Source organism: Serratia sp. OS31, assembly GCF_014164835.1.
In the GTDB taxonomy this organism is placed as follows: Bacteria; Pseudomonadota; Gammaproteobacteria; order Enterobacterales; family Enterobacteriaceae; genus Serratia; species Serratia liquefaciens_A.
This window is the reverse complement of the sequence record NZ_JACJFQ010000018.1, coordinates 1-57,671: the sequence shown is the minus strand read 5'-3', so window position 1 is coordinate 57,671 and position 57,671 is coordinate 1. Positions and strand designations below refer to the sequence as shown.

Annotated in this window: 44 protein-coding genes (1 of these 44 running past the window's edge); 11 read left to right on the top strand and 33 right to left on the bottom strand. The window is 57.2% G+C overall.

Going from position 1 to position 57,671, the window contains the following annotated elements; translation table 11 throughout:
- Positions 1 to 701, top strand: partial view of a tyrosine transporter TyrP gene (tyrP, locus tag H5P17_RS15835; RefSeq protein ID WP_041414776.1) — the 3' portion only. It extends 508 nt beyond the left edge of the window; the window shows 701 of its 1,209 coding nt (coding positions 509–1,209); its start codon lies beyond the left edge, outside the window; the stop codon is at positions 699 to 701.
- Between the two features lie 50 nt (positions 702 to 751).
- Here tyrP and H5P17_RS15830 read toward each other — a convergent pair whose 3' ends face one another.
- The gene (locus tag H5P17_RS15830; RefSeq protein ID WP_044552602.1) at positions 752 to 1,294 is read right to left on the bottom strand and encodes a YfaZ family outer membrane protein; all 543 of its coding nucleotides are present in this window, start codon (positions 1,292 to 1,294) and stop codon (positions 752 to 754) included.
- A 334-nt stretch (positions 1,295 to 1,628) separates the two neighbouring features.
- Here H5P17_RS15830 and katA point away from each other — a divergent pair, with 334 nt between their 5' ends.
- On the top strand, positions 1,629 to 3,065 hold the full coding sequence (katA, locus tag H5P17_RS15825; protein WP_044552604.1) for a catalase KatA: 1,437 nt from the start codon (positions 1,629 to 1,631) through the stop codon (positions 3,063 to 3,065).
- Positions 3,066 to 3,244: 179 nt separating this feature from the next.
- Here the strand turns inward: katA and menE are convergent, their stop codons facing one another.
- The 6 genes from menE to menF form a co-directional block, all read right to left on the bottom strand.
- Positions 3,245 to 4,630 carry an o-succinylbenzoate--CoA ligase gene (menE, locus tag H5P17_RS15820; protein ID WP_182823907.1) on the bottom strand — a complete coding sequence of 462 codons (1,386 nt, stop codon included), beginning with the start codon at positions 4,628 to 4,630 and terminating at the stop codon, positions 3,245 to 3,247.
- Positions 4,618 to 5,589 carry an o-succinylbenzoate synthase gene (menC, locus tag H5P17_RS15815; RefSeq protein ID WP_182823974.1) on the bottom strand — a complete coding sequence of 324 codons (972 nt, stop codon included), beginning with the start codon at positions 5,587 to 5,589 and terminating at the stop codon, positions 4,618 to 4,620. The genes menE and menC overlap by 13 nt, the downstream gene beginning before the upstream one ends.
- A gap of 11 nt (positions 5,590 to 5,600) precedes the next feature.
- The gene (menB, locus tag H5P17_RS15810; protein WP_020827822.1) at positions 5,601 to 6,458 is read right to left on the bottom strand and encodes a 1,4-dihydroxy-2-naphthoyl-CoA synthase; all 858 of its coding nucleotides are present in this window, start codon (positions 6,456 to 6,458) and stop codon (positions 5,601 to 5,603) included.
- A gap of 11 nt (positions 6,459 to 6,469) precedes the next feature.
- Entirely contained in the window at positions 6,470 to 7,237 is a 768-nt protein-coding gene (gene menH / locus H5P17_RS15805) for a 2-succinyl-6-hydroxy-2,4-cyclohexadiene-1-carboxylate synthase (RefSeq protein WP_182823905.1), read from the bottom strand.
- Complete coding sequence (gene menD / locus H5P17_RS15800) at positions 7,237 to 8,910, bottom strand: 2-succinyl-5-enolpyruvyl-6-hydroxy-3-cyclohexene-1-carboxylic-acid synthase (RefSeq protein WP_182823903.1); 1,674 nt, start codon at positions 8,908 to 8,910, stop codon at positions 7,237 to 7,239. The genes menH and menD overlap by 1 nt, the downstream gene beginning before the upstream one ends.
- Before the next feature lie 252 nt (positions 8,911 to 9,162).
- Positions 9,163 to 10,455, bottom strand: coding sequence for an isochorismate synthase MenF (menF, locus tag H5P17_RS15795; RefSeq protein ID WP_182823901.1), 1,293 nt, complete (start codon positions 10,453 to 10,455; stop codon positions 9,163 to 9,165).
- A 287-nt stretch (positions 10,456 to 10,742) separates the two neighbouring features.
- Here menF and H5P17_RS15790 point away from each other — a divergent pair, with 287 nt between their 5' ends.
- Positions 10,743 to 19,385: a GH36-type glycosyl hydrolase domain-containing protein gene (locus H5P17_RS15790; protein WP_182823899.1), complete on the top strand. Its 8,643-nt coding sequence runs from the start codon at positions 10,743 to 10,745 to the stop codon at positions 19,383 to 19,385.
- Positions 19,386 to 19,428: 43 nt separating this feature from the next.
- Here H5P17_RS15790 and elaB read toward each other — a convergent pair whose 3' ends face one another.
- From elaB to idnO, 3 genes are all read right to left on the bottom strand, one after another.
- Positions 19,429 to 19,740, bottom strand: coding sequence for a stress response protein ElaB (elaB, locus tag H5P17_RS15785; RefSeq protein ID WP_182823898.1), 312 nt, complete (start codon positions 19,738 to 19,740; stop codon positions 19,429 to 19,431).
- Positions 19,741 to 19,826: 86 nt separating this feature from the next.
- Entirely contained in the window at positions 19,827 to 20,858 is a 1,032-nt protein-coding gene (gene idnD, locus H5P17_RS15780; RefSeq protein WP_182823973.1) for an L-idonate 5-dehydrogenase, read from the bottom strand.
- A gap of 24 nt (positions 20,859 to 20,882) precedes the next feature.
- The gene (gene idnO, locus H5P17_RS15775; protein ID WP_044552617.1) at positions 20,883 to 21,647 is read right to left on the bottom strand and encodes a gluconate 5-dehydrogenase; all 765 of its coding nucleotides are present in this window, start codon (positions 21,645 to 21,647) and stop codon (positions 20,883 to 20,885) included.
- Between the two features lie 270 nt (positions 21,648 to 21,917).
- Here idnO and H5P17_RS15770 point away from each other — a divergent pair, with 270 nt between their 5' ends.
- Positions 21,918 to 22,901 (top strand): LacI family DNA-binding transcriptional regulator, encoded by a 984-nt coding sequence (locus tag H5P17_RS15770; protein ID WP_182823896.1) that lies wholly within the window; start codon positions 21,918 to 21,920, stop codon positions 22,899 to 22,901.
- Position 22,902: 1 nt separating this feature from the next.
- Here the strand turns inward: H5P17_RS15770 and H5P17_RS15765 are convergent, their stop codons facing one another.
- The 5 genes from H5P17_RS15765 to H5P17_RS15745 all read right to left on the bottom strand — a co-directional run bounded on the left by H5P17_RS15765 (position 22,903) and on the right by H5P17_RS15745 (position 28,396).
- Positions 22,903 to 23,397, bottom strand: coding sequence for a DUF1097 domain-containing protein (locus H5P17_RS15765; RefSeq protein ID WP_182823894.1), 495 nt, complete (start codon positions 23,395 to 23,397; stop codon positions 22,903 to 22,905).
- A 265-nt stretch (positions 23,398 to 23,662) separates the two neighbouring features.
- A complete protein-coding gene (locus H5P17_RS15760; RefSeq protein WP_044552621.1) occupies positions 23,663 to 24,907 on the bottom strand; it encodes an MFS transporter in 1,245 nt (414 codons plus the stop codon).
- A gap of 170 nt (positions 24,908 to 25,077) precedes the next feature.
- Positions 25,078 to 25,941, bottom strand: coding sequence for a DMT family transporter (locus H5P17_RS15755; protein WP_044552623.1), 864 nt, complete (start codon positions 25,939 to 25,941; stop codon positions 25,078 to 25,080).
- A gap of 111 nt (positions 25,942 to 26,052) precedes the next feature.
- The gene (locus H5P17_RS15750) at positions 26,053 to 26,478 is read right to left on the bottom strand and encodes a cupin domain-containing protein (protein ID WP_044552625.1); all 426 of its coding nucleotides are present in this window, start codon (positions 26,476 to 26,478) and stop codon (positions 26,053 to 26,055) included.
- Positions 26,479 to 26,560: 82 nt separating this feature from the next.
- Positions 26,561 to 28,396, bottom strand: coding sequence for a thiamine pyrophosphate-binding protein (locus tag H5P17_RS15745; RefSeq protein WP_182823893.1), 1,836 nt, complete (start codon positions 28,394 to 28,396; stop codon positions 26,561 to 26,563).
- A 337-nt stretch (positions 28,397 to 28,733) separates the two neighbouring features.
- Between H5P17_RS15745 and H5P17_RS15740 the strand changes: the two genes are divergently transcribed.
- From H5P17_RS15740 to H5P17_RS15730, 3 genes are all read left to right on the top strand, one after another.
- On the top strand, positions 28,734 to 29,609 hold the full coding sequence (locus tag H5P17_RS15740) for a LysR family transcriptional regulator (RefSeq protein ID WP_044552628.1): 876 nt from the start codon (positions 28,734 to 28,736) through the stop codon (positions 29,607 to 29,609).
- 128 nt (positions 29,610 to 29,737) lie between these two features.
- Complete coding sequence (locus H5P17_RS15735; protein ID WP_182823891.1) at positions 29,738 to 29,998, top strand: type II toxin-antitoxin system RelE/ParE family toxin; 261 nt, start codon at positions 29,738 to 29,740, stop codon at positions 29,996 to 29,998.
- A gap of 39 nt (positions 29,999 to 30,037) precedes the next feature.
- Positions 30,038 to 30,403 carry a helix-turn-helix domain-containing protein gene (locus tag H5P17_RS15730; protein WP_044552630.1) on the top strand — a complete coding sequence of 122 codons (366 nt, stop codon included), beginning with the start codon at positions 30,038 to 30,040 and terminating at the stop codon, positions 30,401 to 30,403.
- Positions 30,404 to 30,465: 62 nt separating this feature from the next.
- On the opposite strand, the gene nuoN is transcribed toward H5P17_RS15730, so the two are convergent.
- The 14 genes from nuoN to lrhA form a co-directional block, all read right to left on the bottom strand.
- The gene (nuoN, locus tag H5P17_RS15725) at positions 30,466 to 31,923 is read right to left on the bottom strand and encodes an NADH-quinone oxidoreductase subunit NuoN (RefSeq protein WP_044552632.1); all 1,458 of its coding nucleotides are present in this window, start codon (positions 31,921 to 31,923) and stop codon (positions 30,466 to 30,468) included.
- 6 nt (positions 31,924 to 31,929) lie between these two features.
- Entirely contained in the window at positions 31,930 to 33,459 is a 1,530-nt protein-coding gene (gene nuoM / locus H5P17_RS15720) for an NADH-quinone oxidoreductase subunit M (RefSeq protein ID WP_044552634.1), read from the bottom strand.
- Positions 33,460 to 33,559: 100 nt separating this feature from the next.
- A complete protein-coding gene (nuoL, locus tag H5P17_RS15715; RefSeq protein ID WP_020827842.1) occupies positions 33,560 to 35,407 on the bottom strand; it encodes an NADH-quinone oxidoreductase subunit L in 1,848 nt (615 codons plus the stop codon).
- Complete coding sequence (gene nuoK, locus H5P17_RS15710; RefSeq protein ID WP_012146014.1) at positions 35,404 to 35,706, bottom strand: NADH-quinone oxidoreductase subunit NuoK; 303 nt, start codon at positions 35,704 to 35,706, stop codon at positions 35,404 to 35,406. Before nuoK ends, nuoL begins: the two co-directional genes overlap by 4 nt.
- Positions 35,703 to 36,263 carry an NADH-quinone oxidoreductase subunit J gene (gene nuoJ / locus H5P17_RS15705; protein WP_020827843.1) on the bottom strand — a complete coding sequence of 187 codons (561 nt, stop codon included), beginning with the start codon at positions 36,261 to 36,263 and terminating at the stop codon, positions 35,703 to 35,705. Before nuoJ ends, nuoK begins: the two co-directional genes overlap by 4 nt.
- Positions 36,264 to 36,276: 13 nt before the next feature.
- Positions 36,277 to 36,819, bottom strand: a complete 543-nt coding sequence (nuoI, locus tag H5P17_RS15700; RefSeq protein WP_004947256.1) for an NADH-quinone oxidoreductase subunit NuoI — start codon at positions 36,817 to 36,819, stop codon at positions 36,277 to 36,279.
- Positions 36,820 to 36,833: 14 nt separating this feature from the next.
- On the bottom strand, positions 36,834 to 37,811 hold the full coding sequence (nuoH, locus tag H5P17_RS15695) for an NADH-quinone oxidoreductase subunit NuoH (RefSeq protein ID WP_020827844.1): 978 nt from the start codon (positions 37,809 to 37,811) through the stop codon (positions 36,834 to 36,836).
- The gene (nuoG, locus tag H5P17_RS15690; RefSeq protein WP_182823889.1) at positions 37,808 to 40,546 is read right to left on the bottom strand and encodes an NADH-quinone oxidoreductase subunit NuoG; all 2,739 of its coding nucleotides are present in this window, start codon (positions 40,544 to 40,546) and stop codon (positions 37,808 to 37,810) included. Before nuoG ends, nuoH begins: the two co-directional genes overlap by 4 nt.
- Before the next feature lie 79 nt (positions 40,547 to 40,625).
- Entirely contained in the window at positions 40,626 to 41,978 is a 1,353-nt protein-coding gene (gene nuoF / locus H5P17_RS15685) for an NADH-quinone oxidoreductase subunit NuoF (RefSeq protein WP_020827846.1), read from the bottom strand.
- Positions 41,975 to 42,526: an NADH-quinone oxidoreductase subunit NuoE gene (gene nuoE / locus H5P17_RS15680; protein ID WP_104410952.1), complete on the bottom strand. Its 552-nt coding sequence runs from the start codon at positions 42,524 to 42,526 to the stop codon at positions 41,975 to 41,977. Before nuoE ends, nuoF begins: the two co-directional genes overlap by 4 nt.
- A gap of 2 nt (positions 42,527 to 42,528) precedes the next feature.
- Positions 42,529 to 44,325 carry an NADH-quinone oxidoreductase subunit C/D gene (nuoC, locus tag H5P17_RS15675; RefSeq protein ID WP_020827848.1) on the bottom strand — a complete coding sequence of 599 codons (1,797 nt, stop codon included), beginning with the start codon at positions 44,323 to 44,325 and terminating at the stop codon, positions 42,529 to 42,531.
- Positions 44,326 to 44,421: 96 nt separating this feature from the next.
- On the bottom strand, positions 44,422 to 45,096 hold the full coding sequence (locus tag H5P17_RS15670) for an NADH-quinone oxidoreductase subunit B family protein (protein ID WP_004947278.1): 675 nt from the start codon (positions 45,094 to 45,096) through the stop codon (positions 44,422 to 44,424).
- 23 nt (positions 45,097 to 45,119) lie between these two features.
- The gene (locus H5P17_RS15665) at positions 45,120 to 45,557 is read right to left on the bottom strand and encodes an NADH-quinone oxidoreductase subunit A (protein ID WP_020827849.1); all 438 of its coding nucleotides are present in this window, start codon (positions 45,555 to 45,557) and stop codon (positions 45,120 to 45,122) included.
- A gap of 710 nt (positions 45,558 to 46,267) precedes the next feature.
- Positions 46,268 to 47,209 carry a transcriptional regulator LrhA gene (gene lrhA, locus H5P17_RS15660; RefSeq protein WP_182823887.1) on the bottom strand — a complete coding sequence of 314 codons (942 nt, stop codon included), beginning with the start codon at positions 47,207 to 47,209 and terminating at the stop codon, positions 46,268 to 46,270.
- 858 nt (positions 47,210 to 48,067) lie between these two features.
- Between lrhA and H5P17_RS15655 the strand changes: the two genes are divergently transcribed.
- Together H5P17_RS15655 and yfbR are read left to right on the top strand one after the other, a co-directional pair.
- Complete coding sequence (locus H5P17_RS15655; RefSeq protein ID WP_020827851.1) at positions 48,068 to 49,282, top strand: pyridoxal phosphate-dependent aminotransferase; 1,215 nt, start codon at positions 48,068 to 48,070, stop codon at positions 49,280 to 49,282.
- A 117-nt stretch (positions 49,283 to 49,399) separates the two neighbouring features.
- Positions 49,400 to 49,999, top strand: coding sequence for a 5'-deoxynucleotidase (gene yfbR, locus H5P17_RS15650; protein WP_182823885.1), 600 nt, complete (start codon positions 49,400 to 49,402; stop codon positions 49,997 to 49,999).
- Between the two features lie 26 nt (positions 50,000 to 50,025).
- Here yfbR and H5P17_RS15645 read toward each other — a convergent pair whose 3' ends face one another.
- From H5P17_RS15645 to yfbV, 4 genes are all read right to left on the bottom strand, one after another.
- The gene (locus H5P17_RS15645; RefSeq protein ID WP_255477932.1) at positions 50,026 to 51,858 is read right to left on the bottom strand and encodes an SLC13 family permease; all 1,833 of its coding nucleotides are present in this window, start codon (positions 51,856 to 51,858) and stop codon (positions 50,026 to 50,028) included.
- 97 nt (positions 51,859 to 51,955) lie between these two features.
- A complete protein-coding gene (locus H5P17_RS15640) occupies positions 51,956 to 52,612 on the bottom strand; it encodes a sugar phosphatase (protein WP_044552643.1) in 657 nt (218 codons plus the stop codon).
- Positions 52,613 to 52,628: 16 nt separating this feature from the next.
- Positions 52,629 to 53,123, bottom strand: a complete 495-nt coding sequence (locus H5P17_RS15635; RefSeq protein WP_020827855.1) for a YfbU family protein — start codon at positions 53,121 to 53,123, stop codon at positions 52,629 to 52,631.
- Positions 53,124 to 53,269: 146 nt separating this feature from the next.
- The gene (yfbV, locus tag H5P17_RS15630; protein WP_020827856.1) at positions 53,270 to 53,725 is read right to left on the bottom strand and encodes a terminus macrodomain insulation protein YfbV; all 456 of its coding nucleotides are present in this window, start codon (positions 53,723 to 53,725) and stop codon (positions 53,270 to 53,272) included.
- A gap of 354 nt (positions 53,726 to 54,079) precedes the next feature.
- Here yfbV and ackA point away from each other — a divergent pair, with 354 nt between their 5' ends.
- Positions 54,080 to 55,282, top strand: a complete 1,203-nt coding sequence (ackA, locus tag H5P17_RS15625) for an acetate kinase (protein WP_182823883.1) — start codon at positions 54,080 to 54,082, stop codon at positions 55,280 to 55,282.
- 75 nt (positions 55,283 to 55,357) lie between these two features.
- Complete coding sequence (pta, locus tag H5P17_RS15620; protein ID WP_044553012.1) at positions 55,358 to 57,520, top strand: phosphate acetyltransferase; 2,163 nt, start codon at positions 55,358 to 55,360, stop codon at positions 57,518 to 57,520.
- Positions 57,521 to 57,671: the final 151 nt, after the last annotated feature.

Genomic DNA, 57,671 nt, shown 5'->3' with positions numbered 1-57,671 from the left:
AGACCAACCTGATGACGCTTCCGCTGGAGCAAGGACTGGCGCTGTCGGCTATCCCGGTGATCTTCACGTCGTTCGGCTTTCACGGCAGCGTGCCAAGCATCGTGAACTACATGGGCGGCAACATCCGCAAGCTGCGTTGGGTGTTCATTATCGGCAGCGCCATTCCGCTGATAGCCTATATTTTCTGGCAGTTGGCCACGCTCGGCAGCATCAGCTCCACCACTTTCGTCGGTATTCTGGCACAGCAAGCCGGTCTGAACGGCCTGTTGCAGGCGGTACGCGACGTCGTGGCTTCCCCACATGTCGAACTGGCGGTGCATTTGTTTGCCGATCTGGCGTTGGCTACCTCATTCCTCGGGGTGGCGCTCGGGCTCTTTGATTTCCTTGCCGACTTGTTCAAGCGCCAGGATAACGTACGCGGCCGTCTGCAGACCGGTGCCATCACCTTCTTGCCGCCGCTGGCTTTCGCGTTGTTCTACCCGCGTGGTTTTGTACTGGCACTGGGCTTTGCCGCTATCGCGCTGGCAGTGCTGGCGTTGCTGCTGCCGTCAATGCTGGTGTGGAAAACGCGTCAACAGCACCAGGCCAAATACCGTGTCTGGGGTGGCACTCCAGCACTGGCGGTGGTGTTTGTCTGCGGGGTGACGGTGATTGCCATTCAGGTGGGTATCGCCAGCGGGATCCTGCCGGCCGTCGGCTAGTAGATTTTTCGATAAAACGAAGGGGCCAATTGGCCCCTTCGTTGTTTGTATCAGAAGCTCAGACCCACGCCGACATAAGGGCCATCGGCCAACGTATTGTCGCGACGCCCGTCCTTCCCCTGCATCTGAATATAGCGGTAACCCACATCTACGCTAAGCGGGCGGAAAACATTCCAGCGCAGGCCGCCGCTGGCCTCGCTGTATGCTTTCACGCCACTGGTCAGCGACTCAGGTGCGAAATAGCCTTCGCCATGCAGGCTGAAGGAACGGCTGATAGCCCAGTCCAGACCGCCGCCCAGCGCCAAAGCGCCACCGCTCTTACCGTCCTTCGGACTCAAATACAGCGCCTTGCCGCCCACCGTTGCGGTCAACGGACCCAGCGGCAGGCCGAAGTTCAGCCCCAGGCTGCCAACGTTGCCGTTATGATCGCTGCGGGCCCAGTTACCCGTTAACCCCAGGCCGGAGGTGCCGGTATCCTGGCCGAAGCCGAGATTGGTGTAATGCTTGCCGGCTTCACCCGACAGGCTGAGAGCGTTCGCCGCGCCGGTCATAAACAGCATGCTTGCCGCGCAGGCGACCAAAGTCTTTTTCATCGTCTATCCCTCTTGCTACTTCATCCATTAAGAATGATATGAATTAACCCGTAATAATACCGTCACGAGTCTATACCAAACCACAACCAGTCCTTAAGGGATAAAAGCGAAAAAATTCTTCTGTAATCAAAAGAATGTAAAGTTTTGCAAGTAAAAGCGTCCTCCCGGCCGGCAATAGCAACGATAACCCAGACCTATTTGCCGAGTCCGTTCAATAGGTCTACAACTAGTAGTGGCATTGATTAGGGTCAGGGTGAGAACGCCCTGGCGGATTATGATGAAAGCTTGAGTCGCCCGAGTCTTCACTCAATTGCAATACGATAAGGAGCAAGTGATGAGCAAGAAAGGACTGACCACCGCAGCCGGGGCCCCGGTTGTCGATAATAATAACGTGATCACCGCAGGTAAACGCGGCCCGATGCTGCTGCAGGACGTGTGGTTCCTGGAAAAGCTGGCTCACTTCGACCGTGAAGTGATCCCCGAGCGCCGCATGCACGCCAAAGGATCCGGCGCCTACGGCACTTTTACCGTCACCCACGATATTACCCAGTACACCCGCGCAAAAATCTTCTCTGAAATCGGCAAGCAAACTGACATGTTTATCCGCTTCTCCACCGTAGCCGGTGAGCGCGGGGCCGCCGACGCCGAACGCGACATTCGCGGTTTTGCGATGAAGTTCTATACCGAGGAAGGCAATTGGGACCTGGTGGGTAACGACACCCCGGTGTTCTACCTGCGCGACCCGCTGAAATTCCCCGATCTTAACCACGTGGTCAAACGCGATCCGCGTACCAATCTGCGCAACCCGACTTATAAATGGGATTTCTTCTCGCTGTCGCCGGAAAGCCTGCACCAGTTGACCATTGACTTCAGCGACCGCGGCATTCCGAGATCCTACCGCCATATGCACGGCTTCGGCAGCCACACCTTCAGCTTTATCAATGCCAACAACGAGCGCTTCTGGGTTAAATTCCACTTCCGCTGCCAACAAGGCATTGAAAACCTGATGGATGACGAAGCGGAGGCGATCATCGCCAAAGACCGTGAAAGCTCACAGCGCGATTTGTATGAAGCCATCGAACGCGGTGATTACCCGCGCTGGAAACTGCAGATTCAGATCATGCCGGAGCACGAAGCCTCGCAGACGCCATACAACCCCTTCGATCTGACCAAGGTATGGCCGCACGGCGACTACCCGCTGATCGACGTAGGCTTCTTCGAACTGCACCGCAACCCGGAAAACTACTTCGCGGAAGTGGAACAAGTGGCGTTGAACCCGGCCAACGTAGTGCCTGGGGTCAGCTTCTCACCGGATAAAATGCTGCAGGGCCGTCTGTTCTCTTACGGGGACGCACATCGCTACCGTCTGGGCGTTAACCATCATCAAATCCCGGTTAACGGTGCAAAATGCCCGTTCCACAACTACCACCGCGACGGCGCGATGCGCGTGGACGGCAACAGCGGTAACGGTGCCACCTACGAGCCAAACAGCTTTGGCCTGTTCCAGGAGCAACCGGACTTTAGAGAGCCACCGCTGAGCATTGAAGGCGCCGCCGACCACTGGAATCACCGTGAAGACGGGGATTACTTCAGCCAGCCGCGCGCGCTGTTCAACCTGTTGAGCGCCGAAGAACACCAGCGCATGTTCACCCGCATCGCCGGTGAACTGTCGCAGGTGCCGGAACAGATCCAGCGCCGTCAGGTCGATTTGTTCACCCAGGTACATCCGGACTATGGCGCCGGCGTAGCCAAAGCGCTGGGCCTGAAATAACCGTCGGCAGTCACTGAGGCCATTGACAAAGTGCTCTGTTGTTTAATGGTAGGGGCGCTGCATGCTGCGCTCAATAGTATAATCAATGGGTTAAATCGGGTCGAACATGTTCGACCCCTACCGGTTTAGCCGTTTCGCAGGTTTGTCAGCAGTCTGAGGCCGCCTTTGGGCGGCCTTTTTTATCGATGGGATAGCTGTTCAGCCACCCATTGCTGCAGTTGACGGCGGGAGATCTTGATCCCCCCGTTTTTCAACTCGGCGGGCATCGCCAACAAAGCAACCGGCCGTTGGAAATTCACCAGACGCTCCTGCGACCACGCCAGCAGCTCTTCCAGCGAAAGCGGTGCCCCACTGTCGATAACCGCCACCGGTCGCTGGCCAAACTCGGTGTCATCCACCGGCACCACCACCACCTGCAAGATCTGCGGGTGAGCCGCCAGCACGCGTTCGATATCCTCCGGCTGAATGCCTTCCCCACCGCTGAAAAACAGGTTATCCAACCGGCCAATGATCCGCAGTTCACCCTGTTCCATGACGCCGCGATCGCGGGTATGAAACCAGCCTTGATCATCGGCAAGTGGCTGCAGCTCACCGTGCTGCCAGTATCCCTGCGCCAAACTCTGCGCACGGATCCACACCTCTTCATTCACCAGCTTAACTTCCCGACCGGCCAGCGGCAGCCCAACGCCCGGTAAGCCGTCGGCACGCTTGGCGCATACCGTAGAAGCCAGTTCGGTCAGGCCGTAGCCACACCAACAGTGAATGCCTGCCGCTTCCGCCTGCTCGGTCAGCTCTGGCGGGATCATCGCGCCCCCGAGCAGCACTTTCTTCAACGTCAGCGCCGCCAGCGGCTGCGCCAACAAACGCCAAAGCTGTGTCGGCACCAGCGAGGCATGGGTACAGCCTGCCAATGCGTCAGCCAGAGGATGCATATCACGCACCACCAGTCCGGCCCCCGCCGCCAGCCAGCGCCAGACAATGCCCTGGCCGGAAACGTGAAACAGCGGTAAAGACAGTAGCCAGCGGTCTTGAGGTTGGAAGTCCATCAGCCGCAGTACGCCTTCGGCGCTGGCCAGATGCGCGGCATAGCTGTGCGCAGCGGCCTTTGGTCTGCCACTGGAGCCAGAGGTCAAGGTCAGCGTCGCCAGCCGTTGCGCATCCCAGCGCGGTGGATTCAGCCAGCGAGATTCGGTAGAGGGAGGGGTTAAAGGGATGATCGTGGCCGGTAGGTTCGGTAACAGGTCCGGACTGAAAGCAAAATCAATATCCAGATCGGGCAACAGCGTCGCCAACTGGGCCGCGGGCAGCGCCGGATTCAACGGCAGCAGCCGGGCACCGCACTGCAACAGCGCCAGATAAGCCAACAGCAACGGGTAGCTGTTCTTGCCGCATAACGCCACGCCACAGCCGGGCTCGACGCCCTGATGCTGAAAATCTGCCGCCAGCCTATCCACCTGACGGCGCAACACCAGCCAACTCACCGGCTGGTGCCCCACCGTCACCGCCGTCGCCTGTGGCCGTCGCTGCGCCCACTGCCGCCACGGCCAGTCTTTTAGCTGCGCCATAAACACTCCAGCGCTGATGTATCCAATAGCGGCAGTTCGCTGTCCGGCCAGGAGCGTAGCAGCTGCGCCTGCATCAGATCCAGCGTGTCCAGTCCAGGTACGGTATTCGGCGTCAGCCAGTGCGCAATGCGTGCCAGTTGCGTCAACCCCAGGCTCGATTCGATGCTGGAGCTGATCACCGCCGTTAACCCCGCTGCATGGGCCTGTTCCACCAGCGTACGGCAACGGGCCAGACTGCCGGTCAAGGTTGGCTTAATGACAATCGCCGCCACGCCCGGTTCGGCCTGTACCACAAAATCCGCCTCGCGCACGCTTTCGTCCCAGGCGATAGCAATGCCGGTCGCCAGCGCGAAATCCCGCGATTCATCACGGGTTTTGCAAGGCTCTTCAAGGAAAGCAATGCGTTCACGCAGCGCCGGTGCCACGTATTTAGCGAACCCGTCCGCCTTGGCACGAGTCCAACTGCGGTTGGCGTCCAGCCGCAGACGCAAATCGGGCAGGGCTTCCAGCAAGACGTTGACTATCATGCCGTCGCGCACCGCCTCATACAGCCCAACCTTCACCTTGGCAACTTTCTCTCCCGGCAGCGCGGTCAATACCGCGAACAGTTCGTCAGGATCGCCGGTACACAGCGGCGCTTTGCGGTAATCTGCCTGCAGCGGCAACCGCTGTTCCAATTCCGCCAACGCGCAGCTGGTGCCGAACGCTACCGAAGGCAACGGGCTGTCTGACGGCAAGGTCCCGCCTTGCCAGTCCTGTGCCCAGCTCAGCGCAGCCTGCTCGGCCTGCGCCAGCGTTTCCTGGCTGAACTCCGGCAGCGGTGCTATCTCACCCCAGCCCTCCTGCCCGCCCTGCTGCAGATGGATCAGCAAACCATCGCGGGTTTTCAGCCGCTGGTTGCGCAGCACCACGCCAGCCTCCATCGGCAGGCTGTAACGGTAAACGGCGGCGTTACGGATCGGAGCATTCATTACGGATTACGCTTGAATTTGCTGAAGTCCGGCTGGCGTTTTTCATTGAATGCGTTGCGCCCTTCCTGACCTTCGTCAGTCATGTAGAACAGCATGGTGGCGTTACCCGCCAGCTCCTGCAGACCGGCCTGACCGTCGCAGTCGGCATTCAGGGCCGCTTTCAGGCAGCGCAGCGCCATCGGGCTGTTTTGCAGCATTTCACGACACCAGCGTACGGTTTCTTTTTCCAGGCTCGCCAAGGGCACCACGGTGTTGACCAGGCCCATGTCCAGCGCGGCGGCAGCGTCATACTGACGGCACAGGAACCAGATCTCGCGCGCTTTCTTCTGGCCGACAATACGTGCCATGTAAGAAGCGCCCCAACCACCGTCGAACGACCCCACTTTAGGCCCGGTCTGGCCGAAGATGGCGTTATCCGCCGCGATGGTCAGGTCGCACATCATATGCAATACGTGACCGCCCCCGATCGAATAGCCGGCAACCATCGCCACCACGGGTTTCGGGCAGGTGCGGATCTGGCGCTGGAAGTCGAGCACGTTCAGATGGTGCACGCCGCTTTCATCCTGATAACCGCCGTAGTCGCCGCGCACTTTCTGATCGCCGCCGGAGCAGAAAGCTTTGTCGCCGGCGCCGGTGAGGATAATGGTGCCGATGCCATCGTCGTAGCGGGCATTGGACAGCGCTTCGATCATCTCTTTCACCGTGTGCGGCCGGAAGGCATTACGCACCTGCGGACGGTTAATGGTGATTTTAGCGATGCCGTCGCTGGACTTGTGGTAGAGGATATCTTCGAAATCACCGGAGCAATCCTGCCACTCGATGGCGGCGTACAGCTGTTCTTCATTCGGATAGAGCATGTTCTGTTCCTTTAACCAGGGTTAACGAGAAAAGTGCGCAGTTCGGCGACGAAATCCTGCGGATTGGCCAGGTGCGAGTTATGCCCGGCCTGCGGCACGATGCGTAACGGCAACCCGGCGTCACGCGCCAACTTCTGAAATTTGTGATCGTCGGCGCCGCACAACACCACCAGCGGTATCGCCAGCCGTTGCAATTGCGGCACCAGACAGGGCTGCTTGCCCAGCGAAGTGGCTTCCAGCATGTCCGCCACTGCCGCACCGGAATTGTCCTTGCGGGCACCGATCAACGCATCGCGGTGCACCGCGCTGAGATTGGCGAAGACCGGCTGCTGGTACCAGTCCGCCAGCACCTGCTCAATGGGTTCGCGACGGAAACGTTCCGCCCAGGCCGCATCATGCGTCAGACGTTGAGCACGCAGGGCCGGATCGGCCAGTCCGGGATTTCCGCCTTCAATAACCACCCCTTGCAGGCCAGTGGTATCGCCGAAGCAGGCGTGATACATGGCTATGCGCCCACCCAATGAATACCCCACCAGCCAATAGCGTTCGATACCGTGCATCTGCAAGGTGCTGCCGATCTGCGCGCTGATATCGTCAAAGCTGCTGCAGGCCACCGCAACGGAATCGCCGTGGCCAGGCAGGTCGATCGCCAGCGACGGCCACTCCGGGCAGCGGGAAGCGATCACCCGCCATTCATTGTTGTTGCCCAACAGGCCATGCAGCCAGACTAACCAGGGGCGATCGGCTTCACCCTGTTGCAAAACTTTTGTCGCCAGCATTATTGCTCCGCCATCTGTTGCACCAGATGCTGCAAGGTCTGTGCCCCCTCGCTCGGCGGCACCTGCAGCTCAATCAGCGTGGCACCGCCGTGGCGCCACCCCTGTTCCACCGCCTGCAGCAACTGTCCCCAGTTTTCCGGGCAGGCGTAAGCGAGTTGGAACATCGCCGCGGCATGACTGAACTCCACGTCCTGCGGCATGCAGTAGAAGCGCTGCCGGTCTTCTTCCGGCGTTGGCAGTAATGAGAAAATCTGGCCGCCATTATTATTGACCACGATCAGCACCGTTGGCGCAGAGCATTGACGCATCAGCGCCAACGCGTTCAGGTCGTACAGGGCGGAAAGATCCCCCACTACCGCCAGCGTTGGTTTGGCGGTGGCCCGCTGCACGCCTGCAGCGGTAGAGATCAGGCCGTCGATGCCACTGGCACCGCGGTTGCTGAACACCGGGTAACCCGCCGGCAATCGAGTCAAGGCATCAATCAGGCGCACGATCAGGCTGTTACCCAGGAACAGCTGGCCGTTTTCCGGTAGCAGCTCCGGCAGGCGGTGCGCCAGCTGCGCCTCGCCAAAGCGGTTGACCAAATGGCCCGAGACCGCGTCCAGCGCGTTGTCCGCCAGCTGCGCCAGCTCATCTGCCCAAGGGGTGCGAGGCTGGGCCGGATGCAGATCAAGCCACTGCGCCACGCTGGAACGAATGCGTCGCCCGCGGTGGTGCGCCGGATCGAGCCGCCCCGGTAAATCGTCGATCAACCAATACTCCTGCGGCTGGCACTGTTCCTGCCACTGCAGCAGGCGTTTACCGGTCAGGCTGCTGCCGAATTGCACCACCAGTTGCGCCTCCGCCAGCCGCTTTTGCGCCTGCGGTTGCGCCAGCCATAAATCGGCGCAGGGCAGCGGTTGCCCGGTCTGAGACAAAACGTCGCCAATCAGCGGCCAGCCGAGCATGTCGGCCCACTGCGCCAACTGCTCGCCCTCCTCCGCACTCATGCGGCCCGCCACCACCACGCCCCGCTTTTGCCGCCAGAAGAACCAGTCCGGCTGTTTGAGCACCTGGTGAGGATCCATTTCCCGCAGCCAGGGCTGGCTGCCTTGCCACCAGTCGCCAAGCGTCGCGGACCAATCCTCGTACTGCTGCTCATCACCACCGTAGAGCGGTTCGGCAAAGGGGCAGTTAATATGCAGGGCGCCGTGGTGCAAGCGCGCCATGGCGCTGTCGACGGTGGAAACCAGCCAACTGGCGGGAATGTCGGTCGTCGGGCGCGGTAAGTCGAGGCTCAAGGTTGGGTGGCTGGCATACAGGCTGTTTTGACGGATCGCCTGGTTGGCACCGCAGTTGATCAGTTCAGGCGGACGATCGGCAGTGAGGAATACCAGCCGTTCACCGGTCAGCCCGGCCTCGATCAAGGAAGGATAAAGGTTGGCGGCCGCGGTGCCGGAAGTGACGATCACCGCCACCGGCTCCCACGACGCCTTCGCCAGGCCAAGCGCCAAATGGCCCAGCCCGCGTTCATCAAAATGGGTATGGCAGATAAAAGACTTGTTGGCCGACGCAGCCAGCGTCAAAGGCGTAGAGCGCGATCCCGGAGCGATACAAACATGCCGCACTCCATGGCGAGCCAGCGCTTCCAACAGCAACGCCGCCCACCGGCGATTAAAAACACTTGTCGACATAGTTCGCTCACAAGTCGGTTAACAGAATCTGCCTCTGGCACCCGTCGCTCGACGGCATGCCAAAAATGATGTTCTGCATTATATGAGTAGTTATCTTTACGACTTTTGCGCCAGCGCAAAAACGCCGTACATCCCGGTGACTTTATGGTAGACAATCAATTGATTTAGAACAAAAAATAAACATAAAAATCACACGCAGTTTACACTCACCGCGCCGTTCCCTCAATAAATCCGTAACCCAAGCAGGGAAATTCAGGGTAAAGCATCTTGCTGCAACAATGTCAGTAACCCGGCGGCCTTGTTTTCAATCTCCTGCCACTCTTCGGCGGCGTCGGAACCGGCCACGATACCGGCACCGGCGTACAGCCGTAACCGGTCACCGTCTAACTGCGCGCAGCGTAGCGATACGCAAAACTCACTGCGGGAAGCGGACAAATAGCCAGCAGAACCGGCATACCAGCCGCGCGAGAAGGGTTCGTGCTGCAGGATAAATTCACGCGCTGCCTGACGCGGCAACCCGGCGACCGCCGCCGTGGGCTGTAACCGATGCAAGCAATCGGCATCGTCATCACGTGTCAGCCGGCCTTCAATACGGCGGCGCAGGTGCTGCACCTTACGCAAACGCACGACTTCCGGCGGCAGCACATCCACCGCATCAGCTCCCCCTTGCAGGCGCTGGCAGATGTCGTCCACCACCAGCAGGTTTTCACGCCGGTTCTTGCCATCCTGCAGCAACCATTGCGCCAGGGCCTGAGCCTGTTGGTGCTCGGGGTGATTGGCCACGGTGCCTGCCAGGGCTTCGGTCAGCAGATGATGCCCCTTGCGCAGATACAGTCTTTCCGGGCTGGAGCCGAGAAAGGCGGAGTCTGCATCAAATCGCAGCATAAAATGGTAGCATCGGTGATTCACTCTGCGGCTGGCGTCCATCATCGCCGGCGCAAACAGCGGGCCATCCAGCGTCAGTAGCGTACTGCGCGCCAACACCACCTTCTCCATCTGTTGCCGATCTATCGCCTTCAGCGCTTCGTGCAACATGGTTTCCCACCCGGCACGTTCCGGTTGATGCTGCACCTTGCTCACTTTCGCCTTTAATGGCGTCATAGGCCGTGCAGCCACGCTATTTTCCAGCCAGCACTCGGCGACGAGCGCATCGTCGCGTAGCGAGCTTTCAGAAAACAGATTCAGCATTAATTGTGTTTCACCCTCGCGGGTCAAAATTTCCAGGCGTGGCAAAAATAAATGCGCCGTGCCATCGAAGGCGTTCAGCCCCCACACACGCGCACCTTCATGCGCCTTGAGAAATGCCTGTGCTTGTTCCGGTTGGGTAAACAGGCGCAGAGCACCGCAGGCCGCGGCCTCTTCATGCCCGTCGCGATGATGCCAGTAAAACTGAGGGAATGTCGGCTGTGCCGCTAACCATGCCAGCAAGGGAGTGGTCAACGGCGCGGGAACGGGAAGTGCAAGCTGGCGGAAGCCGCCCGCCACGGGAAAATGTTGTTCAAACTGCCGGCGTAATAGCCGCAGCAATGCCGAAAGTTGTTCCACGGCCACCTCAATAACCAAACTTAATGTAGGGAATTATACGGTAAATCAAGGATCAACGGCGGAAAAATAGCGTCATAACGCTAACGGCAGGGCCCGCAAATTGTTTATTAAAATTAAACAATCAGCTCAAAAAGCGGCCAAGAATGCATTGTACGACTATACTGAGAAAGCATGTTCCTGCCTGCTGTGAACCCACGCCAGATCTTACTGGCGCTAAAAACAGGATGTTCACGCTCTCCCAGCGGTTTCACCGGCTGTCCTTTGGGTCAGATGTAAGGAGCTTTTGTGTGAAAGAAATACTAATCAATTGGTTAAAAAAACAACGTAAAAATTCGAAAATTAAATCATTGCCGCTGCGGCGTCAAAAAGACGCCCCTGACAACAGCGGCAGCGCCATTAAGGCAGAGCTGTTTTCTGTCGATCAGATGGAGCGCTACGGGCAACGCCTGGCGCGTTCCCACAAGCTGGCGACGCGTAAAACGCCCTACTACCTGCTGAAACGGCTGGACGATAACGAACGCACCCTGGCGGAAAGCTGCCACCAGCTCAGTAACGGCAAGAAAGCCAGCATGACTCCCGCCGGCGAATGGCTACTGGACAATTACTATCTGATTGAAGAACAAATCCGCGTCGTGCGCCACCACTTGCCGAAAACCTTCGGTCGCGGTCTGCCACAGCTGGCGCCGCCGCATAACTGCCCGCGGATCTATGACGTGGCTGCCGAAGCCATCGCGCACGGTGACGGCCACTGGGACGCCGAAAGCCTCACGCGGTATATCGCCGCCTACCAAAAAGAAGTCAATCTGACGCTTGGCGAACTCTGGGCGCTGCCCGGTATGCTGCGCCTGGCGCTGATCGAAAACCTGCGCCGCGTCAGCGTAGAAGTCGCGCAGGCCCAGCAGGAACGGAATCTGGCCGACAGCTGGGTGACGAAAATGCTGGAGTCGGCGGAAAACGATCCGGCCAACCTGATCGTGGTGATCGCCGATATGGCGCGATCCAATCCCCCACGCACCAGCGCCTTTGTCGCCGAGCTGGTCCGCCGCCTGCAGGGGCACGGTACCATGCTGGCGCTGCCGCTCACCTGGGTAGAGCAGCGGCTGGCGGAAGTCAACCTGACCTCGGATGAATTGATCCACCGTTTTAACCAGCAGTTGGCCGTCAGCCAACTGTCTGTCAGCAACAGTATTTCCGGCCTGCGCCAGCTTAGCGAAATGGATTGGGCAGAATTTGTCGAAACCATGAGCCAGGTAGAACAGACCCTGCGTGAAGATCCGGCGGGGGTTTATCCCTTGATGCATTTCACAACCCGAGACAACTATCGCCACGTGATCGAAATGCTGGCACGCCACTGTCCGCACAATGAAGTCCAGGTCGCTCAATACGTGCTTAATATGGCGCGCGTGGCGGCTGAAGACCCATCCAGCGATCCTCGCCGCAACCACATCGGCTATTACCTGATTGACGATGGTCGCCCTGAGTTGGAACAGCAATTAGAGGTAAAACTCGGACGCATTACCCAACTGCGCCATGCGCTCAGTCAGGCACCGCTGCTTTCCTGGCTCGGCAGCCTGAGCCTGATCACCACCGCCATCTGCGCGGAACTGCTGCGGCACGCTTACAGCACCGGCATCAGTTGGGGACTGGTGCTGCTGTTCTTCCCAATGGCTATCGTGGTCAGCCAGTTTGTGCTCAATCTGCTCAGCGAGGTCACCACCCGCAGCCGCACGCCACAGTCTCTGCCAAGGCTCGATTTCTCCTGCGGTATTCCCGCTGAATTCCGTACTCTGGTGGCGATCCCGACGTTAATCGACAGCAAAAACGGCATCGATACACTGATCAATGCGCTTGAGGTTTGTTACCTGGGCAACGCGATGAAACACCTGCACTTTGCCCTGCTCACCGACTTCAACGATGCACCCCAGCAACGGCATGCGGACGACGCCGCCTTGCTGGACTACGCCTGCCGGCAAATGGCAGCGTTGAACTCACGCTACCCTTGCGAGGGGCCCAGCCACTTTTTCCTGTTCCACCGCGACCGCGAATGGAACGAAAAACAGGGCGTTTGGATGGGGCTGGAGCGAAAACGCGGCAAACTGAATGCGCTGAATGACTGGCTGCGCAACCGCGGTAACGCCTTCTGCACGCAGATTGGCGATGGGCTGGAGGTGCTGAAAAACGTCAAATACGTCATTACGCTCGACAGCGATACCGTCCTGCCGCGCGAAAGCGCCCATCAGCTGATCGCCGCCATGGCGCACCCGCTCAATCAGCCTCAGTACGATGCACGCCAGCAACGGGTGGTGGAAGGCTATGCCATTTTGCAACCGCGCATGGCCGAAGAAATCCCCAGCTACGGCCAGGGCCGTTACGCCGCCCTGTGCAGCAGCACGCCGGGTAATGATCCCTATACGCTGATGGCTTCGGATATCTATCAGGACCTGTTTGGCGAAGGCTCGTTTATCGGCAAAGGCATTTACGACGTGGACGTGTTCTCCCACAGCCTGAAAGGCACCTGCCCGGCGAACCTGGTGCTGAGCCACGATTTGCTGGAGGGCTGCTACGCCCGTTCCGGCCTGCTGAGCGACGTGCTGCTGTACGAGCAATATCCCAGCAACTATCTGGTGGACGTCGCGCGTCGCACACGCTGGATCCGTGGTGACTGGCAACTGCTCAACTGGCTTCTGCCAAGGGTGAAAACCGAGGACGGCACCCGCACCGCCAATCCGCTGAGCACCCTGTCGCGCTGGAAGCTGTTCGATAACCTGCGCCGCAGCCTGGCTGCCCCCAGCCTGCTGCTGTTGCTGTTTTGCGGTTTTGTCTGGCTGCCGAACACCCGTTACTGGCTCGGGGTGTTCGCCCTTATCCTGCTGTTACCGACCCTGTTGGCGTTGGCGCAGGACATCTTGCGTAAACCGCCGCGCAGACCCTTCCTGCAACATCTGCTGTTGGCGTTGAACGGTTCGCTGCACCGCCTGGCGCAAATCGGACTGAGGCTGGCGACGCTGCCGCATGAGGCGCTGTACAGCCTGAAAGCGATCGCCGTGACCCTGTGGCGACTGTTGATTAGCAAACGCAACCTGCAAGAGTGGACCAGCTACGATCAATCCAAGTCTCGCCAGCAGGTCACGCTGGAAAACTTCTACCGCGCGATGTGGATCAACCCGCTAGCGGGCGTCGCATTGCTGCTGTTTAGCTTCCTGCATAACCCAATGGCGCTGTTTATCACCTTGCCGTTCGCCACTTTGTGGATCCTGTCGCCCTTCCTGCTGTATTACCTCAGCCGGGAACCGCAACGCAGCAAAACCGCAATCAATGATGAACAACGGCGCTTTCTGCGCCACACCAGCCGTCAAACCTGGGACTTCTTCAATACCTTCGTCAACCAGCAGGAAAACTGGCTGCCGCCGGATAACTACCAGGAAATACCGGAGCCGGTGGTGGCGCACCGTACCTCACCGACCAATATCGGGCTGTCGTTACTGGCTAACCTCACCGCCTATGACTTCGGCTATCTGACGCTCAGCGAAGCACTGCGGCGCATCGAGCTGACGCTCAATACCCTGGATCGCATGGAGCACTATCGCGGTCATCTGTACAACTGGTACGACACCCGCACCCTGGAGCCGCTGAACCCGCGTTATATCTCCAGCGTCGACAGCGGCAACCTGGCCGGCCACCTGCTGACGCTCAGCGCCGGCTTGCCGGCACTGGCCCACCAGCCGGCCATAGATCCGCTGCGGGTGCTGACCGGCCTCGGCGACAGCCTGCAACTGCTGGAGCAGCACTGGGGCGACGCCGCACCGAAAAATCTGTCGAAGCTGCGCAACCATTGGGAACAGGCCCATCACAGCCACCCGGCCGCCCTGCTGGCGGAACTGAACGCCATGCGCAACTACAGCAACGGGCTGCAGGAACCGGCGCTGAATCATGATGAGGAAACCAAACGCTGGGCCGGAGCCGTGCACCAGCAACTTAACGAACTCTGTGCCGAATGGGCGCAGTGGTTCGGCTGGCTGAGTGACGGCATGCCCGAACTGGAGCAGGTGCCCAGCCTGCACTGGCTGGCTAACCCGCCTGGCCAGTTGACGCTGTCGCCGGAACAGCAAAATCAGCTGAGCGCGGCGGGTGCCCTGGCGCAGGAACGTCTGACGCAGTTGCAAAGCCTGCAGCAGCGGCTGGAAAAAATGGCGCAAATGGATTTCAACTTCCTGTATGACGAGTCGACCCATTTGCTGAGCGTTGGCTTTAACTGCGATCAAAACAAGATGGACAGCAGTAAATACGATCTGCTGGCCTCCGAGATCCGTTTGACCAACTACGTCGCCATCGCCACCAACCAGGTGCCGCAGCGCAGTTGGTTTGCACTTGGCCGCCTGTTCACCGTGATCGACCATGAACCCGCGCTGATGTCGTGGAGTGGTTCGATGTTTGAGTACCTGATGCCGCAGCTGGTGATGCCCGCCTACCCTGACTCCCTGCTGGTGCAGATGTGCCATGCGGCGGTGGCGCGGCAAATTGCCTGGGGTAAGGAACGCGGCGTTCCCTGGGGCATTTCCGAATCCGGCTACTTCGGTTTCGACGCCGACCAAAACTATCAGTATCACGCCTTTGGCGTTCCGGGGCTGGGCCTGCGACGCGGGCTGGGTGACGATATGGTGGTGGCGCCTTACGCCACGGTAATGGCGCTGATTGTCGATCCGGACGCTGCCTGCAATAACCTGGTTACGTTGGAGAAAAATGGGGCCAAGGGCCGCTACGGTTTCTACGAAGCGCTGGATTACACCACCGCTCGCCTCAGCCGGGGTCAACTGTATGTGATCATCCGTTCCTATATGGCGCACCACCAGGGCATGAGCTTCCTTGCCCTGTCGCATCTGTTGCTGGATGCGCCGATGGTGGCACGCTTCGCTGAGTATCCGGCGTTCCAGTCGACGCGTTTGCTGCTGCAGGAACGGGTGCCGGATGCGGTCGAGCTGTACAGCACCCGCCGCCATTTCGAAACCCACGAGGGTACCATCACCCCGGCCAGCTTCGCCGCACGCGAATTCAGCCGGGTGGACTCCCCGATCCCCGAAGTGCAGTTGCTGTCCAATGCCAACTATCACCTGATGCTCACTCAGGCCGGCGGCAGCTACAGCCGCTGGCAGAACCTGGCCCTGACCCGCTGGCGCGAAGATGCCACCTGCGATAACTGGGGCGCTTTCTGTTACCTGCGCGACCCGCAAACCGGTGAAGTCTGGAGCAATACCTGGCAACCGATTGGCGGCGCCGCCAAGGGGTACAGCGCCGTGTTCAACGACGCCGGGGCCGAGTTCCAGCGTCAGCAGGGATCGCTGTCAGTGAAAACGCAGGTGGTGGTATCGCCGGAAGATGATATTGAGCTGCGCCGCGTGACGCTGGTCAACCGCAGCAAGCAACCGCGCACCATCGAAATCACCAGCTATGCAGAAGTGGTGCTGGCACCGGCCGGCAATGACCTGGCCCACCCGGCGTTCAGCAACCTGTTCGTACAAACCGAACTGTTGCCGGATCAGGACGCCATTTTGTGCCACCGCCGCCCGCGCGAACCGAAAGAAAAATGCCCGTGGTTACTGCACATGATGACGGTGCAAGGCCGCACCAGCCAGACGTCGTTCGAAACCGACCGCGCCAAGTTTATCGGCCGCGGCCGCACCCCGGCCAATCCGCAGGCGCTGTATCAAAATGCCCCATTGAGCAACAGCGCCGGACCGGTCATTGATCCGATCATCGCTATCCGTCAGCGCGTGGTGCTGGAACCAAATGTACCGCTCACACTGGATATCTTCTATGGCGTCAGTGAAGACCGCGCCAGCGGCCTGGCCATGCTGGAAAAATACCGCGATCGCCATTTGGCTGACCGCGTGTTTGAACTGGCCTGGTCGCACAGCCAGGTGGTGCTGCGTCAGTTGAACGCCAATGAGGATGACGCCAACCTGTTCAATCGTCTGGCCAGCGCGGTGGTCTTCCCGGCGCAGGAAATGCGCGCCGCCAGCAGCGAAATCATTAACAACCGCCGCGGTCAGTCAGGGCTGTGGGGGTATTCAATCTCCGGCGATCTGCCGATTGTGCTGCTGACCGTGACCGACGGCGAAAACATCGAGCTGGTTCGGCAACTGATCCAGGCGCACAACTACTGGCGTCTGAAAGGGTTGCAGGTGGATCTGGTGATCCTCAACGAGGATATTGGCGGCTACCGTCAGGATCTGCAGAACCAGATCATGGGCCTGATCGCCGCCGGCATGGAGTCGACCCAAACCGATAAGCCAGGCGGCATCTTCGTACGCACCAGCGAACATATGTCACCGGAAGATCATCGTCTGCTGCTCAGCGTCGCGCGTATTTACCTCGACGATCGACGCGGCGGTTTAACCGAGCAGCTCAACCAGCGCCTGCAGTTGCCGCAGATCCTGCAGCAACCGCTGTCGCCGGTGACCGCCTCGTCGAAACTGGCGACTGTGGATAATTTGCCGCGCAACCTGCATTCGCCGCAGTTGCCCGACATTGCCGCGCTGCAGTTCTATAACGGCCTCGGCGGCTTCTCGGAGAATGGCCGCGAATATGTGATTGCGATGAACGAAAGCAAGATCACCCCGGCGCCCTGGTCGAACGTGATGGCCAACCCGATGTTCGGCTCGGTGGTTTCGGAAAGCGGCCAGGCCTACACCTGGTACGAAAACGCCCACGAATACCGTCTGACCCCTTGGGACAACGATCCCATTTGTGACCGCAGCGGCGAAGCTTTCTATCTGCGCGACGAAGAGAGCGGCCATTTCTGGTCGCCGACACCGCTGCCCGCACGGGGCCGCGGCCATTACCTGACCCGTCATGGTTTCGGCTACAGCGTTTTCGATCACCGCGAAAGCGGTATCGACAGCCAGTTCACCCTGCTGGTGGCCAAAGATGCCCCGGTAAAACTGTTCCTGCTGACGCTGACCAACACCTCAGGACGCACGCGCAAGCTCTCGGCTACCGGTTATGTGGAGTTTATCCTCGGCGATTTGCGGCAAAAGTCGGCCATGCATATCGTCACCCAGGCGGCTACGTCTGAAAACGGCTGCGGTATCCTGGCAACCAATCATTACGGTGGCAACGGATCGGATCGCACCGCGTTCTTCGGCGTCTCGGGGGCGCATTGTTCACTCACTGGCGATCGGCGCGAATTTATCGGTCGTAACGGTTCACTGGCCAATCCTGCGGTGCTAAAACTGCGGCGCCTGTCTGACAAAGTTGGCGCCGGTATGGATCCGTGCGGTGCGGTGCAGTCGGCCATCAGCCTGATCGACGGCGATCAGCGCAGCTTTGTGTTCGTCCTCGGGTTGGGGCAAAACGCCGAAGAAGCCGAAGCGCTGCTGCACAAATACCTCCAGGAGGAGAACCTGCAGGATGAGTTGCAACAGGTGGCTGCGCACTGGGACGCTATTCTCAACAAAGTGCAGATAGGGACGCCGCAACCGGCCGTTGATTTGCTGGCCAACGGCTGGCTGCTGTACCAGACCCTGGCCTGCCGTATTCAGGCGCGCAGCGGTTACTACCAATCCGGCGGTGCCTTTGGCTTCCGCGATCAGCTGCAGGATACCCTGGCGCTGACTCACGCCGCCCCGGAACGGCTGCGGGAACAGATCCTGCTGTGCGCTTCGCGCCAGTTTGTCGAAGGCGACGTGCAGCACTGGTGGCATCCGCCGCAGGGCAATGGCGTGCGCACCCGCTGTTCGGATGACTATTTGTGGTTGCCGCTGGCCATTTGCCACTATCTGGACGCCACCGACGATCTGAGCATCCTGGATGAACAGGTGGGCTATCTGGAGGCGCGCAAGCTGGCCCCCGGCGAGGAGTCTTCCTATGAACAACCGGCGCAGAGCGCCACGCAAGAAACCTTGTACCAGCACGGCGTCCGGGCGTTAAAACACGGATTGAACTTCGGCGAACACGGCCTGCCGCTGATGGGGGCCGGTGACTGGAACGACGGCATGAACATGGTGGGTCTGGAGGGCCGTGGCGAGAGCGTCTGGCTTGGCTTCTTCCTGTTCCATATCCTGCAGCGTTACGGCAAGCTGGCAACCGCGCGTCATGACGACGAACTGGCAACGCTGTGCCGCCAGCAGGCCGATATGCTGCGCAATAATCTGCGTGACCATGCCTGGGACGGCGAATGGTACCGCCGGGGCTATTTCGACAGCGGGGAACCGCTGGGCTCTCATCAGTCGGCGGAGTGCCGTATCGACGCCATCGCCCAAAGTTGGTCAGTGCTGTCCGGTGCCGGTGATGAGCCGCGCAGCCTGCAGGCGATGCAGTCGTTGGATAAACACCTGGTCGACACCCAGGCCGGCTTGATCAAGCTGCTGACGCCGCCTTTCGACGGCAACGGCCCCAACCCGGGCTATATCCGCGGCTACCTGCCCGGTGTGCGGGAAAATGGCGGGCAATATACCCATGGCGCGGTGTGGGCAGTGATGGCCTTCGCCGAAATGGGCAATATCGAACGCGCCTGGGAACTGATGGCGCTGATCAACCCGATCAACCACAGCCTGGACAGCACCGCCGCCGAACGCTACAAGGTCGAACCTTATGTGGTTACCGCCGATATTTACGCGGTGGCGCCGCACGTCGGTCGCGGCGGCTGGAGCTGGTATACCGGCTCTGCCGGTTGGATGTATCGGCTGATCCTCGAGTCACTGCTGGGTCTGAAACGCCATGGCGATCGGCTGAGCGTCAACACCCGCCTGCCGGCGGATTGGCCACAGGTGACGCTTAACTACCGGGAGGGTAGCAGCGAATATCGGTTGGTTGTTCGTCAGGGGCAAGGCGCGGCACAGGTTAGCGTCGACGGTGAAAAACAGTCGGAGGCCGTGATAGCGCTGATAGACGATGGCAAAATCCATCAGGTGGAAGTGACATTAGGGCAGTAAATATCGGGGCGCGGCGGATGCCGCGCCCAACGTCTACAGGCCGTTATTTACGCGCCAGCAACAAGCCCATCACCAGGCCAACCGTTGCGCCAATCCCTACGCTGCACCAGGGATTTTCACGCACGTAACCGTCGGTACGGCAAACGGCGTCCTTGGCGCGCGCATAGTAGGACTCGGTGGTGTCAGCCAACCGCGATTTGACCTCACTCAATGCCTCTTCGGCATGAGTTTTGATATCGATATAGGCCTGATCGGCGCGATCGCCGGAGTACTTCAACACTTCTTCCAGCATGTCGCTCAGCATTCTCAAATCGTCATCGAGCGTGGTTTGATCCGCATCCGTATTTCTCGCCATGTTAAGTTCTCCGTGTTTAAAAAATGAAACGGCCCTTAACTATAGACAAGGATCGCCGATCCCCGCCATCAGACTGACGGCTAAAATCAGAATACCAACTGGACTTTGGCAGCACGGCTCTTGTCACCGGCAAACGTCAGCGCCTCAGCCAGTTGACGATTGTCAAACTCGGCGGACAGCAGCGGCAGCGGATTGACTGTTCCCTCGGCCAGCCACGCCACCGCCAGGGCAAACTCTTCAACAAATCGGAAGGATCCCAGCAGATTCAACTCTTTGGCGATCAACAACATCAGCGGGAAATCCGGGAAGCTGCTTCCCATACCGACTTGCACCACCGTCCCCTTGGCGCGGGTGATCTCCAGACAGCGCTGCAACGACAAAGGGTGCCCGGAGACTTCAAAAGCGATATCAAAATACCCTTTTTCCTGCTGATAGAAGCTGAAATCGTCATTGCCGGCGTGCAGACAGCGGGATGCCCCCATCGCCTGAGCGATATCCAGGCAACGCGGGCTAAGGTCGGCGCAGACAATCTCTTCGGCACCCAACGCCTTCAGCGCCGCCACCAGCAGGCAGCCTATCGGGCCGACGCCGGACACAAACACCTTTTTCCCTTTGACTTCACCGGGCTGCCTGGCGGCATGTATCGTCACCGCCAACGGCTCGGCAAAAACCATCACCTTCTCGTCGCAATCGGCGTCGAACGCAATGCACTGCGCGCTATCAACCACCTTGTACTGGGTAAAAGCGCCGTCAACATGTGGAAAATACATCGCGCTGCCGAAAAATCGCATCTGGGTACACTGGTTTTGCTGCTCTGCCAGACAATACTTGCACTGCCCACAGGGCTTGCTGGGGTTTAACGCCACTTTCTGGCCAACGGGCAGCCGAGCCGTGTCGCTGGCGACCACTTCACCGATCACCTCATGGCCCAGCACCATCGGCTGACGCACCTGAAAACTGCCGACCTTGCCTTCCTGATAGTAATGCAGGTCTGAGCCGCAGATGCCGCCGCGGGTGATTTTCACCAGCGTGCCGCTGCCCTGGTAATCGACCTCCTGCTCCACTACCGCCACGTCATATTTGCCGTTGACCACGCAGGATTGGGTTTGAATTTTCATCATCATGTTCTCATCAGCAGGCGGTTATACCGCAGCGGACATCCCGCCATCGACAAACAGCAGGTGGCCATTGACAAAATCCGAGGCTTTGGACGACAGGAACACCGCCGCACCAATCAGCTCCTGTGGATCGCCCCAACGGGCAGCCGGCGTACGCTTGGTCAGCCAGGCGGTAAACTCTGGGTTGTCCGCCAGCGCCTGAGTCATTTCGGTTTTGAAGTAGCCAGGGGCAATACCATTGACCTGAATGTTGTAGCGCGCCAGCTCAACGCACATGCCGCGCGTCAGCATTTTCACCGCCCCTTTGGAGGCGGCATAGGGCGTGATGGTATCGCGGCCCAGTTCGCTCTGCATCGAGCCGATATTGATGATTTTACCGCTTTGACGCTGCACCATATGGCGGGCTACCGCTTGCGACACCATAAATACCGCCTTCTGGTTGACGGCGATAATGTCGTCCCAGTCTTTTTCCGGAAATTCGGTAAACGGGTGGCGTCGTTGTATGCCGGCGTTGTTGATCAGCACATCGATCCCGCCGCTTTGCGCCTCAACTTTCTCAATGGCGGCATGAATAGCCTGGGAGTTAGTGACATCAAAGGCCGCGGCATCGGCGCGGAAGCCCTCACGGCGCAGTGCTTCAACGGCTCGCTGGGCGTTTTCCTCGGTGGTCGCATTGACCAATATGTGAGCGCCGTACTCCGCCAGCCCGCGCGCCAGCAGAAAACCAATGCCCCGAGAAGCGCCGGTAATCAGTACTTTTTTATTATCCAGTGAAAATAAGTTGTTCATAACATTCCCCGGCAGTGTCATTCCGATAAGACAGGCGCCTATATCAGCGGATCGCCGCCGGCAAAAACGTGATACCGATCACTTAAAACAGTGTTACTAAAACCTGTTACCTTTAACGTGAAGCCACGCAATCTCGCGGGAAACAAACTCAACACATTTCATTGAAAAATAAGATTTTTATACTTTATGTCGTCGATTGTTATCACTAAATCGATTTGTTAACATGGCGTTATTCGCGATTTCGCCGCCCCACCCCGTTAAGGCCTCAGAATGAAGAACCAACGCGTCACGCTGCAAGATATTGCGCTGCTCGCCGGCGTGACCAAAATGACCGTCAGCCGCTATCTGCGTACGCCGGAAAAGGTGGCGTCCGAAACCGCCGAGAAAATTGCCCAGGTGATGAAGGAAGTAAACTTTACCGACGGCGATGAGGCGCGTTCGACGCAAAAGCCGCGCATTGGCGTCTTGATCCCCTCCTTCAACAACCAAATTTTCGCCGATCTGCTGGCCGGTATCGAATCCATCACTCTGGAACAGGGCTATCAAACGCTGGTGGTGAACTATGACTACAGTCGGCAACGCGAAGAAGAACATATCGTCCAACTGCTGGCCTACCCGATCGCCGGGCTGATCCTGACGGATTCGGAACATACTCTGCGGGCAGAAAAATACCTGACGGCGGCCAAAATCCCGGTGGCGCAGGTGATGGATCTGGAAGGCCCGGAAGGAAGGATCGCCGTGGGGTTCGATAACTTCCAGGCGGGTTACGACATGACCGAAGCGCTGCTCGCCAGCGGTAAACGTCAGGTGGTTTATTTTGGCGCCATGTCCGATGCACGCGACACCAAACGTTTCCAGGGCTATTGCCGGGCAATGGAAAAACAGGGCCTGACACCGCGCCAAATCACACCGCACCGTGTTTCCTCGGTGACGGTCGGCTCCGACATGCTGGCCATGGCACGGCAGCTCTACCCGGATTTGGACGCTATCTTATGTACCAATGACGATCTGGCGGTCGGAGTGTTACAGGAGTGTCTGCGGCTGGGGCTGCGGGTTCCGCAGGACATCGCGCTGTCGGGCTTCCACGGTCTGGATATCGGCAAAGCCACCACGCCGGGCATCGCCAGCGTGATCACGCCCAGGTTTGATATCGGCAAGGTCGCCACAGAGATCTTGCTGAAACGCATTAAAGGGGTGCCGTGCATTGAGCGCGTTGATCTGCACTACCGCATCTCACTCGGCGGCACCATTTAACTCAACGGTTAACATGTTCGGTAACAGCGGCCGCCGGTTTCGGTTTTTCGTTGCGCGTCGCCAGCCACAAGCCGCTGTTTTTCATCGCGTAGCCAAACACCAGTCCCACCAACAGGGAAAGGGTCACCAGAGACCAATTGCCGCCGCCGGCGAAGGTGGCGCAAGCGCCGATAAAGGTCCCGGGCACAAAACTCAGCCACTGCTGCTTTGCCTGAATGCACATCAGGAAAGCCACCGCGCCGGTCAGCAGATAACCGAGCAGGCTCCAGCCGGGTGCCAGCTCACTGCCGTGAATGATCGCCATCGCCCAAAATACCCCGCTGCAGCAGGTCAGCGTGCTGATCAACAACCCTTTCAGGCCCCCCTGCGGGCAAGCAAAATAGGCCGTACAGCCCAGAAAACCGGCCCAACTGATCAGCCCCAGGCTAACAGCTACCCATCCCCACACGCCGGAGAGGATCCCGGTAGTCACAGCAATGGCAAAAATAACGTTCATAAACTGACCCGCAGCAAAGAAAGCGCGCAGTTTACGCGAAAATCGGCAAATTCACGTGATGGAAATCACAAAAATTTTGTAATGAGAAATACTGAAATTGCAGAATTGAGGAATTTGTCACAAAAAAAACCAGCGTGGCAAGCACGCTGGAAATGACACACAACAACACCAGGGAAATCGTTCGCCACCTTGCGTGGCTAAAATCGTTGTTCAGCTACCCTGCGAGTTTCACGTTGCCGACGGACAACCTGAAACTCGGCGGGTATCAGCGCGGGAAGCCCGCGCGGGTCACCATGAAGCTCAAAGATAAGCACACCACGGCACTGACCAGAAATAACAGATTGACCGCCAGATGCAGGCTGGCATGGTCGATAACCGCCCCCAACAGGATCGGAACCCAGTTGGCGATATAGGCGATTACGTAAAACAGTGAAATCAGTCTCGCATGGCTGGCCTTCGGTGAAATCAGGTTCACCAACGTGGCACTGCCGACAAAAATGGCCCCGTAGGCGTAACCGGCAATCACCATACCGGCACTGGCCAGAGCCAGCGAGTGGATCTGAATCGCTTCGGCAAACACCACCACCGACAGCGCCTGCGCCAGGCAGCCAAACATCAGCGAATGGCGCGCATTAACCCGACGGCTCAGGATCTGGCTAATACCGGCAATCACCAGATACACCGCAATCACGTAGCCGTAGATGCCCCGGCTGTGCATGCCCAACAGCTTTTCTGACACGCTTGGCCCAATTGCCAGAATACTGGCCGCCACCGCCCAGCAGATAAACAGCGCACCGGCACACAGGAAGAACTTGCCTCCGGTAGCGCGCAGGCCATCCGCCAACGAACTTTTTTCCGGCGCAGCCTCGGCTACGGGCGTCCCGCCTGGCGGTACCGTAACGGCTTCAACCGGCCATTTCAGCATCACGCCCAGTGCGGCAACGGCCGCCACTGCCATGATGATAATGAACGGCAGCGAGGTAGTGTGGAACCCGGTTTGCAGCGCCACGCCGCTGAAAATCGGCCCTAAAGCCAGACCGGTGGTGAATGACAGCGTGGCAATCAACGCCGCATTTTTACCGCCGTCTTTCGGCCCAAAACGCACCAGCGCAATGTTAGCCGCGCCGGTTAAGGCACCGGTGCCGACCCCGGCCAGCAGACGCGCCATAAACATCATCAGAAACGAATCGGCCATCGAAAACAGCAAGGCCCCGGCCAACACCACCAGCAGCGCCGGTACAATCATGCTGCGCAGGTCTTTGACCTTGCCGGCCATGTTGCCCACGCCGAACAGGGAAATCAGTACGCCGGCAGCATAGGCACCATAAATGACCGTCAGGCTGACCGAGCTTAGCGCCAACTCATGTTGATAAAGCGGATAAAGCGGCGTCGGCGCACTGCTGTTCAGCAATGCGGACATTAATGCCAAAGCTAAAAACAGCAGGATGGCAAAATGCGACGCGCCCGAATTCGCTTTAGCGGCTTCATCAACAGCCACACCTTCAGACATTTTTCTCTCCCGAAACAATCTGGATAAACACCTAACCCTGAAAACCAAACTCCTCAGGAAACGCGTTTATCATACCTTTCGGGTATAACGGTCAAAATAGCCAAGAATGCATCATAGTGATTCATTAATGCATTTGCGTTGACGCCCGCCAGCGCTTAATGCCGTGCTGTTTACACCGCCGCCGCCTTCGAGGCTTTTGCCGGAGCGCGTTTCACTATCGCCAATGCACCGGAGAGAATAATCAGCGCCATGCCGCCCGCGGCAATGTAGGACAGCTTCTCGCCAAACAACAGATAGCCGAGCAGCGTGGAGAAAATGATAGTGCTGTAGGAAAGAATGCTGACAATCACCGCATTACCGCTGCCGTAGGCGCGAGTCATGGTGATTTGCCCCAGGCTGCCGAACACGCCGATGGCGCAAACGCACAGCATCATGGCGCCGTCCAGTGCGGTAAACCCCACCGCCGTGGTCATCACAGCGCCCACCAGGGTGCCCACCAGCGAGAAGTAAAACACCACTCGCAGCTCCGGTTCGCCGCTGCGCACCAGCTTACCGACGTTAAAATAGGCCAGCGCGGTCAGCAGACCGGAAAGCAGGCCAATCAGGGTCGCGGCATACTCGCCGTTCGGCGTATCGGGCCGCAGCAGCACCAGAATGCCGATAAAACCGAGCAGTACCGAGAACAGCAGCTTGCCGGTCAACTGGCCTTTGGAGGTGACAAAGGCAATCGCCGACTGAAAAATAGGATTGGTGTAGCCCAACGTGGTGGCCGTGGCGATCGGCAGATGGATCAGTGAGTAGAAACCGCAATACATTGCCGCATTGCCAATGGCGGCGCGTTTCATGTGCAACCCCAGGTGTCGGGTGCGGAAACCGAGATTTTTCACATGGATCAGCGCGGCAACGATCAGGACGTTAATGACAGAGCGGTAAAAAATGATGTCGAAAAAACCGACCTTGGCCGAAGCCAGTTTGATGCTGGCCCCCATCAACGCAAAAAACCCGCTGGCGACGACCATCCACAAAGCAACCATGATTTCCTCGGTATATCACCCCAACGGGCGACAAAATAAAACGGGGCGAATGAATTCGCCCCGTACGGCCAATGCAGTCAACAACGCCGCAGCTAAAAAAAGGCGGGGATATTATTCGGCAGCTTTCACCGTCAGCGGTTTGTTATCAGCGCAGGCGAAGAATACCAGCATCTCCGCGCCTTTATCACCGGAAACCCCCTGGTGAACGATATCTACCGTGTCGGTAAAGGAATCGCCCTGCTTAAAGGTGTGTTTCACGCCGGTTTTCTTGACCGTCAGCGAAACGCTGCCCCCGGTCATATACACCGCGCTGATGCACGGATGAGTATGCCAGGCGAGCACCTTGTTCGGCTCTACGGTCACCTTCAACATGGTGATCTGCGGAGCACCGGCCGGGTAATGCTGGTACGGCGTCCCTTCCCACGAGGTCTCGGTTTTCAGCAGGGTTTCTTTGCTGATGCCTTCGCCGTGATCCTCTGCGGCCTGCGCATAGCCCTGAAATGCCATCATTAATGCCAGAAGTGTCAGTTTGTACATTGTTATCGCTCCATGACTACGGTAAACAAAATAGAATGGCGTGATACAAAGGGCAATCATGACGGCTCCCGCTGGGATTGGGCTACGCCTTACCCCCTTTGATACGCTGCTCGTATTCTACGATGCTCTCGGCATAGTATCGATTAGGTGCCACATGATTTCCTACCAACACTTCTATCAGGAAAGGCCCCTGGTGCTCAGCCGCGGCGGTCAGCGCCTCGTCCAGTTCCTCCAGTGTCGCCGCTTTGGCAGAGGCAACCCCCAGGCTGTTGGCGAAGGCCTTCCAGTCATGATTCGGCAACGCGGTGTAGTCCGCAGATACCCCACGGTTTTGCAAGGTGTCGATGTGCATCGCTCCGTGAGCGCAGTTGTTCATTACCACAAAGGTCATTTTGACCTGATAACGGGCAGCCGTCTGGATCTCGATGCCATGCATCAGCATGCAGCCGTCGCCGGTGACCACTACGCAGTCGCGGTGCGGCGCTGCCAGTTTGATACCGATGCCGGCGCAAATCGCCCAGCCCATCGGCGCCAGGGAGCTTGAGGTATGGTAATCGCCGCGCCCGCTGGCCTGCCAGTGATGCGCCATAAAGATACGGTGTGCGCCGGAATCGACCACCACGTTGGTGTCGTGATTCATGCGGCTGCGGATGCGCTTGATGGCATCGCCGGGGTACATGTTGGCCTCGCCCTCGGCAAGACGCACCTGCAAATCGGGCCGCTGCTGCTCCAGCGGCAGTTGACTCACCTGCTCCAGCCAGCCGTTACGCAAGCGTTTAATGCTGTCCAGGTGCGCGTCATCGTCGCCGATCGCATCCAGCAGGTGCTGCAACGAGCCGGTCAGGCTGGAGAAAATCTGCATATCCGGTTGATAATGCGAGCTGACCTTATCGAAATCCTCATCAATCACCACCAGCGTTTTGGTGCCGTGCAGCCGCGGATTCCAGTTCAGGCTATCGCGCTGGCTCAGGTCACAACCCAGCACCAGCAACACATCCACTTCATCGCCATTGATGGTTTCCACCGCCCGGGTATGGCCGGCAAAACCGTACAGCCCCAGCGCCAGCTCGTGCCCCTCGGGAAACGCGCCCTTGCCGGACAGTGTAGTGGCAACCGGCAAACGGTATTTCTCCGCCAGGCGCAACAGCAGGGCCGCATCCAACGGATTATTCATGCGGTTACCCACCAGGCAGGCAACGTTCAGCCCACGCAGCAGATAGTCATCCAGCAACTGACCCAATGCCTGTGGGTCGATTGCGGCCTCTCGGCATTGAGGCGTGCGAGGCGGGCTGACTTCATGATGACCGGCCACCTCTTTCTTTTGCATATCGACCGGCACGCTGAGATAGGTGCGACCTTTTCGCTGGGTGTTCAGGCAGGACAAACTGCGCCGCAGCTCGTGCTGCAACGTGAGATTATTTTTCACTTCTATCGCGGCGGAAAGCAGCGGTTTGACGATAGTCAGCTCATCGATGCCACTATTGCTGCCGTCCTGGAAGGCACCCTGCGCCTCATGATAAGTGGCAATGCCGCCGGCCAGATACAACACCGGGATTTTGTCGGCCTGTGCCGCCGCCATCGCCGGCAGGAAATTCATGGTGCCGGGGCCGGAGATGCCCAGACAAACGCCAAACTTGCGGCTGGCGCGAGCATAGCCGTCCGCCATAAAGCCGCAGGCGGTTTCATGGGCGCCGACGATCCCGGCAATGCCTGAATGTTCAATGGATTTTATCAGTGGGTACACCAGCTTGCCGGGTACCAGGAATATGTGCTGAATGCCGCGTGCTTCAAGACTCTGGATAATTGCATCCGCGTTGCTTTGCGTTGCCGCTTTCGCACCGGGGGTTGCAATAACTCTGACACCGTCCGCAGTTGCCAGTGCTACCGGGGTGTATAACTTCTCTGCGTGAGACTCCATTTTCAATGTCCAGTCGTGGTGGGCCAACCTAGATTCAGAGTCGATCCCACCAGGCGATTAGCCCACAGAGACAGGCTCTCATGCGCGTCTGCTTACGCGTTCAGGGTAACATTGGCACAAAATGTGCGCCAGATCACAGCATAAACGTTGATAAGCATAAAGATTGTCGGGTAAAAATAAAGATGCAAAACTGCTTCACGTTGATGCATTTATTCATATCCTGAAACATAATTAATAATTATGATACGTGGGCCTCATTGGCAGCCAAACCAGAGCCGGTACGGTTGCGCAATAATGAACACCGACAAGACCGATAAGCCTGCACAAAGGAAATGGCATGATGAATTGGGATGATGCACGCTTCTTCCTGGCAGTGGCGCGCTGCGGCACTTTACGAAAAGCCGCCAATGAACTACACGTTGACCAGGCTACCGTCGGGCGGCGTATTACCGCTTTTGAAGAAAGCCTGGGGTCCAAGCTGTTTATCCGCACGCCAAAATCCTTCTCCCTCAGCCCCTTGGGTGAGGAAATGCTGGCGGACGTGATGAACATGGAGAACTCGGTGCAGGCGATTGGCCGCAAAGCCACCAGCGGCGACGACAGCCTGTGCGGCAACGTACGCATCGCGACCACCGATACCATGGCCGAGGCTTTCGTCATCCCTGCGTTGAAGGCGCTGCGAGAGCAACACCCGCTAATTACCGTCACTATGCTGACGGCGGTCAATATCTCTGATATTTCCTACCGCGGTGCGGATCTGGCGATCCGTGGCGCGCGGCCAGAATCCGATGAGCTGATTATCAAACGTATGGCTACCATCGAAATGGGGCTGTATGCAACGCAGGACTATCTCGACAAACACGGCCTGCCCACCAAGGGCGACCACCTGCGTGGTCACGATCTGCTGATGTTTCCGCGAGAACTGGTGCCCCGCCACTGGAACAACTTCTGTGGCGAAACGCTGATCGACCCTAACGTGGTGCTGCAGTGTAATTCGCAGTTGCTGCTGCGCTCGGCAACGCGCAATGGTTTGGGGATTGGCCTGCTGTCCTCATTCCTGGCGGATAAGGACCCTGATCTGGTGCGAATTTTCCCGGAAAATAAAGACTGGGTAGATATCTGGCTGGTGCTGCATCCCGACCTGCAACGTGCCGCCAGAGTGCGTGCCGTAGTCCAGGCGCTGGAAACCTCATTTAAAAACAACCCCGGCTGATCCCCCTACTCAGGGGTTAGGGTGACTTACCCTGCCCCTCTTATCCCGTTTCGCCACATTGCCGCAATTAGATAAAAAGCTTATTATCTAATTAACGCACAGGACGTGCCCCCACAGTCGAGGGAATGATGGCAAAGGTTAACTGGTCGCGCAAAGCCGTTAAACAATTGATGACGCTACCTACTCAGGATCGCTCAGCCATTAAAGACAAGGTCGGGCTGTTAAGCGCGTTTCCGGCCATCAGGCTGGATATCAAAAAATTGCATGGCGCTGACAGCCAATTTCGCCTGCGCGTCGGCAGCTATCGCATTATTTTTGAAATAAGTGATGGTGAACCGGTTGTCTGTCTGATCCAACAAGTGAAGCGTAGAACGTCGACAACTTACTGAATCGCGTTGAGCTGAAATTTATAATCCGAGGTATGCCAGATGGCGAAGTTACAATATATCCATGATGAATCAGGTAAACCGCTGTACGTGGTATTGCCTGTCGATGAATATAAAAAGCTGGTAGGCCGGCAAGATGACTATGAGTCTGTTCCCTATCATAGCGATGCGCACGACGATGAAACTGTTCCTCATGAAGTGGTCTCTATCATGTTGGATCAGAACATCAGCCTGATAGCCGCATGGCGAATTTTCCGCGGCTTCTCGCAGTTCGATGTGGCGACAAGACTGGGTACCACCCAATCTGCCGTTTCGCAGTGGGAAGCCATCGACTCTAAACCGCAAAAAAGAACCCGGGAAAAACTGGCGGAGTTATACCGTTGTAACCCGGTGCAAATGACGCTTTAATCTGTTCCCCTCGCCATAAAAAAAGGTCGCCGAAGCGACCTTTTTTACTGCTCTGATGCCCATCAGAACATCGGTTGTGCCATCTGCACCAGCGTAATCAGCGGCTGCGGATAAACACCCAGCAACAGTACCAACGCAGCGGAGATCAGCACCACTACGCCGCCTGCGGTCAACGCCCAGTTGTTTGGGGTATCGCGCTGCAGCGCTTCCGGCGCGCTGAGGAACAGGCTGACGGTGACGCGCAGGTAGTAGTACAAACCAATGGCGCTACCCAGCACCACTGCACCGGTCAACCACCACAGGTGAGCGCTGACGCCCATTGCGATCACGAAGAACTTACCGATAAAGCCCAGGGTCATCGGAATACCGGCCAGTGACAGCATCATCACCGTCATGACGGCAGACAGGATGGGCTTATGCCAGAACAGACCACGGTAAGAGAACAGTGAATCTGCATCCGGACCACGGTACGGGCTGGACATCAGGCTGACCACACCAAACGCGCCCAGGCTGCTGAACAGGTAACCGGCCAGGTAAACCCCGGCGGTTTCCAGCGACAGCTGATGGGTTTGCACCGCAATCAGCGCCACCAGCAGATAACCCAGGTGGGCAATCGACGAGTAACCCAGCAGGCGCTTGATGTTGGTCTGGCTGATGGCCATCAGGTTGCCGAACAGAATCGAACAGACGGCAATGATCGACAGCACCATGCGCAGCGCTTCGTTGTCGGCAGCAGGTGCATACAGGAACAGACGCATAACGACCGCGAAGATAGCAATCTTGCTGGCGGTGGCCAGGAAGGTTGAAACCGGCGCAGGCGCCCCCTGATACACATCCGGCGTCCACAGTTGGAACGGCACCAGCGACAGCTTGAAGCCCAGACCGACAATCATCATGCCCATACCGGCCAGGATCAGCGGCTGGTGCATCATGTTTTCTTGCAGGCTCTTGCCCAGGCCGGCCAGCGACAGGTCACCGGACTCCGCATACAGCAGCGCCATACCGAACAGCAGGAAGGACGAAGCCGCTGCGGACAGCAGCATGTACTTGATGGCCGCTTCCAGCGGACGCTTCTGGCGGTAGGCATAGCCCACCAAGCCAAACAGCGGCAGCGAGATCAGTTCAATACCGAGGAACAGCGAGGCCAAGTGGTTGGCGCTCGCCAGCAGAATGCCACCCAGGGTAGCAATCAGCACCAGCAGGTAGAACTCTTCGCGGTTGTCCGGGTAACCGACCAGCCACGGATAGGCAAAGGTACAGGTCGCCAGACTCGCCAGTATCACCAGCCCGGTATAGAACATCGAGTAGCCGTCAACCCGCAGCAGCGGGGTGACGTCCATTGGGCCTGCCTGGCCGACAAAGTACAGCGAAAGCAGCGCCAGGTTTAGACCGATCACGGTCAGGGTGGCGTTGATAAAGTGGTCGCGTCGCCACGCAATGCCTAGCATCACAACCACCACCGTCAATCCGACGATCAACAGCGGCAACAGTGCGATCAGTTGTTGAGGAGTTATTGTCATGGCGAATTACGGCCTTGTTGTTGAAATTGCTGAAACTGACGAACCAAACCAGTGTTGCACGTTGCTCATCGCCGCATTAGAAGTGTCCAGAATCGGTTGTGGGTAGACCCCCAACAGAACCAGCAACACCACCAACAGCAGAATGATGAACAGCTCACGCGCGGTCATGCCCGGCAAAGGTTGGTCAGACTTGGCTTTGCCGTAGTAGGCACGCTGCATCATGATCAACGAGTAAACCGAAGCAAACACCAGACCGAAGGTAGAAATCACGGTGATCACCGGCACAACCTGATAGCTGCCGAACAGGATCATGAATTCACCGACGAAGTTACCGGTACCCGGCATCCCCAGCGTAGCCACCGCGAAGAACAGCGACAGCGCAGGGATGTATTTGATACGCCCCCACAGGCCGCCCATTTCACGCATGTCGCGAGTATGCAGACGTTCGTACAACTGGCCACAGATGATGAACATACCGGCCGCAGACAGGCCGTGTGCAATCATCTGGATCACTGCACCCTGGTAAGCCAGTTGGCTGCCGGTGTAGATGGCGATCAGCACGAAGCCCATATGGGAAACCGAGGTGTAAGCGATCAGACGCTTGATGTCGGTCTGCGCAAACGCCATCCAGGCGCCGTAGAAGATACCGATAACACCCAGCCACATGGCGATTGGCGCGAACTCATGCGAGGCTTCCGGGAACAGCGGCAGGCTGAAACGCAACAGGCCGTAGGCCGCGGTCTTCAGCAAGATCCCCGCCAGGTCGACAGAACCTGCGGTCGGTGCCTGGCTGTGCGCATCCGGCAACCAGCCGTGCAGCGGCACTACCGGCATTTTCACCGCGAAGGCGATGAAGAAGCCCAGCATCAACAGGTATTGCACGTTGTGTGACATTGGCGTTTGCAGCAGGTCTTCGTAATCGAAGGTCCACACGCCGGTCGCGTTGTAGTGCACGAACACCAGGCCCAAAATGGCAATCAGCATCACCAGACCGCTGGCCTGGGTATAGATGAAGAACTTGGTGGCCGCAGTGATGCGAGTTTTCCCGTCCGACGCCTTGTGACCCCAGAGCGCAATCAGGAAGTACATCGGCACCAACATCATTTCCCAGAAGAAGAAGAACAGGAACATGTCGATGGCGAGGAACACGCCGATCACCCCACCCAGGATCCACAGCAGGTTCAGGTGGAAGAAGCCCTGGTATTTCTGGATTTCACGCCAGGAACAGAGGATCGCCAACACGCCCAGCAGGCCGGTCAGCACCACCATCAGCAGTGAAAGGCCGTCCAGCGCCAGGTGGATGGAAATGCCAAAGCGTGGGATCCACGGCAGCAGGAATTCAGACTGCCACTGTGGAATGCCTTTCGGCGTAGTCAACGTGTAGCCGCCCTGCATCCACAGATGCAGAGAAAGCGCCAATGTCAGCCCCATTGCGATCAACGCAATCCAGCGCGGCACCTTAGTACCGAAGCGCTCAAACTGCCAGCACAGCAGACCGCCAATAAAGGGGATAAGAATTAGCCAAGGTAATAGCATGGCGTTTTGTGTCCCTTATACGAATAATTTCAAACTTTGTACGTAGCGCCTGCCCTGCAGGGCGCTACGCCCGAAAAATGCGTCTGTTTAAATTATTCAATTAAACCAAAATCAACAGAGCCAATACGACCACTGCACCCACACCCATAGACGCTATATACCAACGCACCTGACCGTTCTCGCTCACCGTCAGACCACGGTTCCCCCAGCGGGAGAAAATGGCCGGCAGGTTCATCATCGAGTTCAGCGGATCACGTTGCAGCAACTTCGCAATGCCCAGGTACGGCTTGACGAACACTTTGTCGTACAGCCAGTCGAAGCCCCAGGCATGGAACCACCAGGTCGAGAAGAAACGTCCCGGTGCGCTATTGGCGATGCGGGTAACCAGGGTACGTTTGCCCAGCCACAGCGCCGCCGCTAACAGGATGCCGACAATAGCCACTACGCCGGAGGTGATCTCCAGCTGCAGCACGCTACCGTGCGCCAGCTCGGTAGTATCTGGCAGTACGCCCTGCAGTGGCGGAACAATCATCGCGCCAACGAAGGTGGACAGCACCAGCAGAACCAACAGCGGCAGGTGGTGAGTGATGCCTTTACCGGCATGCGCTTTGATTTTCTCTTCGCCATGGAACACGATGAAAATCATACGGAAGGTATACAGCGAGGTCATGAACGCACCGACCAGGCCGGCAATCATCAGGTTGATGTGACCGTTGGCCATTGCACCCGCCAGGATCTCATCCTTACTGAAGAAGCCTGCGGTGATCAACGGCAGTGCCGACAGCGCAGCGCCCCCCACCAGGAAGCAGACGTAAACCAGTGGAATGCTCTTGCGCAGGCCGCCCATCTTGAAGATGTTCTGCTCGTGATGGCAGGCCAGGATCACCGAACCGGAGGAGAGGAACAGCAGCGCCTTGAAGAACGCATGGGTCATCAGGTGGAAGATCGCCGCATCCCACGCCTGCACGCCCAACGCCAGGAACATGTAGCCAATCTGGCTCATGGTGGAGTAGGCAAGTACGCGTTTGATGTCAGTCTGCACCAGCGCGGCAAAGCCGGCCAGCACCAGGGTCACTGCCCCGATAATACCCACCAGATGCAACACTTCCGGCGCCATCAGGAACAGGCCGTGCGTACGGGCAATCAGGTAAACGCCCGCGGTCACCATGGTCGCCGCGTGGATCAGTGCGGAAACCGGGGTTGGACCTGCCATGGCGTCTGCCAGCCAGGTCTGCAACGGCAGCTGCGCTGATTTACCGACCGCGCCGCCCAGCAACATCAGGGTAGCCCAGGTGATCGCCGTATCGCCGACCGCCAGTTTTTGCGGTGCCAGGATCATCAGTTCGCGGATGTTCAGCGTGCCCAGCTCGTTGTAGAGGATGAACAGCGCGAACGCCAGGAACACGTCGCCGACGCGGGTCACGATGAAGGCTTTCATCGCCGCCGCACCGTTGGCCGGATCCTTGTAGTAGAAGCCGATCAGCAGGTAGCTGCACAGGCCCACGCCTTCCCAGCCCAGGTACATCAGCAACAGGTTGTCTGCCAGTACCAATACCACCATGCTGGCGATAAACAGGTTGGTGTAAGCGAAGAAGCGCGAGTAGCCCTCTTCACCGCGCATGTACCAGGACGCGAACATGTGGATGAAGAAGCCCACGCCGGTGACCACGGACAACATGGTCAACGACAGGCCGTCCAGCGTCAGAGTCACGCCGATATTGAAGTTGCCGACGGTCATCCAGTTCCACAGGCTTTGCTCAAACAGCTGCACGCCGGTCGCTTTCTGGGCGAAGAAGTCCATCGCCACATGCACCGTGACCAACGCAGCCAGGCCAATAGAGCCTACGCCAATGGTTGCCGAGACGTTCTCAGACCAGCGGCCTCGGGAAAAGGCCAACAGCAGGAACCCGATCAGCGGTAGCAGAATAGTTAAATATAATAGGTTCATCCGCGCATCTCACTGACAGTATCAATATTCAGGGTATGACGGCGACGGTAGAGCTGCAGCAGCAACGCCAGACCGATACTGGCCTCGGCTGCCGCCAAACTGATCGCCAGGATGTACATCACCTGCCCATCCGGTTGGCCCCAGTAACTACCCGCCACGATAAACGCCAATGCTGCGGCGTTGATCATCACTTCCAGACTGATCAGCATAAACAGCAGATTACGACGAACCAGCAACCCGGTCAGACCCAGGACGAACAGGATCGCCGCCAGGATCAGGCCATGTTGAAGAGGGATCATGCTTGCTCCTCCGATTTTCTTCTCGCCATTTCGCCACCGACCGGGGCGTTGCTCAACACCTCACCCGGTTTGTGCTCACGGCCAATGTGGAAGGCAACAACCAGACCTGCCAACAGCAGCATTGAAGCCAGCTCAACCGCCAACACGTAAGGACCGAACAGGCTGATCCCCACGGCTTTGGCGTCTACCATCTCACCACTGATGCCCTGATCGGACACGCTGCGAATCGCGAAAATCAGCACCGCCAGCAGCAGCAGCGACAGCAGGCCTGGGCCAATCCATACCGACGGCTTCAGCCAGTCGCGCTCTTGCTTTTGCACCGCGCTGCCGAGGTTCAGCATCATGACCACGAACACGAACAGCACCATGATGGCACCGGCGTAAACGATGATCTCCAACGCCGCAGCGAAGTACGCGCCGAGTGAGAAGAAGACTGCAGAGATCGCCAACAGCGAGACGATCAGATACAGCAACGCATGCACAGGGTTGGTATGCGAGATCACGCGAATAGTCGCGATCACCGCAATCAAACCTGCCAGATAAAAGGCAATTTCCATGCTTGCTGGCTCCTTAAGGCAACAGACCTTTGACGTCGATCGGTTTGGCTTCGTTTTCGGCTTCGCCCTTGGCTTTGCCGTCAATCGCCATACCGGCCATCCGGTAGAAGTTATATTCCGGATATTTACCCGGCCCCGAGATCAACAGATCTTCTTTTTCGTACACCAGGTCCTGGCGTTTGAACTCACCCATTTCGAAATCCGGCGTCAGCTGGATCGCGGTAGTTGGGCAAGCTTCTTCGCACAGGCCGCAGAAAATGCAGCGCGAGAAGTTGATGCGGAAGAACTCCGGGTACCAACGGCCATCTTTCTGTTCTGCTTTTTGCAGCGAGATACAGCCCACCGGGCAGGCGACCGCACACAGGTTACAGGCTACGCAACGTTCTTCACCGTCCGGATCGCGCGTCAGCACGATACGGCCACGGTAACGCGGCGGCAGGTAAACCGGCTCTTCCGGATACATCTGGGTTTCGCGCTTGGCGAAGGCGTGCAGGCCTATCATCCAAATGCTGCGCACCTGGGTGCCGAAACCAACCAATAACTCTTTCAATGTCATGGTTTATTCACCCCTTATTGAGCGTTGTACAAAATAACTGCGGCGGTCGCCAGCAGGTTCAGCAGCGTCAGCGGCAGACACACTTTCCAGCCGAAGGCCATTACCTGGTCATAGCGCGGACGTGGCAGAGCGGCACGAATCAGAATGAACATCATCATGAAGAAAGCCGTTTTCAGCGCGAACCAGATAAATGGCGGCAGGAATGGACCCTGCCAGCCACCGAAGAACAACGTCACAATCAGGGCAGAAACGGTGACGATACCGATGTACTCACCCACGAAGAACAGACCGAATTTCATGCCGGAGTATTCAATGTGGTAACCGTCAGCCAGTTCCTGCTCGGCTTCCGGTTGGTCAAACGGGTGACGGTGACACACCGCAACGCCGGCAATCGCAAAGGTCACGAAACCGAAGAATTGCGGGATGACGTTCCACAGATGCGCCTGAGATTCAACAATGGTCTGCATGTTGAAGGAGTCCGCCTGCGCCACCACGCCCATCAGCGACAGGCCGATGAACACTTCGTAGCTCAGGGTTTGCGCAGAAGCACGCATCGCCCCCAACAGCGAGTATTTGTTGTTGCTCGACCAGCCGGCGAACAGCACGGCGTATACCGCCAGGCCGGCCATCATCAGGAAGAACAAAATACCGATGTTGAGGTCGGACACCGCCCAGGTCGGGCTGACCGGGACGATGGCAAAGGCCAGCAACAGGGAAGTAAAGGCGATCATCGGCGCCAGGGTGAAGATCACCCGGTCGGAGAATTTCGGGACCCAGTCTTCCTTGAAGAACATTTTGATCATGTCGGCGACCAGCTGCAGCGAACCGCCCCAGCCGACACGGTTTGGCCCGTAACGGTTCTGGAACAGGCCGAGCAGGCGACGTTCGCCGAAGCTCATGAAAGCACCGCAGGTGACTACGACCAGCAGGATCACTACCGCTTTAAGCACGGAGATCAGAATGTCGATCACCTCAGGGGTAAACCAGCTCATCGTGTTGCCTCCCGCAGATTTTCAACCGTCGCACCCACCAATACCGGCGGGATCCCTGGCAAGCCTAGCGGTAATCCCACCTGGCCCTGGGTAAGAGTTTCACTCAGGCGCACCGGCAGACGCAGCGTCTGGCCCGCACAGCTGAACTCCACCAGCGCGCCGGCATTGACGCCAAGCGTAGCGGCATCCGCCGGGTTCACCATCACGTAGGCCTCAGGCATACGCTGCTGGATCACGCCGGAACGCTGTGACATTTCATCACTGCCGAACAGGTGGTAATAAGGCGCGACACGCCAGCCTTGCTCATGACCGAAGGCGGCAGGCACCTGCGTGAAGTAATCCAGCTTGCCCTCCCCTGCTTCGATCAGACGCACGCCCGGATCGCCATGACGCAGCTTGCCGCCCACTTCGGCCTGGAACTTGTTCCATGCCTGCGGTGAGTTCCAACCTGGTGCCCAGGCGAATGGGATCTGCTGACGATCGGCCAGCGGGCTGTTGTTCCCTTCCATCGAGAAGGCGAACATGGTGTCTTTATCCTGCGGCTGACGCGGTTCATGCACGCTGATGTTGGCGCGCATTGCCGTACGGCCACTGGAGCGATGTGGCGAACGTGCCAGTTTTTGACCGCGAATGCGGAAACTTGCGTCCGGTGCGGCGTCCACAATGCCCTGCAACTGCGGCAACGCGGTAACACAAGCTTCGATAACGTGATCGAGCTGCGTCCAGTCCACGTGACGGCTGGTGTAGGTGGAATGCAGCGAGTGCATCCAACGCCAGCTTTCCAGCATTACGGTGTAAACGTCTTTTTTCGCGTCGTCGTAGTAGGCCGGATCGTAAACCTGGAAGAAACGCTGTGCGCGACCCTCCTGGTTGACCAGGGTACCGTCGCTTTCCGCAAAGCTGGCCGCCGACAGGATCAGGTTGGCCCGATCCATGATCGCGGTGCGCTGATGATCAACCACGATCAGGTTGCTGACTTTGGCCAACGCGGCGTCAACTTTTGCCGCCTGCGCATGCCGGTAGAGATCGTTTTCCATCACGATAGCGGTGTCTGCTTCGCCGTTTTCCAGCTGAGTCAGCGCCTGATCGAGCGAACCACCGCCAATCATCGACAAACCGATGCTGTTGGCCGCACTGGCCACGAAGGTGATGCCCACATCAGAGCCGCGATCCTTCAGCGCTTTGGCGATGTTGGCCGCCGCTGCGATGATGGCTTCACTGCCGGCGTTGCTGCCGGTGACGATCAGCGGTTTACGTGCGTCGGTCAGCGCCTGCACGATGATATCGACTTTCTTGTTCAGGCCTTCAGCCAAGTCGTTGACCGCCGGCGCCGCGTTGTCCAACGCATGAGCGACAGCGAAGCCGAGACGTGCCTGCTCATCCACCGGCGCACGGTAGTTCCATGCGGCGATGTCGTCCAGACGGGTGTTATCCACGTTAGTGACGAACAGCGGGTATTTGGCATGCTGACCAATGTTTTGTATCGCGGCAATCTGCCAGTCGGCAACGCGCTGGGCCGCCGCCATGGCGCGGGCCTTGCCCTTCACCGCCTGACGTACAGACAAAGCAATACGTGCGCCGGTCTGGGTCAGATCTTCACCCAACACCAATACCGCGTCGTAGCCTTCGATTTCGCGCAGCGCAGGCGTGTGAACGCCGCTGTTTTGCAGCACGTTCAGCATCAGGTTCAGACGACCCTGTTCCGCCTGCGAGATACCGGTGTAGAAATTCTCGGCACCGACCAGTTCACGCAGTGCGAAGTTGCTTTCCAGACTGGCGCGGGGTGAGCCGATACCGATGGTTTTCTTCGCCTGACGCAGGATGTCCGCCGCGCCCTGCATAGCCTGTTCGGCGTTCAGGGTGATCCAGTCGTTGCCGCGCAGCTGCTGTGGCTGACGTGGACGATCTTTCTGGTTCACGTAGCCATAACCGAAGCGGCCGCGGTCGCACAGGAAGTAGTGGTTCACGCTGCCGTTATAGCGGTTTTCAATGCGACGCAATTCACCATAGCGCTCGCCCGGGCTGGTGTTACAGCCGATGCTGCACTGCTGGCAAATGCTTGGCGCAAACTGCATGTCCCACTTACGGTTATAACGCTCGGAGTGGGTTTTGTCGGTGAATACGCCGGTCGGGCACACTTCTACCAGGTTGCCGGAGAACTCGCTTTCCAGCGTGCCGCTCTCAACGCGACCGAAGTAGACGTTATCGTGCGCGCCGTACACACCGAAGTCGGTGCCGTCCGCATAATCCTTGTAGTAACGCACACAACGGTAGCAGGCGATGCAGCGGTTCATCTCATGCGAGATAAACGGCCCCAGTTCCTGGTTGTTGTGGGTACGCTTACTGAAGCGGTATTTACGGAAGCTGTGGCCGGTCATTACTGTCATATCCTGCAGGTGACAGTTACCGCCTTCTTCACATACCGGACAGTCGTGCGGGTGGTTGGTCATCAACCACTCAACCACGCTTTCGCGGAACTGTTTGGCTTCGGTATCGTCGATGGAAATAAAGGTTCCATCGGATGCCGGTGTCATACAAGACATCACCAAACGGCCACGCGTATCTTCCGCGTTTTGGTATTGCTTTACCGCACATTGGCGGCAAGCGCCGACGCTTCCCAGCGCCGGATGCCAGCAAAAGTAAGGAATATCGAGGCCGAGAGAGAGACAAGCCTGCAACAGGTTGTCAGCTCCATCTACGTCGTATTCTTTGCCGTCTACATGAATCGTAGCCATAGTCAGCATGCTTCCAAGTGGCCTGCCTTGCGGCAGGCGTTAATCAAAAATTCTGGCCGTGTCGTCGGGGCGAGTCGGCTTACCAGCGTTGCTTCAGCAGGTTGTTCGGCTGAATGCCGCCAATCGCATGCGCGTTACTGAAATGCTTCACGGCGATGCCCGCTTCGAACTCTTCACGGAAATATTTAATTGCGCTTTGCAGTGGCTCTACGGCACCTGGCGCGTGGGCGCAGAAGGTTTTGCCCGGGCCGAGGGAACGGCACAGCTGCTCGAGGGTTTCGATATCCCCCGGCTGCCCTTGACCATTTTCCAACGCGCGCAGGATCTTCACGCTCCACGGCAGGCCGTCACGGCATGGCGTACACCAACCGCAGGACTCGCGAGCGAAGAACTCTTCCAGGTTGCGCACCAACGGAACCATGCCGATTTCGTGGTCCACCGCCATCGCCAGCGCGGTGCCAAGACGGCTGCCGGCTTTGCCGATGTTCTCGAAGTCCATTGGCAGATCGAGGTGATCGGCAGTCAGGAAGTCGGTCCCTGCGCCACCTGGCTGCCAGGCTTTGAAACGCAAGCCGTCACGCATGCCACCGGCGTAATCTTCCAGAATTTCACGTGCGGTGGTACCAAACGGCAGCTCCCAAACGCCAGGGTTTTTCACCCGGCCGGAGAAGCCCATCAGTTTGGTCCCGGCGTCGTTACTCTTGCCGGCGGAGATCCCCTTGTACCAGTCGATACCGTTCGCCAGAATGGCCGGAACGTTACACAGGGTTTCTACGTTGTTAACGCAGGTCGGTTTGCCCCACACGCCGGAGGAAGCCGGGAATGGTGGCTTGGAGCGCGGGTTGGCACGGCGGCCTTCCAGCGAGTTAATCAGCGCGGTTTCTTCGCCGCAGATGTAGCGACCAGCACCGGTATGAACAATCAGCTCGAAGTCGAAACCGCTGCCCATGATGTTCTTGCCCAGATAGCCGGCTTCGGTAGCTTCGGCAATCGCACGGCGCAAATGCACCGCCGCTTCGATGTACTCACCGCGCAGGAAGATATAGCCGCGGTAAGCCTTCAGCGCGAAAGCCGAGATCAGCATGCCTTCCACCAACAGGTGCGGCATCTGCTCCATCAGCAAGCGGTCTTTGTAGGTGCCCGGCTCCATTTCATCGGCGTTACACAGCAGGTAACGGATGTTCATGGATTCGTCTTTCGGCATCAGGCTCCACTTCAAACCGGTGGAGAAACCTGCGCCGCCGCGACCTTTCAATCCGGCGTCTTTCACCAGGTTGACGATCTCGTCCGGAGCCAGGCCTTTAATGGCCTTTTCGGCACCCGCATAGCCGTTTTTGCTGCGGTATTCATCCAGCCAGACCGGCTGTTTGTCATCACGCAGTCGCCAGGTCAGCGGGTGCATTTCGGGAGTGCGTACAATGTCTTTAATCATTGATACTGCTCCAGTAGCGTCTCGATATCTTCAGGCTTCAGCTGACTGTGAGTGTCCTCATCAATCATCATGGTCGGCCCTTTATCGCAGTTGCCCAGGCAGCAGGTTGGCAGCAGAGTGAAGCGACCATCAAAGGTGGTTTGACCCGGTTTGATGCTCAGCTTCTTCTCGATGGCGGCCTGAATGCCCTGGTAACCGGTGATGTGACAAACAACGCTGTCACAATAACGGATCACGTGACGTCCTACTGGCTGACGGAAAATCTGGCTGTAGAACGTGGCCACGCCTTCTACGTCGCTGGCAGGAATGCCCAGCACTTCCGCGATGGCATAAATCGCACCGTCCGGAACCCAGCCGCGCTGCTTCTGCACAATTTTCAGTGCTTCGATGGAGGCGGCGCGTGGATCCTCGTAATGGTGCTTTTCGTGCTCGATCGCATCACGTTCTTCCGCGCTCAGCTCAAATGCATCAACGCCGCTCTGAGGAGCGGCCGCATTGATGGGTTCAAGCGCTTCGTTATTCGCGTGATTGTCTTTTTGATCATGCATAGTTAGCGGTCCACATCTGACATTACAAAATCGATACTACCCAGATAGACGATCAGGTCGGAGACCAGGCTGCCACGGATTACCGCTGGGATTTGCTGCAGGTGCGCGAAGCTTGGCGTACGTACCCGGGTGCGGTAGCTCATGGTGCTGCCGTCGCTGGTCAGGTAGTAGCTGTTGATCCCTTTGGTGGCTTCAATCATCTGGAATGATTCGTTGGCTGGCATCACCGGGCCCCAGGAAACCTGCAGGAAGTGGGTGATCAGCGTTTCAATGTGCTGCAGCGTACGCTCTTTCGGCGGCGGCGTGGTCAGCGGGTGATCGGCCTTGAACGGGCCTTCCGGCATGTTGTTCAGGCACTGCTCAAGGATGCGCAGGCTCTGGCGCAGCTCTTCTACCTTCAGCATGACGCGGGTGTAGCAGTCGCTGTTGCCGTCGCCGACCGGGATTTCGAAGTCGAAATTCTCATAGCCGGAATACGGACGCCATTTGCGCACGTCGAACTCGATACCGGTAGCGCGCAGACCGGCGCCGGTCACGCCCCACTCCAATGCCTCTTTGGCATTGTAGGATGCAACACCTACGGAACGGCCTTTCAGGATGCTGTTCTTCAACGCAGCCTTGACGTAGGAATCCAGACGTTTTGGCATCCACTCGAGGAATTCACGCAGCAGACGATCCCAACCGCGCGGCAGGTCGTGTGCAACACCGCCAATACGGAACCAGGCCGGGTGCATACGGAAACCGGTAATCGCTTCCACCAGATCGTAGATTTTCTGACGATCGGTAAAGGCGAAGAACACCGGGGTCATGGCGCCGACGTCTTGAATGAACGTACTGATGTACAGCAGGTGACTGTTGATGCGGAACAGTTCGGACAGCATCACGCGGATAGTATCAACGCGCTCCGGTACCTTGATCCCGGCCAGTTTCTCAACCGCCAGCACGTAAGGCATTTCGTTCACGCAGCCGCCGAGGTACTCGATACGGTCGGTGTACGGAATGTAGCTGTGCCAGGACTGACGTTCGCCCATTTTCTCGGCGCCACGGTGGTGGTAACCGATATCCGGAACGCAGTCGACGATCTCTTCGCCATCCAGTTGCAGAATGATACGGAATGCACCGTGCGCAGATGGGTGGTTCGGGCCGAGGTTGAGGAACATGAAGTCCTCGTTCTCGGTGCCACGCTTCATACCCCAATCTTCCGGCTTGAAGGTCAGCGCTTCCATTTCCAGATCTTCTTTCTGTTTGGTCAACACAAAGGGATCGAACTCGGTAGCGCGCGCCGGGTAGTCTTTACGCAGCGGGTGGCCTTCCCAGGTTTGCGGCATCATGATGCGCGTCAGGTGCGGGTGGCCGTCGAAGGTAATACCGAACATTTCCCAGGTTTCACGCTCATACCAGTTGGCATTAGGGAAAACCTTGGTTGCTGTGGGCACGTGCAGGTCTTTTTCAGACAGCGCCACTTTCAGCATGATGTCGCGGTTGCGTTCGATAGAAATCAGATGGTAGAAAACAGAAAAATCCGCGGCCGGCAAACCGTCGCGGTGGGTGCGAAGACGCTCGTCCACGCCATGCAGATCGAACAGCATGACGTAAGGCTTCGGCTGTTTTCTCAAAAACGTCATTACTTCCAGTAACTGGTCAGGCTTGACCCATACCACGGGCATTCCGGTACGGGAGGGCTGAACAGTGAAGGCTTCCGGCCCAAAACGGTTGCGCAGTTCGCCAATCACCGGATCGTCGAGGTGATCTCGGGTCTGCCAGGCCGGCAAGGCGTCGTGCGTCGTTGAATCTGTCATAATTTTTTTTCACCACACTAAAGGGTTATTTCGCCGCAAGTTCACTTTTCGCTGTGTTAACCAATAGCGCACTAAGATGGACGTTAAATGAACGTCTTAAATCTCGTCAGGCGTCCGAAGGTTGGTCACCGCGATACGCTCGCCGTGTTTACGCTCTCTTTCAGACTGCATATTGGCGCGGTAAACGCCCTGATCGCCAACAACCCAGGACAGCGGACGGCGTTCTTTGCCGATCGATTCCTGCAACAGCATCAGCGCCTGCATGTAAGCTTCTGGACGCGGTGGACAACCCGGGATATACACGTCGACCGGCAAGAATTTGTCCACGCCCTGCACCACGGAATAGATATCGTACATGCCGCCGGAGTTGGCACAGGCGCCCATCGAGATCACCCACTTGGGTTCCAGCATCTGTTCGTACAGGCGCTGAATAACCGGAGCCATCTTGGTAAAGCAGGTACCGGCTACCACCATCAGGTCAGCCTGACGCGGCGAAGCACGCAATACTTCGGCACCAAAACGAGCCACGTCGTGAACGGCGGTAAACGAAGTCACCATCTCCACGTAACAGCACGAAAGGCCAAAGTTATAGGGCCAAATAGAGTTTTTACGCCCCCAGTTCACCATGTCATGCAATGCATGTTCGAGTTTACCCATGTAAACCGTGCGGTGAACCTGTTGGTCCAGGGGATCGGCGACAATCTCCTGTTTTTGCAGGGGGTAACGGTCGTTCTCACCGTTCGGGTCTATGCGGGTGAGCGTATAGTCCATCTTAATGCCTCGTTTTTTACCGACTACTGCGGATGACTGTTGGTGTTAGTGATCGTGCCTGGTTTGCTCAGACGTTTGGAACGCGACGGTGTCCAGTCCAATGCGCCGATACGCACCAGATAAAACAGACCGGCCAATAGCACCAAAATGAAAATGGCGGCTTCGATGAAGCCAACCCAACCGCTCTCGCGAATGGAGACCGACCAGGCGTACAGGTACAAGGCTTCAACATCGAAAATAACGAAGAACATGGCGACCAGATAGAACTTGGCGGACAGACGCATACGCGCCGTGCCGACAGAGTCGATACCTGATTCAAACGGGGTATGTTTGGCACGCGCACGGGCTCTCCCACCCAGGAAGAACGCGCCCAGCAGCATTAAACCGCAAAGCCCGATAGCCACGACAAAAAATACGGCGAACGCCCAGTGATGAGCGATAACTTCAGTGGTTGTTGACATACTCTATGCTTACTCATCAAAAGTGGCGTCGATCGCTCTGCTCTTGTATCTGGCAGTTAGTGCACCACATCGATTTAAGGGAAGGATAAATAAACCACACAAACAAACTGCTTTTACAGCGAGTTAGGCAGCGTTTTACTGTGGGCTTTTTACTCCTTTCTATAACCTTTTGTCAACTTTGACAAAAGTATCTACACACTAGTTTACATACGTATCATTTAATTAACATTTGATGCGCCTGGCTTAGGCTAAATCGTGTCAGTTAATTGCCGTGTAGAAACAGATAGATATAAACCAACATGCACATTTCAGTTTTACTATACCATTGTCTCAGGAATCTCCTGTTCTTCCACTCACTACCTAGGGGTATTTTTTTGATCCAGGACACGTTTTCAGCATAAAACCTCAAAAAAAGTGTGGCCCTTTAATAAATTTTGTCAATTCTGGCGGTAAAAATCGCCGAGACAAACTATCAAAATAACCCTATCCATTCCAGGTCTTTAGCTGAAAAACTAATCGTGCAAAAAATCACCGAAAGTCATTTTCTTCGTCTGATAACCGTTCTCATTACCCACAAATACTCAAACAAATAACCACTTCGTAATAAAAAATCATCCAATGCACCATAAATTTATTTTTAGCTAAATTTTGACCAAAAAAAACCTCCGCCGAAGCAGAGGTTTTTTCATCGGGTTTAACGCTTTTTGGCGTTATTCCTCATCGTCAACCAGACAGGCATCATCTTGCAGCGATGCACCGGGCCCGCTGAAGCTGTAGCTGTAGCTGTCGTTGCCGTTTTGCATGGCGCTGAAGATCGCCATCGCCAGCTCATTACCGCACTGAGGATCCTTGCACAGGCTGTATTGAGTATCAGGTAACCCTGGCAGCCCCTCCGTTGCGCCAAGCACGCGCAGGTCCGGACTCATCATTTCGATTGGGCGAACGGTAATGCCCAGCCCGGCCTTACAGGCGGCGCGAACGGCGGAAAGCGTTGAAGCCACATAGGCGATCCGCCATGGGATCCCGGCGTCATCCAGGTGTTTGATCGCCATCGCGCGGAATGGACTTGGATCGTCCATCACCACCAGCGGGATCGGTTCGCCGGCCTGGAAATGGTAATCGGCCGCGCAGTACCACAGGGTTGGCGAGGTACGCAGCACAATGTGCGGGCGATCTGCGGCAGCTATCGTGGTGATGGCCAGATCGACTTCGCCACTTTCCAGCATGTCGACCATGAACGAACTGGGTTTCACCCGGACATCAATCGCCAGTTTTGGGTATACCGACGTGACGCGGTTAAGCAAGAAAGGCAGGATGGTATCGGCGGTATCATCAGAAGCGCCAATAGTCAGAACACCCTTTATATTGTTGTACATCAACGAAGTACAGGCTTCGTCATTGAAGCGCAGGATTTTCCTGGCGTAGCCGAGAAGCTGAATACCGTGTTCGGTCAGTAATTTATTGCGCCCATGACGGGCAAACAACTCTTTGCCAACCAGTTGCTCTAACCGCTGCATTTGTTGGCTGACGGCTGATTGAGTACGACAAACGGCGACTGCCGCCGCCGCAAAAGTATTCAAATCAGCAACAGCTACAAAGGTTCTTAGCAGATCGAGGTCGAGATTGAGTATCGGACGATTTGCAGTTGTCATAGTGTTTTCTTCACTTTTTGAATTCTAATTTACAAACTACCCTGGTGTGTTTCTAAGACATCGTTAAAGGACGATGCCAGACATGACAGTACCCCACTCATAAGTGGAGGGCAAAAAAATTACTTTTATTTCGTTACCTCTATCGCCTTTTAAAATGTGATCTATCGTGAATGCTTATAGAAATGCCGTACTTTATAAGTGGTGAAAGTGTTTCATTTTTACCGGGTTAAATATTTTACTCATTCAACGCGTGAGATTTCCACACCAATCGTGCTGCATAACCCCCGCGTCCAGACTGGCCTCAGCGTCGTTTTCTGCACGGAAAAATCCTTAGTTCGTAGCGTAGCGTCTGGTTCATTTTTTCATGACTTTAATAAATTCAATCAGTAACATTTATTACGTGAATAAATCAGAAATAACTACTTAAACAGCGCTTAAGATAGAAACTGAAATACGGCTAATGTAATTCACCCTTGTCTTTCAGTTTGGATCGCCGATTGACATCCCGCTATCAGACTACTCTGGCATTATCATTTCTTTACATTTTAACTTCTTTAATCTCTGCGCAACTAATCCATTTATCGGGTCCCGTTCCGTCACGAGGATGATACCGGGTAATTATGACTGCACACCATCCCACCTGCAGAATAAAAAACCAATTTTAAAACAAAATGCAGGACTAAATCCCAAGAAAACACTTTAGCATTGCTTATCTCACCTGGGTTCCTGCGTTACCCCCTTCGTTTGCACCAAAGGCGTGCATGGCCCTTCAAAAGCGCCCGCGCCAGGAGTACATTGGGCAGGTTGCGGCATTCCACGGTAGGAACGCCCCCATCCCAGCAAAAGGCTCAACTTTTTATGTCCCCCATTGAGAAATCCAGCAAACTGGACAACGTCTGCTATGACATTCGTGGCCCGGTGCTCAAAGAAGCTAAACGTCTTGAAGAAGAAGGCAATAAAGTCCTGAAACTGAACATCGGCAACCCCGCCCCATTCGGTTTCGACGCCCCTGATGAAATCCTGGTCGACGTGATCCGCAATTTGCCCACGGCGCAAGGGTATTCCGATTCCAAAGGGCTCTTCTCGGCGCGTAAAGCGATCATGCAGCACTACCAGGCACGAAACATACGCGACGTGACCGTTGAGGATATCTACATCGGCAATGGGGTTTCAGAGCTGATCGTGCAATCCATGCAGGCGTTACTCAATAGCGGCGACGAAATGCTGGTGCCGGCGCCGGATTACCCACTGTGGACCGCGGCGGTTTCGCTGTCCGGCGGTAAGGCCGTGCATTATCTGTGCGATGAGCAAGCCGGTTGGTTCCCGGATCTGGATGACATCATCAGCAAGATCACCCCACGCACCCGCGGCATCGTGATCATCAACCCGAACAACCCTACCGGCGCGGTGTACAGCAAAGCGCTGCTGGAACAAATCGTCGAGATTGCCCGTCAGCATAACCTGATCATCTTCTCCGATGAGATTTACGACAAAATTCTGTATGACGAAGCCGAACACCATTCGATCGCCGCGCTGGCACCGGACCTGCTGACCGTCACCTTTAACGGACTGTCCAAAACTTACCGCGTTGCGGGTTTCCGTCAGGGCTGGATGGTATTGAACGGGCCCAAAAAACACGCCAAGGGGTATATCGAAGGCCTGGAAATGCTGGCGTCAATGCGCCTGTGCGCCAACGTACCGATGCAGCACGCTATCCAAACCGCACTGGGCGGTTACCAGAGCATCAGCGAATTTATTCAACCCGGCGGCCGTCTGTATGAACAGCGTAATCGCACCTGGGAGCTGTTGAATGAAATTCCGGGGGTTTCCTGCGTGAAACCTCAGGGTGCGCTGTATATGTTCCCACGCATCGACGCCAAACGTTTTAATATTCACGACGATCAGAAATTGGTGCTGGATCTGCTGCTGCAGGAAAAAGTCCTGCTGGTGCAGGGCAGCGCCTTCAACTGGCCGTACCCGGATCATGTGCGCATCGTTACGCTGCCGCGCGTAGATGAACTGGAAATGGCGGTCGGCAAACTGGGCCGCTTCCTGGAAGGCTATCGTCAATAGTCATGATGGGCGCAGCCTGCTGCGCCCTTCTCCCCCATCACCGCACTGCCTGGGTTGCATAACCCGCCATCACTGCTCACAATGGAACCCTCACTTGCCGTTGTATAAGAGAGCACCATGAGCCAGAGCCACTTTTTTGCCCATCTGTCACGTTTGAAACTGATTAACCGCTGGCCGCTGATGCGCAATGTCCGTACCGAGAACGTTTCCGAGCATAGCCTGCAGGTGGCATTTGTCGCCCATGCGCTGGCGGTGATCAAGAACCGGAAGTTCAATGGCAACCTGAGTGCCGAGCGTGTCGCCCTGCTGGCGATGTACCACGATGCCAGTGAAGTGATCACCGGCGATATGCCGACGCCGATCAAATACTACAATCCGCAGATCGCCCACGAGTACAAAAAGATCGAAAAGATCGCCCAGCAGAAACTGCTGGATATGATCCCGGCCGAATTGCGCAATGATTTCCGCTCGATTCTCGACGAGCACTATTACACCGAAGACGAAAAGTTGGTGGTGAAGCAGGCCGATGCGCTGTGCGCCTACCTGAAGTGCCTGGAAGAACTTTCTGCCGGCAATAACGAATTCAAGCTGGCGAAGGCCCGATTGGACAAGACCTTGCAGCAACGCGGCAGCCCGGAAATGGACTATTTCATGAACGTGTTTATTCCCAGCTTCAGCCTGTCGCTGGACGAAATCAGCCTCGACTCCTCCCTGTAAATCCTATGGCGCAGCATGCTGCGCCGTTAAAATGCATACAGCCAGGGCACAATAATCACGCTAACCAACATCACCAACAGCGTGAACGGCACGCCCATACGCACAAAATCACCGAACTTATAGTTCCCAGGCCCCAACACCAAAGTGTTCACCGGTGAAGAAACCGGCGTCATAAAGGCCGCCGAAGCAGCAATGGCGATAATCATGGCAAACGGGTACGGTGAAACCCCCATTTCGCGGGCGGCGGCAATGGCGATCGGTGCCATCAGCACGGCGGTCGCCGTATTGGAAATAAACAGCCCAATAGTGGCGCACAGTGCAAACAGGCACACCAGCATCACCCTTGGCCCGGCACCGCCGGCAACGTCCATTAACCCGCGCACGATCAAATCCACCCCGCCAGTCTTCTGCAGTGCCTGAGCAAAGGGCATCATGCCGACAATCAAAATAATGCTTGGCCAGTGGATCGATTTATAGGCATTTTCCATGTCAATACAGCGGAACTTGCCCATCAGCAGACAGGCAATCAGTGCGGCGATGGGGTTTGGGATCTCGTCGGTCAGCATCATTGCCACCATCAACGCCAGACAGAATAATGCGTGCGGCGCCTGAGTGATGGCCGGCGCAACCTCGTCGACCTCGGCGGGCAAATTGAGCACGATAAAATCATGGGTTTTCGCCTGCAGCTGACGGATCGCCTTCCAGTCGCCAATCACCAACAGAATGTCGCCCAACGCCAGCGGCTCATCCACCAGCTTGCCCGCCAGGGTTTCGCCATTGCGGCGGATCCCCACCACGTTCAGATCGTAACGGCTGCGAAAGGCGGATTCGCGCAGGCTTTTGCCCAACAGCGTCGAGTCGGGAATCAACGACACTTCCGCCATGCCGACGTTGCGCGACTGCTCGGAAAAATAGTCGCCGCGCAGCACCATGGGTTCCAGTTGCTGCTCACTGCAGAATTCTCGTAAATCGACCTGGCTGTCCGACATGTCGAGCAGCAGCACATCGCCTTCACGCAGCTCGGTGCTGCCGGATGCGCTGACCATCACCCGCCGAAAGCGTTTCCAACGTTCAATGCCCACCACATTGGCGCCGTAGCGAGCGCGCAGGTGTAGCTCGTCCAGGGAATGCCCCACCAGCGGCGAGCCGCTGCGCAGCGCCAGCCGACGCGCCCGGCCGGTTAGCTTGTAGTCGCGGATCAGGTCGCGGAAGGTGCGTCGCTGCCAGGTTTCGCGCGTTTTATCGCCGTCTTCATTGCCCAGCCAACGGCGAGCCACCAGCATATAGCCTACGCCCAGCACCAACACCGCCAGGCCTACCGGCGTCACGCCGAAGAAGCCAAAACCGCTGATGCCTTCGCGCACCAGCTCGCTGTTTACCACCATGTTCGGCGGGGTCGCCACCAGGGTCATCATGCCGCTGATCAGACCGGCAAAGCTCAGCGGCATCATCAACCTTCCCGGGGCGATTTTCATTCGCGCCGCCACGCTGAGCACCACCGGGATAAAAATGGCCACTACGCCGGTTGAGCTCATAAAAGCCCCCAGGCCGGCGACGGTGACCATCAGCAACATCAGCATTTTGGTTTCACTACTGCCGGCTACCTTCACCAGCCAGTCTCCCACCTGATAAGCCACCCCGGTGCGCACCAGCCCTTCCCCAATCACGAACAGCGCGGCAATCAGGATCACGTTGGGATCGCTAAAGCCGACCGTGGCCTCCGGCAGGGTCAGGGTACCGCTCAGCACAAAGGCGATGATCACCAGCAACGCCACTACGTCCATACGCAGTTTATTGGTGGTAAACAACACAATGGCAATCAACAGTAAACTCAGCACCCACAGTAATTCGCTGTTCAAAACGGCCTCACCCGGCAGAGATATCCAAGGGCTTAAAAATTAGCATAAAAAAACCCCGCCGGTGCGGGGTCTAATCAATTTGGGTGAAGATAGGGCGTTACGCCACCAGGTTAATCGCGGCGCCCTGCTCCGTTTTGCTCACGGCGATCTGCTCAAGCGATGACAGCAGCAGATCGACCTGATCCAACTTTGGCGCATCGGCCGGAGCATTGACGGCTATCACCTGGCAGCCTGCAGCCAGCCCGGAAAGAATACCGGCAGCGGCGTCTTCCACCACCACACAATCCCGCGGTGCCAACCCCAGGCGCTCAGCCCCCAGCAGATACGCATCCGGCTGTGGCTTGCCTTTTTTCACCTGCTCGGCGGTAATGAAAACCTCCGGCTGTGGCAGGCCACCGGCATTCCGCCGAGCGGTAGCCACCGGGATCGAGCCGGAAGTGACGATCGCCCAGGGAATGTCGAGTTGATTCAAGCGCGCCAGCAAGGCAGCGGCGCCGGGCAGTGCGGTAACGCCCTCCGTGTCCTGCGCTTCCACCTGTTCCAGCAGCAGAAACTCCTGCTGAATCTCGGCCTCGCTTTCACCCGGCATAAAATGACGCAACGAGGTAATGGCCTGTTTACCGTGAATAAAATCCAGCACGTCCTGCGGATCAACGCCGCGGCGTTTGGCCCAGTTAACCCAGGCGCGCTCTACCGCAGGCAATGAATCCACCAGCGTCCCATCAAGATCGAACAGAAAACCCTTACACTCCACAGGAAACCTCTTTTAATCAGGCATTGATAATTTGCGCTATCTCAACGGCGCTCAAATGATACTGGCGTGGGCATGACAGCCAGATAGCCAGCATACGCTGGTACTTTTCCCACATTTTGGTTTGGGCGTTGAAGCCGTGGCTGCCGGAATCGAAATGAGTATAGCGCCCCTCGGTGTTAACCAGGAAACGCACGTAGCTCAGATGACGCGCCTCGGTCGCGGCGTCAAAGCCGAGAAACGCCAGGCGGCGGGCTTCAATGCCTTGTTTGTCTTTCAGATTGTCCCAGGAAACCTGCAGCGCGTGGTGCATTTCCATAACGTTGATAATGGTGCGGCACACGTCTTCGCTCATTTCGCCGAAGTCGCGATCCAGCTCGCGCATCTGCAGGCCAAAACCGCGTTCGATAATGGTCTGCAAGCGACGATAACGTTCAGCGTTATCCGGATCCAGCAGGGTCATCATCTTGTATTGGTTCGACAGGATCAGGCGTTGGGCGTGGGTCATTTCCATTATAATTTCCTCGATAAATTACTCATGGCGAAAGCATCGCACAGCGCAATATCACAGGAAATCACAACTCGCCGGTTCTTTGATTTGAACGGGGGTTATTGGCAAGAACGCTAAAATGGCCGCCAGGAATACGGCCATTTTTAGTGTTAAAGGTCATCCAGGAAGGTTTTATCCAACTGCTTGAAGGCGCGTTTCAGCAGGTCCGCCAGCGACTGGTAGGTCGGCGTGCCTTCTACCGGCGCGACGGCCTGACCGGCTTCGGTCAGCTTGTTGCGTACCTCATGGAACCACTGCAACAGCGTTGGCGGTAACGGAGTGACAGAACGACGGCCCAACCACCACAGGCCCTGCATCGGCATGCTGCAGGCGAACAGAGCGGTGGCGATCGCCGGGCCCAACTGGCCCCCCAGGGCAATCTGCCAGGTCAGGGTAAACACCGCCAGCGGCGGCATAAAGCGGACGGCAAAGCGGGTGGCACTCGCAACGCGATTCTCCGGAAAGACCGGAGCCAGACGTTTGTCTGACGGCCAGGTTTTCATGTAATGCTGCCCGCGCTGGAAGACCTGAAACCAGCTTACGGAACCGGACGGTTTGCTCGTCATCGCGTACCTCAACGTCACAAAGAAAAATAAGGGCACGGCCAACACATACTAAAAAATTTGAAGCTTTAAATTTATTTTGTGTTTGCCTCGGGCTATCGGTATCCTAGGCCGGCCTTTTGGCCGGTAGAAGATGACAATAATTCTGTCAACTTTTAGCCCTATAAAAATCAAGATTACTTAAACCGCAGAGAAATCATCGGTTTTTTCATCGTCATGTGGTTTGTGCAATTCACATGATGTTAATCATAAATGTCAACGGCATTATGCGCTACGCTTGTTGTCTGATTGACGATTAATTCACCACGTGTTTTGGTATTTCCTTTAACAACACGAACTATTTAAGTAGGTACTTCCATGTCGAGTAAGCTAGTACTGGTCCTGAACTGCGGCAGTTCTTCCCTGAAGTTCGCTATCATCGATGCTGTCAACGGTGAAGAACACCTCTCCGGCCTGGCCGAATGTTTCCACCTGCCTGAGGCTCGCCTCAAGTGGAAGATGGACGGCGCCAAACACGAAGCGGCTTTGGGTGCCGGCGCTGCGCACAGCGAAGCACTGAACTACATTGTTAATACTATTCTGGCACAAAAACCGGAGCTTTCTGCACAGCTGACCGCTATCGGTCACCGCATTGTGCACGGCGGCGAGAAGTTCACCGCTTCTGCCGTGATCAATGACGAAGTCTTGCAGGGTATCAAAGATTCGGTGCCGTTTGCACCACTGCATAACCCGGCGCACCTGATCGGTATCGCTGAGGCATTGAAATCCTTCCCTAAACTGGCGGATAAAAACGTTGCCGTGTTCGACACCGCGTTCCACCAGACCATGCCGGAAGAATCCTACCTGTACGCCCTGCCGTACAGCCTGTACCGTGACCACAGCGTTCGTCGCTATGGCGCACACGGCACCAGCCACTTCTACGTAACTCAAGAAGCTGCGAAAGTGCTGAACAAACCGGTTGAAGAAGTTAACCTGATCACCTGCCACCTGGGCAACGGCGGTTCCGTAACCGCAGTGCGCAACGGCAAATGCGTTGACACCTCCATGGGTCTGACCCCGCTGGAAGGCCTGGTCATGGGCACCCGCAGCGGTGACATCGATCCAGCGATCATCTTCCACCTGCACGACTCTCTGGGCATGAGCGTTGATCAAATCAACAAAATGCTGACCAAAGAATCCGGCCTGCTGGGCCTGACTGAAGTCACCAGCGACTGCCGTTACGTTGAAGACAACTACGCAACCAAAGCCGATGCAAAACGCGCGATGGACGTATTCTGCCACCGTCTGGCCAAGTACATCGGTGCCTATAGCGCCCTGATGGACGGTCGTCTGGACGCGGTCATCTTCACCGGCGGCATCGGCGAAAACGCCGGTATGGTTCGTGAGCTGACCCTGGACAAACTGGGCCTGCTGGGCTTCGAGATTGACCACGAGCGCAACATGGCCGCTCGCTTCGGTAAATCCGGCGCCATCACCAAAGACGGCAGCCGCCTGGCGCTGGTTATCCCGACCAACGAAGAGTTGGTCATCGCGCAAGACGCATCCCGTCTGACCGCGTAAACGCTCTCCGACACCGTCAGCTCAGGCTGGCGGTGCTGTTTTAGCCTCATGTTAATTCGTGAAGAGGACTATTCTGTGTCACGTACAATTATGTTGATCCCCACCGGCACCAGCGTCGGCCTGACCAGCGTCAGCCTGGGTGTCATCCGCTCCATGGAGCAAAAAGGCGTTAGCCTGAGCGTGTTCAAACCTATCGCTCAACCACGCACCGGCGGCGACTCGCTCGATCAGACCACCACCATCATCCGCAGCAGCAACTCCACCATCACCGCGGCCGAACCGCTGCGCATGAGCTACGTTGAGGGCCTGCTGAGCTCCAACAAGCAAGATGAGTTGATGGAAGAGATCGTGGCGCGCTACCACGAGAACACCAAAGACGCGGAAGTGGTGCTGATCGAAGGCCTGGTGCCGACTCGTAAGCACCAGTTCGCCAACGCGCTCAACTATGAAATCGCCAAGACGCTGAATGCGGAAATCGTTTTTGTACTGGCACTGGGCAATGATTCCCCGGCTCAGTTGAAAGAGCGCATCGAGCTGGCTCGCAGCAGCTTCGGCGGCAGCAAGAACAAAAACATCACCGGCGTGATCATCAACAAGCTGAACGCCCCGGTTGACGAGCAGGGCCGTACCCGTCCTGACCTGTCCGAGATCTTCGACGACTCCACCAAGGCCAGCGTAACCAACGTTGACCCGGCGCAACTGTTCGCCAACAGCCCGCTGCCGGTACTGGGCTGCGTGCCGTGGAGCTTCGACCTGATCGCGACCCGCGCTATCGACATGGCCCGTCACCTGAAGGCCACCGTGGTCAATGAAGGCGACATCATGACCCGTCGCGTGAAGTCTGTAACCTTCTGTGCGCGCAGCATTCCGCACATGCTGGAACACTTCCGTCCGGGTTCACTGCTGGTCACCTCGGCAGACCGTCCTGACGTGCTGGTTTCTGCCTGTCTGGCGGCGATGAACGGCGTGGAAATTGGTGCTGTGCTGCTGACCGGCGGCTACGCTATCGACGAACCGATCAGAAAGCTTTGTGAACGTGCGTTCCAAACCGGCCTGCCGGTCTTTATGGTCGAAACCAACACCTGGCAGACCTCGCTGAGCCTGCAAAGCTTCAACCTCGAAGTGCCGGCGGACGACCACCAGCGCATCGAGAAAGTGCAGAACTACGTGGCCAGCCACATCAACGCAGAATGGATCGAGTCTCTGACTGCGACCTCCGAGCGTTCGCGTCGCCTGTCTCCACCGGCGTTCCGCTATGAGCTGACTGAGCTGGCGCGTAAAGCCGGCAAACGCATCGTGCTGCCGGAAGGCGACGAGCCGCGTACCGTGAAAGCGGCGGCTATCTGCGCCGAACGTGGTATCGCAGAGTGCGTGCTGCTGGGCAATCCGGAAGAGATCCAGCGCGTTGCCGCGGCTCAGGGCGTTGAGCTCGGCAAAGGCATCGAGATTGTTGATCCGGTCGCCGTGCGCGAACAATATGTTCCGCGTCTGGTTGAGCTGCGTAAGAGCAAGGGCATGACCGAAGTGGTTGCGCGCGAGCAACTGGAAGATAACGTGGTTCTCGGCACCCTGATGCTGGAGAAAGGCGAAGTCGACGGTCTGGTTTCCGGCGCGGTTCACACCACCGCCAACACCATCCGTCCACCGCTGCAGCTGATCAAAACGGCGCCGGGCAGCTCGCTGGTGTCCTCCGTGTTCTTCATGCTGCTGCCTGATCAGGTTCTGGTGTACGGCGACTGCGCGATCAACCCGGACCCAACCGCAGAACAGCTGTCTGAAATCGCGATCCAGTCGGCAGACTCCGCTGCGGCCTTCGGTATCGAACCACGCGTAGCCATGATCTCCTACTCCACCGGTAACTCCGGCGCAGGTAGCGACGTTGAGAAAGTGCGTGAAGCGACGCGTCTGGCGCAGGAAAAACGTCCTGACCTGATCATCGACGGCCCACTGCAGTACGACGCCGCCATCATGGCCGACGTCGCCAAGTCCAAAGCGCCAAACTCACCGGTTGCAGGCCAGGCTACCGTGTTCATCTTCCCAGATCTGAACACCGGTAACACCACCTACAAAGCGGTACAGCGTTCCGCTGACCTGGTGTCCATCGGGCCAATGCTGCAAGGCATGCGCAAGCCGGTGAACGACCTGTCACGTGGCGCACTGGTAGACGATATCGTTTATACCGTAGCCCTGACCGCTATCCAGTCTTCCCAGGCTGATGCAGCAGCAGTCAAAGCCTGATAATCCCCGAATTATCAGATAAAAAAAACCGGTCAATTGACTAATGCCGATCGTTTAAGGATCGGTTGAACGATCCGGTGGTTGCTGTAAAAAGGGTTCCAGGACATGACTGGAACCCTTTTTTATGCACCTTTCTCAGGCTCTTGGCATT

Excerpts from the sequence above, each read along its gene's own strand:
- H5P17_RS15830 (WP_044552602.1), bottom strand. The coding sequence starts at position 1,294 with ATGAAAAAGACTTTGGTCGCCTGCGCGGCAAGCATGCTGTTTATGACC.
- katA (WP_044552604.1), top strand. The coding sequence starts at position 1,629 with ATGAGCAAGAAAGGACTGACCACCGCAGCCGGGGCCCCGGTTGTCGAT.
- menE (WP_182823907.1), bottom strand. The coding sequence starts at position 4,630 with ATGGCGCAGCTAAAAGACTGGCCGTGGCGGCAGTGGGCGCAGCGACGG.
- menB (WP_020827822.1), bottom strand. The coding sequence starts at position 6,458 with ATGCTCTATCCGAATGAAGAACAGCTGTACGCCGCCATCGAGTGGCAG.
- menH (WP_182823905.1), bottom strand. The coding sequence starts at position 7,237 with ATGCTGGCGACAAAAGTTTTGCAACAGGGTGAAGCCGATCGCCCCTGG.
- menD (WP_182823903.1), bottom strand. The coding sequence starts at position 8,910 with ATGTCGACAAGTGTTTTTAATCGCCGGTGGGCGGCGTTGCTGTTGGAA.
- elaB (WP_182823898.1), bottom strand. The coding sequence starts at position 19,740 with ATGGCGAGAAATACGGATGCGGATCAAACCACGCTCGATGACGATTTG.
- idnD (WP_182823973.1), bottom strand. The coding sequence starts at position 20,858 with ATGAAAATTCAAACCCAATCCTGCGTGGTCAACGGCAAATATGACGTG.
- idnO (WP_044552617.1), bottom strand. The coding sequence starts at position 21,647 with ATGAACAACTTATTTTCACTGGATAATAAAAAAGTACTGATTACCGGC.
- H5P17_RS15770 (WP_182823896.1), top strand. The coding sequence starts at position 21,918 with ATGAAGAACCAACGCGTCACGCTGCAAGATATTGCGCTGCTCGCCGGC.
- H5P17_RS15765 (WP_182823894.1), bottom strand. The coding sequence starts at position 23,397 with ATGAACGTTATTTTTGCCATTGCTGTGACTACCGGGATCCTCTCCGGC.
- H5P17_RS15760 (WP_044552621.1), bottom strand. The coding sequence starts at position 24,907 with ATGTCTGAAGGTGTGGCTGTTGATGAAGCCGCTAAAGCGAATTCGGGC.
- H5P17_RS15755 (WP_044552623.1), bottom strand. The coding sequence starts at position 25,941 with ATGGTTGCTTTGTGGATGGTCGTCGCCAGCGGGTTTTTTGCGTTGATG.
- H5P17_RS15750 (WP_044552625.1), bottom strand. The coding sequence starts at position 26,478 with ATGTACAAACTGACACTTCTGGCATTAATGATGGCATTTCAGGGCTAT.
- H5P17_RS15745 (WP_182823893.1), bottom strand. The coding sequence starts at position 28,396 with ATGGAGTCTCACGCAGAGAAGTTATACACCCCGGTAGCACTGGCAACT.
- H5P17_RS15740 (WP_044552628.1), top strand. The coding sequence starts at position 28,734 with ATGATGAATTGGGATGATGCACGCTTCTTCCTGGCAGTGGCGCGCTGC.
- H5P17_RS15735 (WP_182823891.1), top strand. The coding sequence starts at position 29,738 with ATGGCAAAGGTTAACTGGTCGCGCAAAGCCGTTAAACAATTGATGACG.
- H5P17_RS15730 (WP_044552630.1), top strand. The coding sequence starts at position 30,038 with ATGGCGAAGTTACAATATATCCATGATGAATCAGGTAAACCGCTGTAC.
- nuoN (WP_044552632.1), bottom strand. The coding sequence starts at position 31,923 with ATGACAATAACTCCTCAACAACTGATCGCACTGTTGCCGCTGTTGATC.
- nuoM (WP_044552634.1), bottom strand. The coding sequence starts at position 33,459 with ATGCTATTACCTTGGCTAATTCTTATCCCCTTTATTGGCGGTCTGCTG.
- nuoL (WP_020827842.1), bottom strand. The coding sequence starts at position 35,407 with ATGAACCTATTATATTTAACTATTCTGCTACCGCTGATCGGGTTCCTG.
- nuoK (WP_012146014.1), bottom strand. The coding sequence starts at position 35,706 with ATGATCCCTCTTCAACATGGCCTGATCCTGGCGGCGATCCTGTTCGTC.
- nuoJ (WP_020827843.1), bottom strand. The coding sequence starts at position 36,263 with ATGGAAATTGCCTTTTATCTGGCAGGTTTGATTGCGGTGATCGCGACT.
- nuoI (WP_004947256.1), bottom strand. The coding sequence starts at position 36,819 with ATGACATTGAAAGAGTTATTGGTTGGTTTCGGCACCCAGGTGCGCAGC.
- nuoH (WP_020827844.1), bottom strand. The coding sequence starts at position 37,811 with ATGAGCTGGTTTACCCCTGAGGTGATCGACATTCTGATCTCCGTGCTT.
- nuoG (WP_182823889.1), bottom strand. The coding sequence starts at position 40,546 with ATGGCTACGATTCATGTAGACGGCAAAGAATACGACGTAGATGGAGCT.
- nuoF (WP_020827846.1), bottom strand. The coding sequence starts at position 41,978 with ATGATTAAAGACATTGTACGCACTCCCGAAATGCACCCGCTGACCTGG.
- nuoE (WP_104410952.1), bottom strand. The coding sequence starts at position 42,526 with ATGCATGATCAAAAAGACAATCACGCGAATAACGAAGCGCTTGAACCC.
- nuoC (WP_020827848.1), bottom strand. The coding sequence starts at position 44,325 with ATGACAGATTCAACGACGCACGACGCCTTGCCGGCCTGGCAGACCCGA.
- H5P17_RS15670 (WP_004947278.1), bottom strand. The coding sequence starts at position 45,096 with ATGGACTATACGCTCACCCGCATAGACCCGAACGGTGAGAACGACCGT.
- H5P17_RS15665 (WP_020827849.1), bottom strand. The coding sequence starts at position 45,557 with ATGTCAACAACCACTGAAGTTATCGCTCATCACTGGGCGTTCGCCGTA.
- lrhA (WP_182823887.1), bottom strand. The coding sequence starts at position 47,209 with ATGACAACTGCAAATCGTCCGATACTCAATCTCGACCTCGATCTGCTA.
- H5P17_RS15655 (WP_020827851.1), top strand. The coding sequence starts at position 48,068 with ATGTCCCCCATTGAGAAATCCAGCAAACTGGACAACGTCTGCTATGAC.
- yfbR (WP_182823885.1), top strand. The coding sequence starts at position 49,400 with ATGAGCCAGAGCCACTTTTTTGCCCATCTGTCACGTTTGAAACTGATT.
- H5P17_RS15635 (WP_020827855.1), bottom strand. The coding sequence starts at position 53,123 with ATGGAAATGACCCACGCCCAACGCCTGATCCTGTCGAACCAATACAAG.
- yfbV (WP_020827856.1), bottom strand. The coding sequence starts at position 53,725 with ATGACGAGCAAACCGTCCGGTTCCGTAAGCTGGTTTCAGGTCTTCCAG.
- ackA (WP_182823883.1), top strand. The coding sequence starts at position 54,080 with ATGTCGAGTAAGCTAGTACTGGTCCTGAACTGCGGCAGTTCTTCCCTG.